The sequence below is a fragment of the Geodermatophilus ruber genome (assembly GCF_900114385.1).
Lineage (GTDB): Bacteria > Actinomycetota > Actinomycetes > Mycobacteriales > Geodermatophilaceae > Geodermatophilus > Geodermatophilus ruber.
The window spans coordinates 240,651-297,639 of record NZ_FOSW01000005.1 but is presented as its reverse complement, the minus strand read 5'-3'; the positions used below and the strand labels follow the sequence as shown (position 1 = coordinate 297,639).

Annotated in this window: 54 protein-coding genes, 2 tRNA genes and 1 pseudogene (2 of these 57 only partly in view); 17 read left to right on the top strand and 40 right to left on the bottom strand. The window is 73.7% G+C overall.

Annotated features, from left to right (window positions below; translation table 11 throughout):
* Positions 1-887, bottom strand: the 5' portion of a protein-coding gene (arcC, locus tag BMZ50_RS10975; protein ID WP_091324145.1) for a carbamate kinase. 82 nt of this gene lie to the left of the window's left edge; the window shows 887 of its 969 coding nt (coding positions 1-887); the start codon lies at positions 885-887; its stop codon lies off the left edge, out of view.
* A 171-nt stretch (positions 888-1,058) separates the two neighbouring features.
* Here arcC and BMZ50_RS10970 point away from each other — a divergent pair, with 171 nt between their 5' ends.
* The 6 genes from BMZ50_RS10970 (at position 1,059) to BMZ50_RS10945 (ending at position 10,275) form a co-directional block, all read left to right on the top strand.
* Positions 1,059-2,279 (top strand): arginine deiminase, encoded by a 1,221-nt coding sequence (locus BMZ50_RS10970; protein WP_091324143.1) that lies wholly within the window; start codon positions 1,059-1,061, stop codon positions 2,277-2,279.
* A gap of 18 nt (positions 2,280-2,297) precedes the next feature.
* The gene (argF, locus tag BMZ50_RS10965; RefSeq protein WP_091324141.1) at positions 2,298-3,299 is read left to right on the top strand and encodes an ornithine carbamoyltransferase; all 1,002 of its coding nucleotides are present in this window, start codon (positions 2,298-2,300) and stop codon (positions 3,297-3,299) included.
* A 62-nt stretch (positions 3,300-3,361) separates the two neighbouring features.
* Positions 3,362-4,780 carry an APC family permease gene (locus BMZ50_RS10960; RefSeq protein WP_091324138.1) on the top strand — a complete coding sequence of 473 codons (1,419 nt, stop codon included), beginning with the start codon at positions 3,362-3,364 and terminating at the stop codon, positions 4,778-4,780.
* Between the two features lie 37 nt (positions 4,781-4,817).
* Positions 4,818-6,119, top strand: a complete 1,302-nt coding sequence (locus BMZ50_RS10955) for an APC family permease (protein ID WP_091324136.1) — start codon at positions 4,818-4,820, stop codon at positions 6,117-6,119.
* Between the two features lie 266 nt (positions 6,120-6,385).
* Entirely contained in the window at positions 6,386-7,450 is a 1,065-nt protein-coding gene (locus BMZ50_RS10950; protein ID WP_218146202.1) for a polyphosphate kinase 2 family protein, read from the top strand.
* Between the two features lie 23 nt (positions 7,451-7,473).
* Positions 7,474-10,275: a cation-translocating P-type ATPase gene (locus tag BMZ50_RS10945; protein WP_091324134.1), complete on the top strand. Its 2,802-nt coding sequence runs from the start codon at positions 7,474-7,476 to the stop codon at positions 10,273-10,275.
* Positions 10,276-10,867: 592 nt separating this feature from the next.
* Here the strand turns inward: BMZ50_RS10945 and BMZ50_RS10935 are convergent.
* Positions 10,868-10,940: transfer RNA gene (locus BMZ50_RS10935), tRNA-Asn, on the bottom strand.
* Between the two features lie 138 nt (positions 10,941-11,078).
* Between BMZ50_RS10935 and BMZ50_RS10930 the strand changes: the two genes are divergently transcribed.
* Positions 11,079-11,288 (top strand): hypothetical protein, encoded by a 210-nt coding sequence (locus tag BMZ50_RS10930; RefSeq protein WP_091324132.1) that lies wholly within the window; start codon positions 11,079-11,081, stop codon positions 11,286-11,288.
* 1 nt (position 11,289) lies between these two features.
* On the opposite strand, the gene BMZ50_RS10925 is transcribed toward BMZ50_RS10930, so the two are convergent.
* From BMZ50_RS10925 to era, 12 genes are all read right to left on the bottom strand, one after another.
* Positions 11,290-11,871 (bottom strand): hypothetical protein, encoded by a 582-nt coding sequence (locus BMZ50_RS10925; RefSeq protein WP_091324129.1) that lies wholly within the window; start codon positions 11,869-11,871, stop codon positions 11,290-11,292.
* Positions 11,868-13,751: a DNA primase gene (gene dnaG, locus BMZ50_RS10920; protein WP_091324127.1), complete on the bottom strand. Its 1,884-nt coding sequence runs from the start codon at positions 13,749-13,751 to the stop codon at positions 11,868-11,870. The genes BMZ50_RS10925 and dnaG overlap by 4 nt, the downstream gene beginning before the upstream one ends.
* Positions 13,751-14,263: a hypothetical protein gene (locus tag BMZ50_RS10915; RefSeq protein ID WP_091324124.1), complete on the bottom strand. Its 513-nt coding sequence runs from the start codon at positions 14,261-14,263 to the stop codon at positions 13,751-13,753. The genes dnaG and BMZ50_RS10915 overlap by 1 nt, the downstream gene beginning before the upstream one ends.
* A gap of 13 nt (positions 14,264-14,276) precedes the next feature.
* On the bottom strand, positions 14,277-14,882 hold the full coding sequence (locus BMZ50_RS10910; protein ID WP_245753554.1) for a YdcF family protein: 606 nt from the start codon (positions 14,880-14,882) through the stop codon (positions 14,277-14,279).
* A 164-nt stretch (positions 14,883-15,046) separates the two neighbouring features.
* Complete coding sequence (gene ppdK / locus BMZ50_RS10905; RefSeq protein ID WP_245753551.1) at positions 15,047-17,758, bottom strand: pyruvate, phosphate dikinase; 2,712 nt, start codon at positions 17,756-17,758, stop codon at positions 15,047-15,049.
* 174 nt (positions 17,759-17,932) lie between these two features.
* On the bottom strand, positions 17,933-18,391 hold the full coding sequence (locus BMZ50_RS10900) for an Rv0361 family membrane protein (protein WP_091324118.1): 459 nt from the start codon (positions 18,389-18,391) through the stop codon (positions 17,933-17,935).
* Positions 18,388-19,548, bottom strand: coding sequence for a tRNA dihydrouridine synthase DusB (dusB, locus tag BMZ50_RS10895; RefSeq protein WP_091324117.1), 1,161 nt, complete (start codon positions 19,546-19,548; stop codon positions 18,388-18,390). The genes BMZ50_RS10900 and dusB overlap by 4 nt, the downstream gene beginning before the upstream one ends.
* Before the next feature lie 86 nt (positions 19,549-19,634).
* Positions 19,635-21,050, bottom strand: coding sequence for a glycine--tRNA ligase (locus BMZ50_RS10890; protein ID WP_091324116.1), 1,416 nt, complete (start codon positions 21,048-21,050; stop codon positions 19,635-19,637).
* Between the two features lie 143 nt (positions 21,051-21,193).
* Positions 21,194-21,454 carry an antibiotic biosynthesis monooxygenase gene (locus tag BMZ50_RS10885; RefSeq protein WP_245753549.1) on the bottom strand — a complete coding sequence of 87 codons (261 nt, stop codon included), beginning with the start codon at positions 21,452-21,454 and terminating at the stop codon, positions 21,194-21,196.
* A gap of 11 nt (positions 21,455-21,465) precedes the next feature.
* A complete protein-coding gene (locus BMZ50_RS10880) occupies positions 21,466-22,230 on the bottom strand; it encodes an isoprenyl transferase (protein WP_091324112.1) in 765 nt (254 codons plus the stop codon).
* Positions 22,220-23,011, bottom strand: a complete 792-nt coding sequence (recO, locus tag BMZ50_RS10875) for a DNA repair protein RecO (protein ID WP_091324106.1) — start codon at positions 23,009-23,011, stop codon at positions 22,220-22,222. The genes BMZ50_RS10880 and recO overlap by 11 nt, the downstream gene beginning before the upstream one ends.
* On the bottom strand, positions 23,008-23,922 hold the full coding sequence (era, locus tag BMZ50_RS10870; RefSeq protein ID WP_091324104.1) for a GTPase Era: 915 nt from the start codon (positions 23,920-23,922) through the stop codon (positions 23,008-23,010). The genes recO and era overlap by 4 nt, the downstream gene beginning before the upstream one ends.
* 90 nt (positions 23,923-24,012) lie before the next feature.
* On the opposite strand from era, the gene BMZ50_RS10865 reads away from it, so the two are divergent.
* Positions 24,013-24,612: a hypothetical protein gene (locus tag BMZ50_RS10865; protein ID WP_091324102.1), complete on the top strand. Its 600-nt coding sequence runs from the start codon at positions 24,013-24,015 to the stop codon at positions 24,610-24,612.
* A 33-nt stretch (positions 24,613-24,645) separates the two neighbouring features.
* On the opposite strand, the gene BMZ50_RS10860 is transcribed toward BMZ50_RS10865, so the two are convergent.
* From BMZ50_RS10860 to hrcA, 9 genes are all read right to left on the bottom strand, one after another.
* A complete protein-coding gene (locus BMZ50_RS10860; protein WP_091324100.1) occupies positions 24,646-24,978 on the bottom strand; it encodes a cytidine deaminase in 333 nt (110 codons plus the stop codon).
* Positions 24,979-25,064: 86 nt separating this feature from the next.
* Positions 25,065-26,408 carry a hemolysin family protein gene (locus BMZ50_RS10855; protein WP_091324098.1) on the bottom strand — a complete coding sequence of 448 codons (1,344 nt, stop codon included), beginning with the start codon at positions 26,406-26,408 and terminating at the stop codon, positions 25,065-25,067.
* Positions 26,408-26,908 (bottom strand): rRNA maturation RNase YbeY, encoded by a 501-nt coding sequence (gene ybeY, locus BMZ50_RS10850; protein ID WP_091324096.1) that lies wholly within the window; start codon positions 26,906-26,908, stop codon positions 26,408-26,410. Before ybeY ends, BMZ50_RS10855 begins: the two co-directional genes overlap by 1 nt.
* A gap of 2 nt (positions 26,909-26,910) precedes the next feature.
* Entirely contained in the window at positions 26,911-27,945 is a 1,035-nt protein-coding gene (locus BMZ50_RS10845) for a PhoH family protein (RefSeq protein WP_245753548.1), read from the bottom strand.
* Positions 27,946-28,155: 210 nt separating this feature from the next.
* Positions 28,156-28,974, bottom strand: coding sequence for an enoyl-CoA hydratase/isomerase family protein (locus tag BMZ50_RS10840; RefSeq protein WP_091324091.1), 819 nt, complete (start codon positions 28,972-28,974; stop codon positions 28,156-28,158).
* 107 nt (positions 28,975-29,081) lie between these two features.
* Positions 29,082-29,438, bottom strand: coding sequence for a histidine triad nucleotide-binding protein (locus BMZ50_RS10835; RefSeq protein ID WP_091324088.1), 357 nt, complete (start codon positions 29,436-29,438; stop codon positions 29,082-29,084).
* Between the two features lie 44 nt (positions 29,439-29,482).
* The gene (locus BMZ50_RS10830) at positions 29,483-30,247 is read right to left on the bottom strand and encodes a 16S rRNA (uracil(1498)-N(3))-methyltransferase (RefSeq protein WP_245753546.1); all 765 of its coding nucleotides are present in this window, start codon (positions 30,245-30,247) and stop codon (positions 29,483-29,485) included.
* Positions 30,244-31,374 (bottom strand): molecular chaperone DnaJ, encoded by a 1,131-nt coding sequence (gene dnaJ, locus BMZ50_RS10825; RefSeq protein ID WP_091324086.1) that lies wholly within the window; start codon positions 31,372-31,374, stop codon positions 30,244-30,246. Before dnaJ ends, BMZ50_RS10830 begins: the two co-directional genes overlap by 4 nt.
* 15 nt (positions 31,375-31,389) lie before the next feature.
* The gene (gene hrcA / locus BMZ50_RS10820; protein ID WP_091324083.1) at positions 31,390-32,412 is read right to left on the bottom strand and encodes a heat-inducible transcriptional repressor HrcA; all 1,023 of its coding nucleotides are present in this window, start codon (positions 32,410-32,412) and stop codon (positions 31,390-31,392) included.
* Between the two features lie 234 nt (positions 32,413-32,646).
* Between hrcA and BMZ50_RS10815 the strand changes: the two genes are divergently transcribed.
* On the top strand, positions 32,647-33,060 hold the full coding sequence (locus tag BMZ50_RS10815) for a type II toxin-antitoxin system VapB family antitoxin (protein ID WP_425432008.1): 414 nt from the start codon (positions 32,647-32,649) through the stop codon (positions 33,058-33,060).
* 28 nt (positions 33,061-33,088) lie between these two features.
* Here the strand turns inward: BMZ50_RS10815 and BMZ50_RS10810 are convergent, their stop codons facing one another.
* The gene (locus tag BMZ50_RS10810) at positions 33,089-33,418 is read right to left on the bottom strand and encodes a TraR/DksA family transcriptional regulator (protein WP_091324081.1); all 330 of its coding nucleotides are present in this window, start codon (positions 33,416-33,418) and stop codon (positions 33,089-33,091) included.
* Between the two features lie 299 nt (positions 33,419-33,717).
* A complete protein-coding gene (gene hemW / locus BMZ50_RS10805; protein ID WP_091324078.1) occupies positions 33,718-34,956 on the bottom strand; it encodes a radical SAM family heme chaperone HemW in 1,239 nt (412 codons plus the stop codon).
* A gap of 49 nt (positions 34,957-35,005) precedes the next feature.
* Between hemW and BMZ50_RS10800 the strand changes: the two genes are divergently transcribed.
* Positions 35,006-35,776, top strand: coding sequence for an enoyl-CoA hydratase-related protein (locus BMZ50_RS10800; RefSeq protein ID WP_091324075.1), 771 nt, complete (start codon positions 35,006-35,008; stop codon positions 35,774-35,776).
* 121 nt (positions 35,777-35,897) lie between these two features.
* Here BMZ50_RS10800 and selB read toward each other — a convergent pair whose 3' ends face one another.
* Positions 35,898-37,640 carry a selenocysteine-specific translation elongation factor gene (selB, locus tag BMZ50_RS10795; protein WP_091324073.1) on the bottom strand — a complete coding sequence of 581 codons (1,743 nt, stop codon included), beginning with the start codon at positions 37,638-37,640 and terminating at the stop codon, positions 35,898-35,900.
* Positions 37,631-38,953, bottom strand: coding sequence for an L-seryl-tRNA(Sec) selenium transferase (gene selA, locus BMZ50_RS10790; RefSeq protein WP_091324071.1), 1,323 nt, complete (start codon positions 38,951-38,953; stop codon positions 37,631-37,633). Before selA ends, selB begins: the two co-directional genes overlap by 10 nt.
* Positions 38,954-39,133: 180 nt before the next feature.
* Between selA and BMZ50_RS10785 the strand changes: the two genes are divergently transcribed.
* Positions 39,134-39,853, top strand: coding sequence for a type 1 glutamine amidotransferase domain-containing protein (locus BMZ50_RS10785; protein ID WP_091324069.1), 720 nt, complete (start codon positions 39,134-39,136; stop codon positions 39,851-39,853).
* A gap of 51 nt (positions 39,854-39,904) precedes the next feature.
* Here the strand turns inward: BMZ50_RS10785 and BMZ50_RS24180 are convergent.
* A tRNA-OTHER gene (locus tag BMZ50_RS24180) sits at positions 39,905-40,000 on the bottom strand.
* A 23-nt stretch (positions 40,001-40,023) separates the two neighbouring features.
* Between BMZ50_RS24180 and selD the strand changes: the two genes are divergently transcribed.
* The 5 genes from selD (at position 40,024) to BMZ50_RS10760 (ending at position 43,345) form a co-directional block, all read left to right on the top strand.
* The gene (selD, locus tag BMZ50_RS10780) at positions 40,024-41,031 is read left to right on the top strand and encodes a selenide, water dikinase SelD (RefSeq protein WP_218146201.1); all 1,008 of its coding nucleotides are present in this window, start codon (positions 40,024-40,026) and stop codon (positions 41,029-41,031) included.
* 84 nt (positions 41,032-41,115) lie between these two features.
* Entirely contained in the window at positions 41,116-42,081 is a 966-nt protein-coding gene (locus tag BMZ50_RS10775; protein ID WP_091324065.1) for a zinc-binding dehydrogenase, read from the top strand.
* 69 nt (positions 42,082-42,150) lie between these two features.
* Positions 42,151-42,462 (top strand): antibiotic biosynthesis monooxygenase family protein, encoded by a 312-nt coding sequence (locus BMZ50_RS10770; RefSeq protein WP_177212748.1) that lies wholly within the window; start codon positions 42,151-42,153, stop codon positions 42,460-42,462.
* Positions 42,463-42,560: 98 nt separating this feature from the next.
* Complete coding sequence (locus BMZ50_RS10765; RefSeq protein WP_091324063.1) at positions 42,561-42,794, top strand: helix-turn-helix domain-containing protein; 234 nt, start codon at positions 42,561-42,563, stop codon at positions 42,792-42,794.
* Positions 42,795-42,796: 2 nt separating this feature from the next.
* Positions 42,797-43,345: a Clp protease N-terminal domain-containing protein gene (locus BMZ50_RS10760; RefSeq protein WP_091324060.1), complete on the top strand. Its 549-nt coding sequence runs from the start codon at positions 42,797-42,799 to the stop codon at positions 43,343-43,345.
* On the opposite strand, the gene BMZ50_RS10755 is transcribed toward BMZ50_RS10760, so the two are convergent.
* From BMZ50_RS10755 to lepA, 4 genes are all read right to left on the bottom strand, one after another.
* Positions 43,323-45,089, bottom strand: a complete 1,767-nt coding sequence (locus BMZ50_RS10755) for an MFS transporter (protein ID WP_091324058.1) — start codon at positions 45,087-45,089, stop codon at positions 43,323-43,325. The two genes, BMZ50_RS10760 and BMZ50_RS10755, sit on opposite strands and share 23 nt — an antisense overlap.
* The gene (locus BMZ50_RS10750) at positions 45,058-45,753 is read right to left on the bottom strand and encodes an LppX_LprAFG lipoprotein (RefSeq protein WP_091324057.1); all 696 of its coding nucleotides are present in this window, start codon (positions 45,751-45,753) and stop codon (positions 45,058-45,060) included. Before BMZ50_RS10750 ends, BMZ50_RS10755 begins: the two co-directional genes overlap by 32 nt.
* A gap of 67 nt (positions 45,754-45,820) precedes the next feature.
* Entirely contained in the window at positions 45,821-46,477 is a 657-nt protein-coding gene (locus BMZ50_RS10745) for an MOSC domain-containing protein (protein ID WP_091324056.1), read from the bottom strand.
* Entirely contained in the window at positions 46,474-48,318 is a 1,845-nt protein-coding gene (lepA, locus tag BMZ50_RS10740; protein WP_091324055.1) for a translation elongation factor 4, read from the bottom strand. The genes BMZ50_RS10745 and lepA overlap by 4 nt, the downstream gene beginning before the upstream one ends.
* 182 nt (positions 48,319-48,500) lie before the next feature.
* On the opposite strand from lepA, the gene rpsT reads away from it, so the two are divergent.
* Entirely contained in the window at positions 48,501-48,767 is a 267-nt protein-coding gene (gene rpsT / locus BMZ50_RS10735; RefSeq protein ID WP_091324054.1) for a 30S ribosomal protein S20, read from the top strand.
* Between the two features lie 127 nt (positions 48,768-48,894).
* Here the strand turns inward: rpsT and holA are convergent, their stop codons facing one another.
* From holA to BMZ50_RS10695, 8 genes and pseudogenes are all read right to left on the bottom strand, one after another.
* A complete protein-coding gene (gene holA, locus BMZ50_RS10730; protein WP_342708031.1) occupies positions 48,895-49,785 on the bottom strand; it encodes a DNA polymerase III subunit delta in 891 nt (296 codons plus the stop codon).
* Positions 49,786-50,200: 415 nt separating this feature from the next.
* Positions 50,201-51,643 (bottom strand): annotated as a pseudogene (locus tag BMZ50_RS25145) (ComEC/Rec2 family competence protein); the annotation flags it as partial.
* 668 nt (positions 51,644-52,311) lie between these two features.
* Positions 52,312-53,151: a ComEA family DNA-binding protein gene (locus BMZ50_RS10720; protein WP_091324047.1), complete on the bottom strand. Its 840-nt coding sequence runs from the start codon at positions 53,149-53,151 to the stop codon at positions 52,312-52,314.
* Between the two features lie 140 nt (positions 53,152-53,291).
* Positions 53,292-54,221, bottom strand: coding sequence for a DegV family protein (locus tag BMZ50_RS10715; RefSeq protein ID WP_091324045.1), 930 nt, complete (start codon positions 54,219-54,221; stop codon positions 53,292-53,294).
* Positions 54,222-54,291: 70 nt separating this feature from the next.
* Positions 54,292-55,032: a histidine phosphatase family protein gene (locus tag BMZ50_RS10710; protein WP_245753545.1), complete on the bottom strand. Its 741-nt coding sequence runs from the start codon at positions 55,030-55,032 to the stop codon at positions 54,292-54,294.
* On the bottom strand, positions 55,029-55,610 hold the full coding sequence (rsfS, locus tag BMZ50_RS10705; protein WP_091324041.1) for a ribosome silencing factor: 582 nt from the start codon (positions 55,608-55,610) through the stop codon (positions 55,029-55,031). Before rsfS ends, BMZ50_RS10710 begins: the two co-directional genes overlap by 4 nt.
* Positions 55,607-56,350: a nicotinate-nucleotide adenylyltransferase gene (gene nadD / locus BMZ50_RS10700; protein WP_245753543.1), complete on the bottom strand. Its 744-nt coding sequence runs from the start codon at positions 56,348-56,350 to the stop codon at positions 55,607-55,609. The genes rsfS and nadD overlap by 4 nt, the downstream gene beginning before the upstream one ends.
* Positions 56,351-56,655: 305 nt before the next feature.
* Positions 56,656-56,989: the final stretch of a vWA domain-containing protein gene (locus tag BMZ50_RS10695; RefSeq protein ID WP_091324039.1), read on the bottom strand. It continues 1,091 nt past the right edge of the window; only the last 334 of its 1,425 coding nucleotides appear in the window; its start codon lies off the right edge, out of view; the stop codon is at positions 56,656-56,658.

Here is a 56,989-nt window from a genome sequence, read left to right as displayed (position 1 = left end):
TCACCCGCGACGATCCGCGTGATGTCGGAGAGTGCACCGATCGCGGCGCGCCGACCGGTCTTCGTCACGAATCGGGTTGCGGCACCGACCTTCGGACCCATGGACCCCGCTGCGAACTCGTAGCGGGACAGCTCCTCAATCGTCACCGTGTCCAGGCGCCGCTGCCCCGGTGTGCCCCAGTCGACGTAAACACCGTCGACGTCGGTCGCCATGACGAACAGGTCGGCACCCACGTCACGGGCCACCAGCTCGCTGGCGAGGTCCTTGTCGATCACCGCCTCCACACCGATCAAATCACCCGGTTCGGACGTGGAGTAGGTCGTGGGGATGCCCCCTCCGCCGGCACAGATGACCACGGTCCCTCGGTCCAGGAGCCAGGTGATCGGCTCGATCTCCAGGACCCGATTGGGTTCCGGCGAGGGCACGACCCGACGCCAGGCCCGGCCGTCCTGCCGGACCGTCCAGCCCTTCTCCGACGCCAGCGCTTCGGCCGCATCCTGGAGATACGTAGGACCGACGAACTTGGTGGGAGCCGCGAATGCGGGGTCGGCCGGATCCACGACGATCATCGTGAGCAGAGTGACCACCTGACGCTCCGGGGGCAGCCGGGTCCTGAGCTCCTGCTGGATCAGATACCCGATCATGCCCTCGGTGCCGGCGTCGAGGACGTCCAGCGGGTAGGGCTCGACGCCCCGGTAGGCCTCGGCCTGTAGTGACAGCAAGCCCACCTGCGGCCCGTTGCCGTGGACGACGACGATGCTGTGCTCGCCGGCGAGCGGGGCGATCGCCTCTGCTGCGATCCGCACGTTGCGGCGCTGCACCTCGGTGGTCATAGGGTCGGAGCGGCGCAGCAGCGCGTTGCCGCCCAGTGCGATGACGATTCGCACAGCTGCCCCCTGCATCGCCGCTTTCAAGGCTCGATTGGCAGACGGTAGGGACATTCGGCAGCAGTGCGGTTCATCCGAAGGAGATGAGCAACCTCCGCGGTGACCCGGCGAAACTCTTCGACGCGACCGGTGTTGTGCCGGGACGAAGGCCGCAGTGCGAGGTGATCGGCAATGGCGTTCGGCGTGCACTCTGAGGTCGGCAGGCTGCGGAAGGTGATGGTCCATCGCCCCGGTCTGGAGCACACCCGGTTGACCCCGTCGAACGCCGAGGAGCTGCTCTTCGACGACGTGCTGTGGGTGGATCGGGCGAAGTCGGAACACGACGCCTTCTGCGCGGTCATGCGGGAGCGCGGGGTCGAGGTGTACGAGGCCGAGCGGCTGCTCGCTGAGGCGCTAGCGGAGCCCGACGCCAAGGACTGGGTCTGCCGCCACATCCTGAACGAGCGCGAGGTCGGTGTCGGCGCCTCGGCCCGGGCTCGTGAGTGGGTCGACGAGGCCGAGCCGGCACTGGTGGCGGACTTCCTCATCGGGGGGATCACCAAGGCCGACGTGGCCCGGGACCTCGGGCTGGTGTGGCAGTCGAGCACGTCCACCACCATGCTCCTACCGCCCTTGCCCAACTTCATCTTCCAGCGCGACCCCTCGTGCTGGATCTACGACGGCGTCACGCTCAACCCGATGACCAAGCCGGCTCGCAAGCCGGAGACGATGATCGTGGAGACGATCTACCGCTTCCACCCCATGTTCAGCAGCGAGAAGTTCCCGATCTGGCTCGGTGGTGCGGACGAGGACTGGGGACGCAGTCACGTCGAGGGCGGCGACGTGCAGCCCATCGGCAACGGCGCGGTCATGATCGGCATGGGGGAGCGGACCACCCCGCAGGCGGTGTTGTGGATCGCCCGCTCGCTGTTCCGGTCGGGGTCGGCCGGCGTGGTGCTGGCGGTGCTCCTGCCGAAGTCCCGCAGCTACATGCACCTCGACACGGTCATCACGATGTGCGACCGGGACCTGGTCACCGCCTACCCACCCGTGGTCTCCGGGGCCCGCATCTGGACGATCCGGCCCGGTGACGCCCCCGACGACCTCGTGGTCGAGGAGGCGCACGGGTCGCTGCCCCAGCTCATGGCGACCGCCCTCGGGATCGGAGAGATGCGGGTCATCGAGACCGGCGGGGACGCGTTCGGGGCCGAGCGCGAGCAGTGGGACGACGGCAACAACGTCGTCGCCCTCGAGCCCGGCGTCGTCGTCGCCTACGAGCGCAACACCAGCACCAATGCCGCCCTGCGCGAGGCCGGCATCGAGGTTCTCACGATCGAGGGCTTCGAGCTGGGGCGTGGTCGCGGTGGCGGCCACTGCATGACCTGTCCCGTGCAGCGCGACCCCGCTGTCTGAGCCGACCGGGAGCTCCGCATGGCGTTCAACCTGAAGAACCGCAGCTTCCTCAAAGAGATCGACTTCGAGCCCGGGGAGCTGCGCTACCTGCTGCGCCTCGCCGAGGCGCTGAAGCTGGCCAAGTACGCCGGCACCGAGGTCAAGCGTCTCGACGGCAAGGAGATCGCGCTGATCTTCGAGAAGACGTCGACCCGGACCCGCTCCGCGTTCGAGGTCGCCGCCTACGACCAAGGCGCGCACGTGACCTACCTCGACCCGTCCGGCTCCCAGCTGGGACACAAGGAGTCGATCGCCGACACCGCCGCCGTCCTCGGCCGCATGTACGACGCGATCGAGTTCCGTGGCAACGAGCAGGACGACGTCGAGGCCCTCGCGGCGCACGCCGGCGTGCCGGTGTACAACGGGCTGACCAACGAGTGGCATCCCACCCAGATGCTGGCCGACTTCCTCACCATGCACGAGGCCAGCAACAAGCCCTACGACCGGCTCGCGTACGCCTACGTCGGGGACTGCCGTTTCAACATGGGCCGGTCGCTGCTGGTGATGGGCGCGCTGATGGGCAGCGACGTCCGGCTCACCGGGCCGACCGCGCTGTACCCGCCCAAGGACGTCGTCCAGCTCGCCGAGGAGATCGCCGGCCGGACCGGTGCCCGCGTCACGCTGACCGACGACCCCGCGGACGCCGTCGCGGGCGTCGACTTCGTGCACACCGACGTCTGGGTCTCCATGGGCGAGGCCAAGGACGTCTGGACCGACCGGGTCGGGCTGCTGGCTCCCTATCAGGTGAACGCCGACCTGCTGGAGAAGACGGGGAACCCGGCGGTCAAGTTCATGCACTGCCTGCCCGCCTTCCACGACTCCAACACGGTCGTCGGCGCCGAGATCATGGGCCACACCGGCATGAGCTCTGGTCTCGAGGTCACGAACGAGGTCTTCGAGTCGGCAGCCAGCATCGTCTTCGACCAGGCAGAGAACCGACTGCACACCATCAAGGCGGTCCTCGTCGCCACCCTCGCCTGACGACCTCGCGGTGCCGGCCAGTCACGGGACTGCCCGGCACCGCTACCACGAAGGGGTCGGCCATGACCGATCGAGTCGACACCCCGCGGGAAGACGCCGGTTCCGCAGCGGAAGCCCCTGCCCGGGAGAGCGTCCAGCAGTTCGGCCTCCCGGCCGCCATGGCGCTCATCGTCGGGAGCATCATCGGGGTCGGGGTCTTCAACCTGCCGACGTCCCTGGCCGCGTACGGGCCCATCACGCTGGTCTCGATGGCGCTGACAACCGTCGGGGCGCTCGCGCTGGCGTTGCTGTTCGCGGCCCTGTCGCGCCGGCTGCCGTCGGACGGCGGTCCCTACGCGTACGCGCGGGTCGCGTTCGGCAACCCGCTCGGGTTCGCGAACGCCTGGTCGTACTGGATCACGGCCTGGGCCGGCAACGCGGCCATCGCGGTCGGCTGGGTGCTCTACGTCGAGCACTTCATCAACAAGGACCACGACCGGCTCATCTCCGTGCTCCTGGTGCTGGTCGGCCTGTGGATACCGGCCGCCGTCAACCTCTCCGGCGTCAAGAACATGGGCTCTGTCCAGGTGATCACCACGATCATCAAGTTCGCGGTGCTCGCCTTCGTCTCGATCGTCGGACTGTTCTTCATCCAGTCCGCCAACTTCACGCCGTGGAACGTCAGCGGCCAGAGCACGATCGCGGCGATCGGCGGGGGCATGGCGATCGCCCTGTTCAGCTATCTCGGGGTCGAGTGCGCCGCCGTGGCCGCGGCGAAGGTGCGCGACCCCGACCGCAACGTCCCGCGGGCGACGATCCTGGGCACGATCGCCACCGCGGTGGTCTACATGCTGTCGCTCACGGTCGTGTTCGGCGTCCTGCCGAGCTCGCAGCTGGCCGAGGCGAGCGCGCCGTTCTCGGACGTCGCCAACGCCATGTTCGGCGGCACCTGGGCCGGCAACGTCCTCGCCATCGCCGTCATCATCTCCGGCCTCGGGGCGCTCAACGGCTGGACCATGATCTGCGCGGAGATGCCGCTGGCCGCGGCGAAGGACGGGCTCTTCCCGCCTGCGTTCAAGCGCCTCTCGAGGAACGGTGTGCCGGCGTTCGGCATCATCGCGTCCACGCTGCTCGCGTCGGTCGCCATGGCCGTCAACTACCTCGGCTCCGGCGGCGCCACGGTATTCACGACGCTCGTCCTGATGACCGGCATCACCGCAGCCATCCCGTACGGGTTCTCGGCGCTGGCGCAGCTGAAGTGGCGCCTGGCCGATCACCGGACGCTGGACACGCCTCGGTTCGTGCGCGACACGGTCGTCGCCGGGCTCTCCTTGGTCTTCTCGATCCTGTTCATCTGGTACTCGCGCAACACCGGCAACGACCCGTTGATCTACTGGGCCCCCTTCCTGCTGGCCGCAGGCGCGCTGCTGCTCGGGGGCCCGGTCTACCTGTCACAGCGCAAGCACCTGACGCCGCCACCACCGGTGCCGGCGTACCGGTGAACGGCGCGGCAGCGCGTCGAGCGGGAGGGCGGAGGTCATGACATCGCCTGAGACGAAGTACCTCACGGTGCGGCAGGCCGCGTTCATCGGCGTGGGGGCGATGGTGGGCGCCGGGATCTTCGCCCTGCTCGGCGCGGCCGGAGAGGTGGCCGGCGCGGCAGTCTGGTTGTCCTTCCTGATCGCGGGCGTGATCGCCGCGTTGCAGGGCTACTCGTTCGCCAAGCTCGGCGCGCGGTTCCCGTCGGCAGGCGGACTCATCGAGTACGTGGCCAAGGGCTTCGGCGACGGACACGTCACCGGCGTCACCGCGTGGCTGACCTACTCGGCCAACGCCATCGTGACCGCCATGGTCGCCGTGTCGTTCGGCAGCTACGCCAGCGCCGTCTTCACCGACGAGAGCGCGGCCTGGGTCAAGTTCTTCGCCGTGCTGGTCATCGTCGCGATGACCGCCGTGAACATCGTCGGATCGAATCTGGTCGCCAGGGCACAGACCGTGGTCGTCTACGTGGTCATCGGGATCCTCGTCGTCTTCGCCGTGGTGACGCTCGTCAACATGGACCCGTCGTTGCTGGCCTTCTCGGGCTACCCACCGCTGCAGGACATCGTCTCCAGCGTCGCGCTGACGTTCTTCGCCTTCCTCGGCTTCGGCATCATCACCTTCACGGCGAAGGACCTGTCGAACCCGTCGCGTCAACTGCCCAGGGCGATGTTCCTGGCGCTCACCATCGCGACCGTCATCTACGTCGCCATCGCGCTGGGTGTCTTCGGCACGCTGACCGTCGAGAAGGTGATCGACTCGGGCGGCACCGCGCTGGCCGTCGCCGCGCAGCCCTCGCTCGGCGACGCCGGCTACACGCTGATGGCGATCACGGCCTTGTTCGCCACCGCCGGGGCCACCAACGCCGGGCTGTACCCGGCGGCGGGGCTGTCCGAGCGGCTGGCGGAGACGGGGCAGTTCCCCGGCCTCATGGCGCGACGGCTCGGCGGCCGGGCGTCCGTGGGCCTGCTGGTCGAAGCGGCGGCGTGCGTGCTGCTGGCCGTCTTCTTCAACCTGGACGCCATCGCCTCGATCGGCAGCGCGGTCGCGTTGCTGATCTTCACCTTCATCACCGCGGCGCACTTCCGCGTCCGCACGGAGACCGGCGCGAATGCCCTCGTCCTGTCCGCCGCCATCGCCTCGTCCGCGGTGGTGCTCGTGACGTTCGTGCTCACCACGCTGATCCACGAGCCGGCGTCGGTCATCACGCTGCTCGGGATCCTCGTGCTCAGCGTCGCGCTGGACGTCGGCTGGAAGCGAACCGGAGCCGGCCGGGCGCGGCCGGTCGCACCAGCGACCTAGTGACGTACGGCCAGAAGGCCACGACCGGGCATGCCTTTCCAGTCCGTGTCTGAGCCACCTATAGGGCCTCGCCCGGCTGATCTCACGTGACCCAGCACGCGCACCGGCTGCGTGAGGGCCGGGCACGAGCCCTCCCGACTCACCCTGAGGGGGGGATGTCGACCCGGCGGGTCAGCGACAACCTGGCCCGGGGCGGCCGCGAGTGCGCAGGTGGCGGCCCTTCGGGAACTGCGCGGATCGCACGGCATCAGTTCGGAGGAATGGCTGTGGTGGAGGTGACCGACGAGCGCAGGCAGCGCATCGCGGACTTCATCGAGCCGCTGCGGGTGCGGCCCGGGAGCGCGGTCGACCTGAGCCGGGACTTCGATCCCGGCTACCGGTCCGACCAGTTGCGCAAGAAGAAGGACGGCGTCGAACTGCTGAACGCGGGCATCGCCCTGCTGGCCGACTACCAGAGACGGCTCGCCGCCGAGAACAGCCACGGGGTGCTCATGTGCCTGCAGTCCCTCGACGCGGGTGGCAAGGACGGGACCATCCGCCACGTCATGAGCGGGGTGAACCCGCAAGGGGTGCGCGTCAGCAGCTTCAAGGTCCCCTCCGCCGCGGAACTCGCCCACGACTACCTGTGGCGCTACGCCGCCCGCCTGCCCGCCCGTGGGGAGATCGGCATCTTCAACCGGTCGCACTACGAGGAGGTCCTCGTGGTCCGGGTGCACCCCGAAGCACTGGCCCGCCAACGACTGGACGCGATCGGCGACGGCATCTGGGACCGCCGCTACCGGGAGATCAACGACTGGGAGCGCTACCTGGTCGACAACGGGATCACGGTGGTGAAGCTCTTCCTCAACCTGTCCAAGGAGGAGCAGCGGGTCCGCTTCCTCAAGCGCATCGACGTGCCCGAGCGCAACTGGAAGTTCTCCGCCGCCGACGCCCGCGAACGGCGGCGGTGGGACGATTACCAGCACGCCTTCTCCCAGATGCTGTCGGCGACCAGCACCGAGAAGGCCCCGTGGTACGTCATCCCCGCCGATCGCAAGTGGTTCGCCCGCATCTGCGCCGGCGCCGTCCTGGCCCAGGCGCTGATCGACATCGACCCGCAGTACCCGACGGTCGACGCGGACGCGCTGCGCGACCTCGCCGACGCGAAGCGGGAGCTCGAGGCCCAGGCCCCCGGCGGTGCCGCGCCGGATCCCTTCGCCCCCTCGCACGACGGGCACGGGCACCACCGGACGAACGGCCACGGCAAGACCAAGGGCAAGGGCAAGGGCAGCAGCAAGGGCAACCGCTCGAGGAGCGACGCGGGAACCGGCACCAGGGCGAAGCCCCGCTGAGGGGTGTGGGATCGGAGGCGACGGTGAGCACCGGGCACTCCCTCGTGGGCTCGACGACGAGCGACGTCGAGTGGTACTCGCGGTCACCTGCCGCGGTCGCGGACGCCCTGGGGGTGACCCCGGCCGCCGGCCTGCCGGCAGCGACAGCGGCGGAACGGCTGCGCGCCGACGGCCCGAACGCGCTCAGCGAGGAGAAGCCGAGGCCGGGCTGGCTCCGCTTCCTCGAGCAGTACCGCAGCTACATGCAGATCATCCTGGTGGCGGCCGCCGTGGTCTCGCTCCTGATCGCCGAATGGGGCACCGCCGTCCTCCTCGTGGTGCTGACCGTGCTCAACGCGGTGATCGGGCTGCGCCAGGAGGGCAAGGCCGAGAGCGCGATGAACGCGCTGAAGTCGATGATGAAGCCGACGGCCCGGGTCCGCCGCGACGGCCAGGACGCCGAGATCCCCGCCGAGCAACTGGTCGTGGGCGACGTCGTCCTGCTCGCCGCCGGCGACCAGGTCCCGGCCGACGGCCGGATCATCGAGGCGAGCTCCCTGCAGATCGACGAGTCGGCGCTGACCGGGGAGAGCGTCCCCGCGCTCAAGGGCGCCCCGAGCCTCGAGGGCCGTGGGCTCGGCCCGGGCGACCAGACCGACATGGCCTTCATGAACACGCCCGTGACGCACGGCAGCGGGACCATGATCGTCACCGGCACCGGCGCGGACACCGAGCTCGGGAAGATCGCGGCGATGCTGACGGCCAAGGGCCGGGAGAAGACGCCGCTCACCGCCGAACTCGACCGGCTGACGCTCTGGATCGGGGCCGCCGCCGGTCTCACGATGATCGTGATGATCGTGCTCGGCCGCTCCCGGGGCGAGGCCTGGGACGTCTTGTTCGTCAGTGCGGTGACCCTGGCGATCGCCGCGGTCCCCGAGGCGCTGCCGACGGTGACCCAGATGATCCTGTCCCTCGGCGGTGTGGACCTGGCCAAGCGCAACGCGATCGTCAAGGAACTGCCGTCCGTCGAGACGCTGGGGTTCACGTCCGCGATCAACTCGGACAAGACCGGCACGCTGACGATGAACCAGATGACGGTCGTCGAGGTCATCGACCCGGGTGACCGGTACACCGTCTCCGGCACCGGCTACTCCCTGGACGGTCGGGTCCACCACGCCGCAGGGACGTCGCCCTCCATCGAGGACGCGATCCTGCCCTACGTCGCCGCCAGTGACGCGCAACTCGTGGACGGACGGGTCGTCGGTGACCCCACCGAGGGTGCCCTGCTCGTGCTGGCGCACAAGGCCGGCCTCGACATCGACGCCACGCGCGACCGGCTCCCCCGGCTGGCCACCCTGCCGTTCGACCCGACGTACAAGCTCATGGCGACGTTCCACGCGGTCACCGGCGCCGACGGTCGGCCGGTCGTCCGGTGTTTCGTGAAGGGCGCCGCGCCGGCCGTGATGTCCCGGGCGGCCACCGCCCTCGCCGGCGGCGGCGGCTCCGTCCCCTGGGACACCGGCCTGCAGGAGCGGGCGCAGGCGCACGTGGAGCGGATGGGACGCGCCGGACGACGTGTCATGGCCTCGGCCGTGCGCGACCTGGACGCGGCCGGGTTCGATCCTCAGGGCGACCTGCTGCAGTACGTCACCGACCTGCAGATGACCAGCCTGGTCGGGATGGTGGACCCGCCGCGGGCGGAGTCCAAGGCCGCCGTCGCCAGCGCCCAGGCCGCCCACATCCGGGTCCGCATGGTGACCGGCGACGACGTCGTCACCGGCGCCGCGATCGCCGACCAGCTCGGCATCCCCGGCGAGTCCATCCTGGGCGAGGAGTTCGCCGCGCTGCCGGAGGACGAGCGACTGGCCCGCATCGACCGCATCGGCGTGGTGGGCCGCGTGGCGCCCGAGCACAAGGTGCTGCTCGTCGACACCCTGAAGAAGAAGGGCGACGTCGTCGCGATGACCGGCGACGGGGTCAACGACGCACCGGCCATCCACGCGGCGGACATCGGGATCGCCATGGGCAGCGGGACCGACGTCGCGAAGAACGCCGGCCGGATGGTCCTCTCGGACGACGACTTCGCGACGATCGTCTTCGCCGTCGAACAGGGCCGGAAGATCTACGACAACCTGACCAAGTACATCCGCTTCGTGCTGATCCTGCTCGTCGCCTTCGTGCTCACGTTCCTCGGCGCCAGTCTGTTCAACATCGCGGCCGGGGAGCCGTTCACACCCGCCCAGGTCCTGTGGATCCACTTCTTCGTCAACGCGGCCTTCGGCCTGGCGCTCGGCTTCGACCAGGAGACCCCCGGGCTCATGCGCACCCGCCCGCGACCCCGCGGGCAGTCCCTGCTGACGCCGCGGCTCATCGTCACCGTCGGCCTCATCGGCCTGCTGATCACCGTCGGCCTGCTCCTGCTGCTCTCGGTCGGCACCGAGAGGTTCGGCAGCCTCGAGGTGGCCCGGTCCGTGGCGTTCACATCCTTCTCGCTGATGCTCATCGTGGCCGCCCTCGAGTGCCGCAGCGAGACCCAGTCCGTGCTGACCACGGCCACGTTCGACAGCAAGCAGATGAACTGGACGCTGCTCGGCGAGTTCGTGCTCGCGGTCCTCGTCACCCAGATGGACGTCTTCAACAGGCTGCTGGACACGACTCCGATCACCCTGGCCCAGTTCGGCTGGGCGCTGGTGCCGGCCGTGGCGCTGCTGCTGCTCTGGGAGGCGGGCAAGGCCGTCATCCGGCAGGCCCATGCCCGTCGGCGGCCACCGGCCGGGACCGAAACGACAGCTCCCCGGCGGGGTGAGTCGCCACCCGCCATCCCACACCCCCGCGGGGCATCGTGAACGCGGTCGGCGGTCGCGCCCGACCGTCGGTTCGTCCCGGCACGCAGCCAGACGGAGAGGGACGTCCGCGAGGTCGTGGCGGCCCTGGTCGTGAAGCCTCCTCGTAGTGCCTTCGACCGCCTGCTGCGGTCGGTCATGGTGAGGACGACCCCGATCGGAGTCGGGAGCGGTTGTGCGTCGTGACGGCCCTGTGGGCCGGGCGCAGCGCTCTCAATGCGCGGCGGTGCAGTTCACCGAGGCAGGGGCGCTGCTGAAGCGGCATGTCCGCCACAGAGCGGTGGTCGCACGGCGATCGAGGTCATCCGGGTCGATCGGTCCAGTGCCGTCTGAACAAGATCTCCGCTGTCCGGGGCGGCAGATCTTCTTCCACCTCGGCGTCGTGGTTGGCCAGGATGCGGGCGACATAGGCGTCGGCCTCTGCCCGCTTGTCCTGGGCGTCGCAGGCCGCGACGAGGTCGAGCAGCGGAACGTCCTCGTAGCTCTCGGCCTTCAGCCCCGGGGATCAAGGGCCGACCAGATAACGAGAAGTGGGGACAAAATGGGGCCAGTTAGCCGCGCTAACGCCAAGGCAGGCCGCCGACCTGCGGTGTTGCTCCCCCGATTGGACTCGAACCAATAACCCTGCGATTAACAGTCGCATGCTCTGCCAATTGAGCTACGGGGGACCGGCGGGGTGACCCGCTCGCCTGGACGAGGGTACCCCACGCCGTCCGCGGCACCGCGGAGGGTGCCTGGCGTCGCGCGTCACACACCGCCACGGTTACCGTGATCGTCCGTTCCCCGGATCGCGCTGGAGGTTCCCCGTGGCGAAGCTGTCCTTCCTCGCCGGCTTCGGTGCCGGATACGTGCTCGGGTCCAAGGCCGGCCGCGAGCGCTACGAGCAGATCCGCCGCGCGTGGGGCCAGGCCAAGGAGAACCCGCAGCTGCAGGGGCTGGCCGGGATGGCCCAGGCCCGCGCCGACGCCGTGGTGCACTCGGTGAAGACCCGCATGGGCAACGAGACGCCCCGCTGACTCAGCTCGGCCGCTCGGCGGCGACGGCGTCGGCCAGCTTCTGCCGGGCGGCCTCCCGGGCGACCGGGTCGCTGCGGTCGGCGTCGTCGTCGAACACGACCGCCCACTCCCGCTCGGCCTGACCGGGCACTCGCCGCGCGACCAGCACCACCCCGCCCCTGCCGGGGAGGGGGGCGCGGTGGCTGGCGACCACCGTCTGGTTCACCCGCCGGCGGACGACGGCCGGCAGGTCCCCCGCCTCGGCGAGCGCGTGGCGCTCCACGGGCAGGCGCGCCTGGACGCCGGGCTCCACCTCGGTCAGCGCCGTCACCTCGAACCGGCCGCCGCCCTCGCCGGTCGCCGTCCAGCGGGCCGAGCCCACCTCGTGCCAGTGGAGCACCTCGACCGTCCCGGCGCGGTCGAGCGGTAGGCCTGTCGGCACCCGCCGGAGCCCGCGGGAGGTGGCGACCAGCCAGCCCTCGTCCCGCACCAGCACGCCCCAGGCGAGCACCCGCTCGTCGGGGTCCGTCGAGGCCGCAACGACCGCGCGCACCGCCTCCGGGGGGCGGGTGAACCGCCGGCGCAGCCGCTCGGCGAGACTCACTCGCCCAGCCCGCCCATCGCCCGCTTGCGCAGCGAGATCGCCTGCTGCTCGAGGGCCATGAGGTCGCTGAACGCCTTCATGTAGGCGTCCCCGGCCTCGACCGGGTTCATCCGCTGCAGCCGGCCCTTGAGCGCGGCCACCTGGCGGACGGTGTGCATCTCCTCCAGCCGGGCCAGCACGGCGTTCACGTACCCGCCGTCGGCCTCCCCCACCGACTGCATGGGCTCCACCGCCAGCGCGGTCAGCAGCGCGCGGGCGCTGTCCCGGGTGCAGCCGGCGGCCACCTCGTCCAGCCAGGCCGGGCCGGTGACCCGGGTGGCGGCCGCTCCCCCGGCGGTGGCGACCGCGGCCGCCACCGCCGCGTAGTCCGGATCGGTGTAGGCCGCCACGGGGATGGCGTCGAACGAGGGCCCGGCCAGCTCGGGCACCTGCAGCGCGGCCTTGATCGCCTCGCGCTCCACGGCGACCGCGATGTCGTCCGGCGACCGCTTCGGCGTCCGGACGCGGCCCCGCTGCGGCGTCGCCCCCTCCCCCGTCATCCGGCGGACCCGCTGGAGCACCTCGGCCTCGTCGGTGTTGCCGATCATCCCGGCCAGCTGGCGGGCGTAGGCCGGGCGCAGCGCGTGGTCCTTGATCTGCGCGACCAGCGGCGCGGTCTTCTCCAGCGCCGCCACCCGGCCCTCGACGGTGTCGAGGTCGTAGCCGGCCAGCGTCGTCTTCAGCACGAAGGCGATCAGCGGGGTCCGCCGGGCGACCAGGTCGCGGACGGCGGCGTCGCCGTGCGCCTGGCGCAGCTCGCACGGGTCCCGGCCGTCGGGCTCGACGGCGACGAACGTCTGGCCGACGAAGCGCTGGTCCTCGGCGAAGGTCTTCATCGCGGCGGCCTGGCCGGCGGCGTCCCCGTCGAAGGTGTAGATCACCTCGCCGCGGAACTCGTCCTGGTCCATGAGCAACCGGCGCAGCACGCTGATGTGCTCGGGGCCGAACGCCGTCCCGCAGGAGGCCACCGCGGTGGTCACCCCGGCCAGGTGGCAGGCCATGACGTCGGTGTAGCCCTCGACCACCACCGCCTGGTGCCGGCGGGCGATGTCCCGCTTGGCCCGCTCGATGCCGTAGAGGACGGTGCTCTTCTTGTAGAGCGGCGTCTCCGGGGTGTTGAGGTACTTGGGCCCCGGGTCGTCGTCCATGAGCTTGCGCGCACCGAAGCCGATGACGTCGCCGGTGATGTCCCGGATCGGCCAGACCAGCCGGCGGTGGAACCGGTCGATCAGCGTCCCGCGGGAGGACTCCTTGGCCAGCCCGGCGGTGACCAGCTCGGCCTGGGTGTAGCCCTTGGCGCGCAGGTGCCGGGTCAGCACGTCCCAGCCGCCGGGGGCGAAACCGCAGCTGAAGTCGAGGGCCACCTGCCGGTCGAACCCGCGGTCGGCGAGGAACTGGCGGGCCGGCGCGGCCTCGGGCGAGCCCAGCTGCTCGGCGTAGAACGCGGCCGCGGCGGTGTTGGCCGCCACCAGGCGGGCCCGCTGCCCGGGCTGCGCGCGGTCGGGGGCACCGGTGGGCCGGCCGCCGTCGTCCTCGTAGTGCAGCTCGACGTTCGCCCGCCCGGCCAGCAGCTCGACCGCCTCGGAGAAGGACAGGTGGTCGATCTGCTGGATGAAGGAGATGACGTCACCGCCCACCCCGCAGCCAAAACAATGAAAGAGATTTCTCGATGGGGTGACGTGGAAAGAAGGTGACTTCTCGTCGTGAAAAGGACACAGCCCCTTGAGGCTGCCGCCACCGGCGCGCTTGAGCTGCAGGTGCTCGCCGACGATCTCGTCGATCTTGCTCCGCTCGCGGACCAGCGCGATGTCGGCGGCCCGGATCCGTCCCCGGCCGGCCATCAGCTGCTCCCACCCACGATGACCGCGGCGCCGGCGCCCGCAGAGATCGTCGCGGCGTTCCGGCGGTTGATGACGACCTCCAGCCAGAGCAGGAAGACCCGGGCCTCCAGCGGCAGCGAGTCCTCGGCGCTCAGGGTCGGCCGCGGCGACCAGCCGCCGGTGGAGCCCACCTCGGCAACGACCCGCCCCTCGGTCGAGTACCGGTGCGTCCCCTTCCAGAAGGAGACGGTCTCGCGCCGCAGGGGCGCCCCCCCGAGGTCGACCTCCCAGGTGCCCTTCCAGAAGGAGGTCTGCCGCGCCCGCAGGCGGACCGACTCCTCCGGGTCGACCGCCCAGCGGGCGGTCAGCTCCCGCTTCCGGTTGGCGAAGAGCCACTCGCGGTCCCCGACGACGGCCGTGGCCGCCTCCTTCCAGTTCGACGCGCGGACGGTCGCGACCACCGCGCCGCCGCGCAGCACGGGCAGCACGCCCTTCTCGACGCCGGCCGAGCCGGCCTTGCCCACCTCGAGCACGGCTCCTCCTCGCTCAGCCGATCCCCGGTGCGCCGGCGACGCTCTCGCCGGTCACGCGGTACACCAGGTAGGCAGCAGTCTCGCGGAGGATGTAGCGGAACTGCGTGGTGCGGGTCTGCACCGCCGGGCCCTGCCGGGTCGGTGAGCTCTCCGCCTCGATCCCGGCGTCCTCGGCCATCCGCTCCGCGCGCATGGCGTGCCACGGGTCGGTCACCAGCACGGCGCGGGACCAGCCCTGCTCGGCGAAGGCCGCCGCGACGGCCCGCATGCTCTCCAGCGTGTCGACGCCCTCCTGCACCGCCAGCAGCGCCTCGGCGGGCATCCCCGCGCCCGCGAGGTAGTCCCGGCCGGCCTCGGCCTCGGTGAACTGGTCACCGGCCGCCTTGCCGCCCACGGTCACCACCACCGGCGCGACGCCGTCCTCGTAGAGCGACAGGGCGTGCTCGAGCCGCGCCTCGAAGACCGACGACGGCACGCCGTTGTACTGCGCCGACCCCAGCACGACGATCGCATCGGACGACGGGCGGGAGTCCTGCCGCGCCGTCCACCAGATCGCCGCGGCGGTGGAGCTGACCATCAGCACGAACGCGAGCACCAGGGCGCCGACGGCCCTGCCCACCAGGCTCCCGACACGTGACCCCACGCGTCATGGGTACCACGCGGTGCTGTCGGTTCGAGGCGCGCGGGGACGGTGCGTCCCGCCACCCCACCGTGACCTCCGGCAACCGGCTCCGCGACACGCGACCGACGGCCACCGCTGATCCCGGCGGGAGGGCAGCCCGATCAGGAGCCGGCGCGCTCGGCCCCCAGCGCCGCCCGGCCGGCCTCCAGCCGGGCCACCGGCACCCGGAACGGCGAACAGGACACGTAGTCCAGGCCCACCTCGTGGAAGAAGTGCACCGAGTCGGGGTCGCCGCCGTGCTCGCCGCAGATCCCGAGCTTGAGGTCGGGCCGGGCCCGACGGCCGCCCTCGACGCCGATCTGCACCAGCCGACCGACGCCGTCGAGGTCCAGCGACTCGAACGGGGAGATCCCGAAGATGCCCTTGTCCAGGTAGGCGTGGAAGAACGCCGCCTCGACGTCGTCCCGGGAGAAGCCCCAGGTCATCTGGGTGAGGTCGTTGGTGCCGAAGGAGAAGAACTCCGCCGACTGCGCGATCTCCTCCGCGGTCAGCGCGGCCCGGGGCACCTCGATCATCGTCCCGATCAGCGCCGGGACGTCGACCCCGCGGGCCTCCGCCACCTCGGCGAGCACCCGCTCGGACTCCTCCCGGATCGCCTCGAGCTCCTGCACCGCGCCGACCAGCGGGATCATGATCTCCGGCCGCGGGTCGCCGCCGGCCTTCCTCCGCTCCGCCGCGGCCTCGGCGATGGCCCGCACCTGCATCGCGAACAACCCGGGCACGACCAGGCCGAGCCGCACCCCGCGCAGCCCGAGCATCGGGTTCTGCTCGTGCAGCCGGCGGACGGCGGCCAGCAGCCGCAGGTTGGCCTCGTCGGGGTGGCCCTGCGCCTCGGCCACCGCCACCCGGACCGAGAGGTCGGTGAGGTCGGGCAGGAACTCGTGCAGCGGCGGGTCCAGCAGCCGCACCGTCACCGGCAGCCCGTCCATCTCCTCGAAGATCTCCAGGAAGTCCTGCCGCTGCAGCGGCTCCAGGGCGTCGAGGGCGGCCTGCCGCTCGTCGTCCCCCTCGGCGAGGATCAGCTTCTCCACCAGCTGCCGGCGCTCGCCGAGGAACATGTGCTCGGTCCGGCACAGCCCGATGCCCTGGGCGCCGAAGCGCCGGGCTCGGGCGGAGTCCTCCGGGGTGTCGGCGTTGGTGCGCACGCCCAGCCGCCGGCGGGAGTCGGCGTGGGTGAGGATCCGGTGCACGCTGCGCACCAGGTCGTCGGCCTCGTCGGACTCGGGGTCGATCTCGCCCTCGAAGTAGCGGACGACCGACGACGGCTCGACCGGCACCTCGCCGAGCCACACCTTGCCGGTCGACCCGTCGATGGAGATCACGTCGCCCTCGGTGACCTCCGTGCCGCCGGGCGCGGTGAACTTCTTCCCCGCCGTGTCGACGGTCAGCTCCTCGGCGCCGCAGACGCAGGTCTTGCCCATCCCGCGCGCGACGACGGCCGCGTGCGAGGTCTTGCCACCGCGGCTGGTCAGCACGCCCTCGGCGGCGATCATCCCGGCGAGGTCGTCGGGGTTGGTCTCCCGCCGGACGAGGACCACCTTCTCCCCGCGGCCGGCCCACTCCACCGCGGTCTCCGAGGAGAACACCGCCTTGCCGACGGCGGCGCCGGGCGAGGCGTTCATCCCCTGGGTGAGCTCCTGGGCGTCACCGCCGGAGACGAACCGCGGGAACATCAGCTGCCCCAGCTGGTCGCCGGTCACCCGGCGGACGGCCTCGTCCATGTCGATGAGGCCCTCGTCGACCAGCTGGGTGGCGATGACGAACGCAGCGGCCGCGGTGCGCTTGCCCACCCGCGTCTGCAGCATCCACAGTTTGTTGCGCTCGACGGTGAACTCGATGTCGCACAGGTCGCGGTAGTGCGACTCCAGCCGCTCCATGGTCCGCAGCAGCTCGTCGTAGGCGCCCTTGTCGATCCGCTCGAGCTCGGGCAGCGGCACGGTGTTGCGGATGCCGGCGACGACGTCCTCCCCCTGCGCGTTCTGCAGGTAGTCGCCGTACACCCCCTGCGCGCCGCTGCCGGGATCGCGGGTGAAGGCCACGCCGGTACCCGAGTCGGGCCCGAGATTGCCGAAGACCATGGCGACGACGTTGACCGCGGTGCCCGCGTCGCCGGGGATGCGCTCGCGGCGGCGGTAGAGGATCGCCCGCTCGGAGTTCCACGAGTCGAAGACGGCGTTGATGGCGAGATCCAGCTGCTCGCGGGGGTCCTGCGGGAAGTCCCGGCCGCACTGCTCGGCCACGATCGCCTTGAACCGGCCGACGACGTCCTCGAGGTGCGCGGCGTCCAGGTCGAGGTCTGAGTCGGTGCCCTGCTCCCGCTTCACCTCGTCGAGGGCGTGCGCGAACAGCTCCCCGTCGATGTCCAGCACGGTCTTGCCGAACATCTGGATCAGCCGGCGGTAGGAGTCCCAGGCGAAGCGTTCGCTGCCCGACTGCGCGGCCAGGCCGCGCACCGACTCGTCGTTGAGCCCGACGTTGAGGACGGTCTCCATCATCCCGGGCATGGAGGCCGCCGCGCCCGAGCGCACCGAGACCAGCAGCGGGTCGGCGGGGTCCCCGAGGGTCTTGCCCATCGCCTTCTCCAGCGCGCTCAGGTGCTCGGTGACCTGGTCGGCGAGGTCCGGCGGGGTGCTGCCCTGCTCGAGGTAGTAGCGGCAGGCGTCGGTGGTGATGGTGAACCCGGGCGGCACGGGCAGCCCGAGGTTGGTCATCTCGGCCAGGTTCGCGCCCTTGCCGCCCAGCAGGTCCTTCTGGTCCTTGCTGCCCTGGCTGAACTCGTAGACCCAGGTCGTCCGCCCGGTACCGCTGGTCACGTGTGCACCTCCGCGTCCTCGCCGGTGCCCTTCGCGTGCAGGCATGGTGCCGCACCGGGCACCGCCGGTTGGTACCCCGCGGCACGCCTCCTGGATCGGGAAGGACGACGACGCGGGGCTGCGAGTCGATCTTGACGCAGGAGGCGCGGGGCCGCGAGCCGGAGGCGCCCCGGTTCAGCCGGCCGGGGAGACGCCGCAGACGCGCGGCCCGTCCTGGTTGACCACCGTGAACGTCGCGGTCGCCGTCGTGCCGCCGTCGGTCCAGCGCACCTCGACCAGCCGGGCGGGTGAGTCACCGCGCTCACCGGCCTCGATCCCGGCGATCTCGGCGGTGCCCGGCCGGGTGTACTCCGCGGCGATGGCGTCGGCGGCCAGCCGGGCACGCTCCTCCTGGCAGAGGAGCTGGTGCGCGGTCTCCCGGTCCCCCTGCGCCATCGCCTCGAGGAAGACGCCGGTGACCTCCCGCGCCTGCTCGTCGGGGCTGCCCTTGACCAGCGGCAGGGTCACCACCATGCCGACCCCGACGGCCACGGTGCCGCCGAGGAGCGCCAGCAGCAGCCCGTTCCGGCGGCGGGGGGTGCCGGTGTGCAGCGACGTGGGGCCCTCGTCGTAGAGGTAGGGACCGGTACTCATCCGCCGCTCACCATCAGCTCTGCCCCGGCCGGCGGCCGGGGGTCGTCGCGGTCGGCCAGCCAGCCCTCGGGCAGCGCCACCGGGCGCGGGGGGCTGGTGCGCCCGCGCGGCCCGCCCAGCACCGCGGTCGGGTACGGCTGGTCGGGGATGCCGGCCAGCAACCCGGCCAGCTCGTCGAGACCGCTCACCATCGCCAGTGCCCGCCGGACGTCGGAACCGACCGAGAAGCCCTTGAGGTACCAGGCGACGTGCTTTCGGAAGTCGGTGCACCCGTGCAGCTCGCCGTGCTCCTCGCTCAGCAGCTGCGCGTGCCGGTACATCACCGCGGCCACCTCGCGCAGGGTCGGCAGCGCGCGGCGCGACTCCCCCGCGAAGGCCGCGGCCAGGTCGCCGAACAGCCACGGCCGGCCCAGGCAGCCGCGCCCGATGACGACGCCCGCGCAGCCGGTCTCGGCGACCATGCGCAGCGCGTCGTCGGCCTCCCAGATGTCGCCGTTGCCGAGCACCGGGATGTCGACGGCCTCGACGAGCCGGGCGATGTGCGACCAGTCGGCGGTGCCGCTGTAGAGCTGGTCGGCGGTGCGCCCGTGCAGGGTGATCGCGGCGGCGCCCTCGTCCTGGGCGATCCGGCCGGCGTCGAGGTAGGTGACGTGCTCGGCGTCGATCCCCACCCGGGTCTTGACGGTGACCGGCACGTCCCCCGCCGCGCGGACGGCGGCCCGCACGATGTCGCGGAACAGCACCCGCCGCCAGGGCAGCGCCGAGCCCCCGCCCTTGCGGGTCACCTTGGGCACCGGGCAGCCGAAGTTCAGGTCGATGTGCGCCGGGCGGGTGCCGGCGACGCCCTCGTCGACCAGCATCTCCACGGCCCGGCCGACCGTGGCCGGGTCGACGCCGTAGAGCTGGACGGAGAACGCGTCCTTCTCGTCGGTCGTTGCCCGCACCATCTGCAGCGTCTTCTGGTTGCGCTCCACCAGCGCCCGCGTGGTGATCATCTCGCAGACGTAGAGGCCGGCGCCGAACTCCCGGCACAGCGTGCGGAACGCCGGGTTGGTGATGCCGGCCATCGGCGCGAGGACCACCGCGGGGTCGACGGCGAGCGCGCCGAGCTTCAACGGCGGCAGCGCCGTCGTCGTCGGCTCGGGCGTGCGGGTCACGGGATCCAGGGTAGGCGCTCGCCCACGACGGACTCTCCGCGCGGAAGGGCGGGAGGACCCCGGGACCTTCCGCGCGGAGAGTGCGGTCAGCAGACGGGGAGGCGGGCCTTCAGGTAGCCCTCGACCTGGTCGAGCCCGATCCGCTCCTGGCTCATCGAGTCGCGCTCGCGCACGGTCACCGCGTCGTCCTCGAGGGTGTCGAAGTCGACGGTCAGGCAGAACGGCGTCCCGATCTCGTCCTGGCGCCGGTACCGGCGGCCGATCGCGCCGGCGTCGTCGAAGTCGACGTTCCAGTTCTTCCGGAGATCGGCGGCCAGCTTGCGGGCCTTCGGCGAGAGGTCGGCGTTGCGCGACAGCGGCAGGACGGCGGCCTTGACCGGCGCCAGCCGCGGGTCCAGCCGCAGCACGGTGCGGGTGTCGACGCCGCCCTTCGCGTTGGGCGCCTGGTCCTCGGTGTAGGCCTCGACGAGGAAGGCCATCAGCGAGCGGGTGAGGCCGGCCGCGGGCTCGATGACGTACGGCGTCCACCGGGTGTTGGTGGCCTGGTCGAAGTAGGTGAGGTCCGCGCCGGAGTGCTCGGAGTGGGTCTTGAGGTCGAAGTCGGTGCGGTTGGCGATGCCCTCCAGCTCACCCCACTCCGAGCCCTGGAAGCCGAAGCGGTACTCGATGTCGACGGTGCGCGTCGAGTAGTGCGACAGCTTCTCCTTCGGGTGCTCGTAGTGCCGCAGGTTGTCCCGGGAGATACCCAGGTCGGTGTACCAGGCGGTGCGCTGGTCGATCCAGTACTGGTGCCACTCCTCGTCGGTGCCCGGCTCGACGAAGTACTCCATCTCCATCTGCTCGAACTCGCGGGTCCGGAAGATGAAGTTGCCCGGGGTGATCTCGTTGCGGAAGGACTTGCCGATCTGGCCGATGCCGAACGGCGGCTTCTTGCGCGCCGCGCCCATGACGTTGGCGAAGTTCACGAAGATGCCCTGCGCGGTCTCCGGGCGCAGGTAGTGCAGGCCGGACTCGTCCTCGACCGGGCCCAGGTAGGTCTTGAGCATCATGTTGAAGTCGCGCGGCTCGGTCCACGCGCCCTTGGTGCCGCAGTGCGGGCAGGAGATGTCGGCCAGGCCGTGCTCGGGTGCGTGGCCCTTCCTGGCCTCGTACTCCTCCTCCAGGTGGTCGGCCCGGAAGCGCTTGTGGCAGTTCTGGCACTCGGTGAGCGGGTCGGTGAAGACGCCGACGTGGCCGGAGGCCACCCAGGTCTGGCGGGGCAGGATCACCGAGGAGTCCAGGCCGACGACGTCGTCCCGGCTCTGGACGACGGTGCGCCACCACTGCCGCTTGATGTTCTCCTTGAGCTCGACGCCCAGGGGCCCGTAGTCCCAGGCGGAGCGGGTGCCGCCGTAGATCTCCCCGGACGGGAACACGAAGCCCCGTCGCTTGCAGAGGTTCACCACCTTCTCGAGGCGGGCGGGGTCGTGCGTGGTGGTGCTGGTGTTCTCGGGCGCTGCCACGGAGGCTCCATCCGGCTGGCGGTCGGCGGTTGACCTGTCCACGGTAGTTGGCCGTGTGCGACGACCGACGGGAGCCGGTCGGTCGAGGCGGCGGCCTGGTCCTGCCGGTGCTCACCAGGTGGGAGTTTCCGGCCGCGGGACCGCTACCCCGGCAGGTAGACGCCGGGCTCGTCGAGGGCGTGCACCCACACCGGCGCGCCGGCGATCTTCACCTCGGCGGCCGACAGCGCCCGGCGGTAGGCGCCGACGCCCTCCCAGCGGGTGACCAGCGCCCAGAGCGTCGGGTCGTCGGCCGACCGGCCGAACTCGCCGTCCCGGAACCCGGGCCGCACGGCGAGGGCGGCCAGCAGCGCCTCCACGCCGGCGGCCAGCGCGGCCGCGTCGTCGGCCCGCAGGCGGGTCACCGCGAACACGATCAGGCGCTGCCGAAGCGGCGCTGCCGCGAGGCGTACTCCTCGCAGGCCGCCCACAGGTGCCGGCGGTCGAAGTCCGGCCAGAGGGTGTCGAGGAAGACGAACTCGGCGTAGGCCGACTGCCACAGCAGGAAGTTGCTGGTCCGGTTCTCCCCCGAGCTGCGCACGAACAGGTCGACGTCGGGCATGTCCGGCTCGTCCAGGAAGCGGGCGACGGTCGCTTCGTCGATCTTGTCCGGGTTCAGCCGGCCGGCGGCGGCCTCGCGGGCGATCGCGGCGGCGGCGTCGGCGATCTCGGCGCGCCCGCCGTAGTTGACGCACATGGTCAGCGTGAGGACGTCGTTGTCCTTGGTGAGCTCCTCGGCGATCTCGAGCTCCTTGATCACGCTGCGCCACAGCCGCGGCCGGCGGCCCGCCCAGCGCACCCGCACCCCGAGCTGGTGCATCTCGTCGCGCCGGCGGCGGATCACGTCGCGGTTGAAGCCCATGAGGAAGCGGACCTCCTCGGGGCTGCGCCGCCAGTTCTCGGTCGAGAACGCGTACGCGCTGATGCCCGTGATGCCGAGCTCGATGGCGCCCTCGACGCAGTCGAACAGCGATGCCTCCCCCGCCTCGTGCCCGGCCGTGCGGGGTAGCCCCCGCTGCTTCGCCCAGCGGCCGTTGCCGTCCATCACGATCGCCACGTGGCCGGGGATCTTGTCGGCCGGGAGCTCCGGCGGCCGGGCGCCCGAGGGGTGCGGGTTCGGGGCCTTGACCTCACGCCTCACGCAGCAGGCTCACTTCCGGTCGGGGTGTCGCAGGATCGGAGCGGTCCACCAGCGGCAGCGAACGCAGCCCGCGCTCGAGGTGCCACTGCAGCAGCGCGGCCACCAGCCCGCTGCCCTCCCGCCGGTTGCTGCCCTGGCTGACCTCGGCCCGGTCCCAGTCGCCGGTGAGCAGGGCGTCGAGCAGCTCGATGGTGGCCGGGTTCGGCATGGCCGAACCGGTGGGCCGGCAGGGCGGGCAGACCATCCCGCCGGCCGGCACCGAGAAGTGCCGGTGCGGGCCCTGCTCGCCGCAGCGTGCGCAGCCGGACAGCGCCGGCTCCCACCCGGCCACCGACATGGCCCGCAGCAGGAAGGCGTCCAGCACCAGCCCCGCCGGGTGGGTCCGCTCCGCGAGGGCGCGCAGCGCCCCGATGACGAGCAGGAACAGCCGCAGCGAGGGTTCCTTGTCCTCGGCGGTGAGCCGGTCGGCGGTCTCCAGCACCGCGGTGCCGGCGGTGTAGGCCGGGTAGTCGCCGGCGATCGGCTGACCGTAGGAGCGGATGGACTCCGCCTGGTTGACGATGTCGAGGTTGCGGCCTGTGTAGAACTGCAGGTCGACGTGGCTGAACGGCTCCAGCCGGGCGCCGAACTTGCTCTTGGTGCGGCGCACGCCCTTGGCGACCGCGCGCACCTTGCCGTGCCGGCGGGTGAGGACGCTGACGATCCGGTCGGCCTCGCCGAGCTTCTGGGTCCGCAGGACGACCCCCTCGTCGCGGTAGAGGGACTTGGGGGTGGTACTCAATAGCCCAGCCTGTTCAGCTTCTTCGGGTCGTCCTGCCACTCCCCGAGCACGGTCACGTGCAGGTCCAGGTGCACCCGGGCGCCGAGCAGCTCCTCCATGCCGACCCGCGCCTCGGAGCCGATCTGCTTGATGATCGAGCCGCCCTTCCCCAGCAGCATCGGCTTCTGGCTGGGCCGCTCGACGTGCAGGCTGGCGTGCACCGTGACGAGCTCGCCGTCCGAGTTCTTCGGATCGGGCCGGCGGATCATCTCCTCCACCGTGACGGCGAGGGAGTGCGGCACCTCCTGGCGGACCTTCTCCAGCGCCGCCTCGCGGATCAGCTCGGCGATCTGCCTCTCGGTGTCCTCGTCGGTGGTCTGCTCCTCCGGGTACATCCGCGGCCCCTCGGGGAGCAGTCCGATGAGCAGGTCCTCGAGCAGCTCCACCTGGTCGCCGGCGACCGCGCTCACCGGCACCACCTCGGCGGCCTCGACCAGCTGGCTGGCGGCCACGAGCTGCTCGGCGATCTGCTTCTTGCTCGCCGCGTCGGTCTTGGTGACGACGACGACCACCGGCGCCTTCACCTCGCGCAGCTGGCGGGCGATGAACTTGTCGCCGGTGCCGACCGGCTGGTCGGCCGGCACGCAGAAGACGATCACGTCGACGTCGGCGAGGGTGTCGCGGACGACGTCGTTGAGCCGCTGCCCCAGCAGGCTCTTGGGCTTGTGCAGGCCCGGGGTGTCGACGAGCACCAGCTGCCCGCCGGGCCGCGAGACGACGCCGCGGATGGCGTGCCGGGTCGTCTGCGGGCGGTTGCTGACGATGCCGACCTTCTCGCCGACCAACGCGTTGGTGAGCGTGGTCTTGCCGGCGTTGGGGCGGCCCACCAGGCAGGCGAAGCCGCTGCGGTAGGGCTGGTCCGGCGAGGTCACGCCTCCAGTCTCCCACCGCGCTCCGACACCTCCGTCACGTACGGACGGTCATCGCGAAAACCGTCCGCCGGGGGTTGAGAGGATGCCGGTGTGGCTGGGCGGAAGCGGCGGGAGCAGAGCGAGTCCCTGGCGGTGCGGGCGGCCAGGGAGCGGGAACGGCACGTGGCCCAGGTGACCGCGTACGGGTTCTTCCCCGCCCGGGGCCCGCGCCGGTCGGCCACCGTCACGCCGGCGCCGCTGCACTACTGGCAGTACAACCCGGCGCGGACGTGGCTGGTCGTCGCCGCGGTGCTCTTCGTCGCCGGCTGGCTGGCCCTGTTCGCCTGGGCCGGCGGGTCCACCGCGGTCGTCGACGAGGTGCCGCTCGCGGTCACGCTCGGCGTCGCCGTGCTGGTCCTGTCGACCGGCCGGCTCACCGTGTCCGACTCGGGGCTGTCCTTCGACATCGCCGGCCTGCGGCGCACCTCGTCCCTGCACGTCGTCGCCGGGAGCCTGGTGCGCGAGGTGCGCCGCGGCGCCCCGCCTGCCGGCTGGCCGAAGACCCGGCGCCGCGGCGGCTGGTGGCCGGGGCGGACGAAGGTCGCCGTCCGGCACCTGGCCGCCGACGGCGGCGAGGAGCGCGCGTTCACCGTCTGGGTGCGCGAGCCGGCGGCCTTCGCCGGGGCCCTGGGCCACGACCTGGCGCGGTGATCCTCGCCGGAACCTCCCGGCACCCGGTCGCGCTCAGGCGGTGACGTGCACCGTCCCGTCGGGACCGGCGAGGAACACCGGCGCGGACGGCGTGAGGTCGTGCACCGCGGCCAGCCCGGCCGCCTCGACGGTGTCGGCGGCCGAGACGATCGCGGCGGCCTCCAGGCCCACCACGCCGCTGGAGGCGGCGGCCGCCACGGCCGCCTGCAGCGCGGACAGCTGCAACGAGGGCAGGTCGACCGACGCGGCCAGGTAGGTGCGGCCGTCGGTGTCGCGCACGGCGGCTCCCTCGGGCGCACCGGTGCGGCCGCGGGCGGAACGGGCGAGGGTCACGAGCTTGGCGTCCTCGGCGGCGAGATCAGGCACAGAGTCATCTTTGCCGATCAAAGGGCGGCCCTCCTGCAGGGGCCCGCCGCGAGCGTGCGAGCGGTGGGGGGCAGGAGGGTCCTTCTTCAGCCCTCGACGGTGGCGTGCTCGTCCGACCGGGTGGCCCCGGACTCGGCAGGCTCGTCCACGGGCTCCGGCGCGGCCACCCGGCAGACCAGGATGGTGTCGATCCGGTTGCGCCGGCCCCCGGTGCTCTCGGCGACGAGCTTCAGCCCGGCCACCTCCGCCGCGGACCCCTCGATCGGTACCCGCCCCAGCTCGCGGGCGAGGAGGCCGCCGACGGTCTCGACGTCGTCGTCGAGGGGCAGCTCGACGTCGAACAGCGAGGCCAGGTCCTCCACCGGCAGCCGGGCGGTGATCCGCACCGCCCCGTCCGGCAGCTGCTCGACCGGCGGCCGCTGGAAGCCGTCGTGCTCGTCGGCGATCTCCCCGACGATCTCCTCGAGGATGTCCTCGATCGTCACCAGCCCGGCGAAACCGCCGTACTCGTCGACCACGATCGCGATGTGGATCCGCTGGGCCTGCATGTCGCGCAGCAGCTCGTCGACCGGCTTGGACTCCGGCACGAACGTCGGCGGCCGCATGACCTCCTCGACCCGCGGCCCGTTCTTGGGGTCGTGGACACCCTGCGCCCGGCGGATGAGGTCCTTGAGGTAGACCACCCCGACGACGTCGTCGACGTTCTCCCCGATGACCGGGACGCGGCTGAAGCCGCTGCGCATGGCCAGGGCGAGGGCCTGCGGGACGGTCTTGCTGCGCTCGATCCAGACGACGTCGGTGCGCGGCACCATGACCTCGCGGGCGATCGTGTCGCCGAGCTCGAACACCGAGTGGATCATGTTCCGCTCGCCGGACTCGACGACGCCGCGCTCCTCGGCCATGTCGACCAGCTCGCGCAGCTCCACCTCCGAGGAGAAGGGGCCGTCGCGGAAGCCCCGGCCGGGGGTGAGCGCGTTGCCGACGAGGATCAGCAGCGTGGCCACCGGCCCGAGCACCCTGCCCAGCAGCCGCATCAGCCCGGCGGTCGCCAGCGCCACCCCGTAGGCGTGCTGGCGGCCGAGGGTGCGCGGCCCGACGCCGATGATCACGTAGCTGACCACGGTCATCACGCCGGCCGAGGCCAGCACGGCCTGCACGGTGCTGTCCCACAGGTCGAAGAAGAAGAGGGTGACCAGCACCGCGGCCAGCATCTCGAGCAGGATCCGCAGCAGGAGCAGGAGGGCCACGTGCCGGGCCCGGTCGGCGATGACGTCGGCCAGCACGCCGGCCCGCTTGACCCCGTCGCGGCGCAGCTCGTCGACCCGCGCCTTGGACACCCGCTGCAGCGCGGCGTCCATGGCGGCGAAGAGCCCGGCCAGCGGGATCAGGCAGACGGCGATCACCAGCAGCGTGATCGCACCGGAGGTCATCAGGCTTCAGGCCCCCGGTCGACGGCCGCGCCGGTCATCGGGGCGCGCGGCGCCGAGCGCCAGCCCTCGAGCAGCGAGGACTGCAGGCCGAACATCTCCTTCTCCTCCTCGGGCTCCATGTGGTCGTAGCCCAGCAGGTGGAGCACGCCGTGCGTGGCGAGCAGGAGCAGCTCGTCGTCCATCGAGTGACCCGCCGCGCGGGCCTGCTTGACGGCGACCGAGGGGCACAGCACGACGTCCCCGAGCAGCGCCGGCCCGGGGTCGGGCTCGTCGGGGCGGCCGGTGTCCAGCTCGTCCATGGGGAAGGCCAGGACGTCGGTCGGCCCCTTCTCCCCCATCCAGCGTTCGTGCAGCGTGCTCATGTAGTCCGGGTCGACGCACAGCACCGACAGCTCGGCCATCGGGTTCACGCCCATCTCGGCCAGCACGTAGGTGCAGATCGCGGCGAGCGAGGACTCGTCCACGGCGATCTCGGACTCGTTGGCGACATCGACGGGCATGCTCAGCTCCCCTGCCGGCGCGGCCGCGACCCGCGCACCGGGGCCTGCGCCGCGGAGGCCGGCCCGGCCTTCGCCCGGGAGGCGTCCCAACGCTCGTAGGCGTCGACGATGTCGCCGACGAGGCGGTGACGGACGACGTCAGCGCTGGTCAGGTTCGAGAAGTGGACGTCGTCGATGCCGTCGAGGATGTCGCGGACGATCCGCAACCCGCTCTGCGCGCCGCCGGGCAGGTCGACCTGGGTGACGTCGCCGGTGACCACGATCTTGGAGCCGAAGCCGAGCCGGGTGAGGAACATCTTCATCTGCTCGGCGGTGGTGTTCTGCGCCTCATCGAGGATGACGAACGCGTCGTTGAGCGTGCGGCCGCGCATGTAGGCCAGCGGGGCCACCTCGATCGTGCCGGCGGCCATCAGCCGCGGGATCGACTCCGGGTCGACCATGTCGTGCAGCGCGTCGTACAGCGGCCGCAGGTACGGGTCGATCTTCTCCGACAGCGTGCCGGGCAGGAAACCGAGACGCTCGCCGGCCTCGACCGCCGGGCGGGTGAGGATGATCCGGTTGACCTGCTTGGTCTGCAGCGCCTGCACGGCCTTGGCCATGGCCAGGTAGGTCTTCCCGGTCCCGGCCGGCCCGATGCCGAAGACGATCGTGTGCGCGTCGATGGCGTCGACGTAGCGCTTCTGGTTCAGCGTCTTGGGCCGGATGGTGCGCCCGCGGCGGCTGAGGATGTCCAGGCTGAGGACGTCGGCCGGCCGCTCGGCACCGCCGGCGCGCAGCATGCCGATGACCCGGCGGACCGAGTCCGGCCGCAGCGCCTGGCCGGTGCCCAGCAGCGCGATGAGCTCGTCGAAGACCGCGACGGCGAAGGCGTTGTCGGCGGGCTGGCCGGTGACGGCGATCTCGTTGCCCCGGACGTGGACGTCGGTGTCGACCTCGTTCTCGACCAGCCGGAGCAGCTCGTCGCCGGAGCCGAGCAGGGCGACCATCGAGACGGAGTCGGGGACGGTGATGGTGGTCCGGACCGGTGCGGGGGCCACGTCCCGCAGGTCGGCGGACGATGCGGAGGTGGCGGCCGCCTGGGCAGACGCCTCACGGGCCGTAGGGGTGGCCACCATGGGGACGTTCGGGGAGGTGTCGGGCAAGAACCCTCGACCCTGCCTTCCTGCTGTGGCTGTGCTCCGGATGCACAGCGGACGGGTCGAGGATACCCGCGTCGGCCACGGGGAACCCCGGTTCGAGCGGGCAGCTCACCGTCCCGAGTAGGTGGCCTTCCCCGGCCCGTCGGCGAGGAAGGACCGCACCGCCCCCCGCAGGTCGTCGGTGCCGAACAGCGCGCCGGACACCTCGGGCACCAGGTCGTCGGCGGCCCGCGCCCCCTGCCGGACGGCGACGTCGACCAGCCGCTTGGTGGCGGCGTGGGCCACCGTCGGCCCGGCGGCGACCCGGTGGGCGTAGGCACGGGCGGCCCCGGCGAAGCCGTCGTCGGGGAGCACCCGGTTGACCACGTCCCACCGCTCCAGCACCGCGGCGGGGTAGCGCTCGCCGGTGAAGATCAGCTCCTTGGCCCGCGCCGGGCCGGCCCGTTCGGCCAGCCGCTGCGGCCCGCCCATCGAGGGGGTGAGCCCCACGACGATCTCGACCAGCCCGAACGACGCGCGCTCGGCGGCCAGCAGGACGTCGCAGGCCAGCGCCAGCTCGAAGGCGGCGGTGAGGGTGAGCCCGTGCGCGGCGAAGACGGTCGGCACCGGCAGGTCCTCGACCATCCGCGTCACCCGCAGCAGGCGCCGCCACAGCGCGGCGCCGCGCTCGACCGGCTCCGGGCCCTCGGCGATGTCGCGGAAGACGGTCACGTCGACCCCGCCGGAGACGACCCTGCCGCGCGCCTCCACCAGGACCGCCCGGGCGCGGCCGGGATCGGCCGGGTCGGTGAGCCCGACCAGCTCGACGACCGCCGCCTCGAGCGCGTCGAACATCGGCGCGTCGAAGAGGTTCAGCGGCGGGTTGTCGAGGACGACGACGGCGACGTCGCCGTCCCGCTCGACGCGGACGGGCGCGGTGTCGGTCATGCCTCACCCTCTCCGAGCGGGGCGGAAATGGCCATCACCGTCCCCTCGAGCGGCCTTCGTGGCCACGAAGGCCGCTCGCGGCGGTCGAGTTCCCCCCGGGGGGTGGCTCAGCCCGGCGGCCAGGTCATCCGCCGGCCGCCGAGGACGTGCAGGTGCACGTGGTCGACCGACTGCCCCGCCTGCGGGCCGGTGTTGGTGACCAGCCGGTACCCGGGGTCGGAGCCGTCGGTGACCAGGCCCTCCTGCTGCGCGACCGCGTGCGCGGCGTCCACGAGCTCCGCGAGCAGGCCGGGGTCCGCCGCGGCCAGTGCGGCGACGTTGCGGTGGTGCTCCCTGGGGATCACCAGGACGTGCGTCGGGGCCTGCGGGTCGATGTCCCGGAAGGCCAGCGTCCGGTCGGTCTCGCGCACGGCGTCGGCGGGGATCTCACCGGCGACGATGCGGCAGAACAGGCAGTCGTCCACGCCGCGACCCTAGGGGGCGGCGCGCCGGGGCGCGGACCGGCCCGCTACGCCCAGCGGGTGCGGACCGACAGGGCGGCCAGGGCGGCCGCCCCGGCGGTGGAGGTGCGCAGCACCTCCGGTCCCAGCCGCACCGCCCGGGCGCCGGCGGCGCTGAGGGCGACGACCTCGCCGTCACTCAGCCCGCCCTCGGGGCCCACGATGACCGCGACGGCGCCCTCCGCCGGCAGGTCGACGCGCGCCAGCGGGTGGCGCGCCTGCTCGTGCAGGACCAGGGCCAGGTCGACCTCGGCCAGCGCTCCGCACACCTGGCGGGTGGTCATCGGCTCGGTGACCTCGGGAACGCGCGGACGGCGGGACTGCTTGCTGGCCGTCCGGGCCGCGGCCCGCCACTTGGCGACGCCCTTGGCCGCGCGGTCCTCGCGCCAGCGGGTGACGCAGCGCGACGCCGCCCACGGCACGATCCGATCGACGCCGAGCTCGGTGGCCAGCTCGACCGCCAGCGGGCCGCGCTCGCCCTTCGGCAGCGCCTGCACGAGGACCAGCTCGAGCGCCGGCGGCGGCACCTCGTGCCGGGCCCGGGCCCGCACGCGCAGTCCCTCGGGACCGGCGGCGAGCACCTCCCCCTCGACGACGACGCCGCGCCCGTCGCCCACGCGCACCCGCTCGCCCTGCGTCAGCCGCAGGACGTCGACCGCGTGCCGCCCCTCGGCGCCGTCGACGAGCAGCTCGCCGGCCTCGGGCAGCTCGTCGAGCAGGAACAGCGGCGCGCCGTCGAGCTCGGGCATCCGGTCGTCGGACGCCACGCTCACTTGAACACGTCCCGGACCCGGGAGAACAGCCCGCCCTGCCCGTCGGAGGAGGCGGCCGGGCGGTCCTCGCCGCGCAGCACCGCCAGCTCGCGCAGCAGCTTCTCCTGCTCGGCGTCCAGCCGGGTCGGCGTCTCCACCTCGACGTGCACCACCAGGTTGCCCCGGCCGGTGGCCCGCAGCCGCGGCGCCCCCTTGGCGCGGAGGGTGAGCACGCTGCCGGACTGGGTGCCCGGCCGGACGTCGAGCTCCTCCTGGCCGTCCAGCGTCTCCAGGGTGAGGCTGGTGCCCAGGGCCGCGGCGGTCATCGGCAGGGTGACCCGGCAGTGCAGGTCCTCGCCGTCCCGGGTGAACACCGGGTGCGGGTGCTCGACGATCTCCACGTACAGATCGCCGGCCGGACCGCCGCCGGGGCCCACCTCGCCGTGGCCGGTCAGCCGGATCCGCATGCCGTCCTCGACACCGGCCGGCACCTTGACCTGGATGGTGCGCCGGGCGCGCACCCGCCCGTCGCCCCCGCACTTCGGGCACGGCTGAGGGATGACCTGGCCGACGCCGGCGCAGGTCGGGCAGGTGCGGCTGGAGACGACCTGGCCGAGGAAGGAGCGCTGCACGCTCTGCACCTCGCCGCGGCCGGCGCAGGTGGTGCAGGTGGTCGGGTGGGTGCCCGGCGCGGTCCCGGCCCCGGTGCAGGCGTCACAGAGCACCGCGGTGTCGACGGTGATGTCCTTGGTGGTGCCGAACACCGTCTCGTCGAGGCCGAGCTCGATGCGGATCAGCGCATCCCCGCCGGCGCGGACGCGGCTGCGCGGGCCGCGCGAGGTGCCCCCGCCGCCGAAGAAGGCGTCCATGATGTCGCCGAGACCGCCGAAGCCGGCGCCGGAGAACGGGCCCGGGCCGGCGCCGGCGCCGTTGTCGAACGGGTCACCGCCGAGATCGACGATCCGCCGCTTCTCCGGGTCGGTCAGCGCCTGGTAGGCGCGGTTGACCTCCTGGAAGCGCTCCTTGGCCCCCGGGTCGGGGTTGACGTCGGGATGCAGGTCCCGGGCCAACCGCCGGTAGGCCTTCTTGATCTCGGCGTCGGTGGCCCCGCGGGAGAGCCCCAGCACGCCGTAGTAGTCGGTTGCCATCGAGAATTCTCAGCCTCAGCTCTCGGCCAGGATCTGGCCGACGTAGCGGGCCACGGCGCGGACCGCGGCCATGTTCGTTGGGTAGTCCATGCGAGTCGGTCCTACGATGCCCAGCCCCCCGAGGGCACGGTCGGCCGAGCCGTAGCCGACGGAGACCACGGACGCCCCGGTGAGCGCCTCGTGCGCGTTCTCCTCGCCGATGCGGACCAGCACCGCACCGCCGGCGTCGACCTCTCCGATCAACCGCAGCACCACGACCTGTTCTTCCAAGGCCTCCAGCAGCGCGCGCAGGCCGCCGGGCGAGCCCATCGCCTCGCGGGCCAGATTGGCGGTGCCGCCGACGACCAGCCGGTCCTCGCCCGGCTCCACCAGGGTCTCGACGAGGGCGGCGCTCATCGCCGCGACCAGCGGCCGCAGGGACGGCGCGGCGGTCTCCAGCAGCTCGGGCACCTTGCCGCCGGCGTCGGCGAGCTTGGCCCCGGCGAACGCGGAGTTCAGCAGCGCTCGCAGGTCGGCCACGTCGTCGAGGTCGATGTCGAGCGGGCAGTCGACCAGCCGTTGCTCGACCCGCCCGGTGTCGGTGATCAGGATCAGCAGCAGCCGGGAGCTGGACACCTGCACCACCTCGAGGTGGCGGACCGCGCTGCGCGACAGCGTCGGGTACTGCACGACGGCGACCTGGTGGGTCAGCTGGGCCAGCAGCCGCACCGTCCGGTTGAGGACGTCGTGCAGGTCCAGGGCGCCGTCGAGGAACCGCTCGATGGCCCGCCGCTCGGCGGCCGAGAGCGGCTTGACCGCCGACAGCCGGTCGACGAAGAGCCGGTACCCCTTGTCGGTGGGCACCCGGCCGGCACTGGTGTGCGGCTGGGTGATGTACCCCTGCTCCTCGAGCACCGCCATGTCATTGCGGATGGTCGCCGGTGAGACACCGAGGTCGTGGCGCTCGGCCAGGGCCTTGCTGCCCACCGGATCGTTGGTCGAGACGAAGTCCTGGACGATCGCGCGCAGGACCTGCAGGCGGCGTTCGTCGTGCGCCACGGTGACACCTCCCCGTACCGGTCGACACGTCGTGCGGCACCCCCGCGGGTGCGCGGCCGCGGCCGGCGCTCCCCCCGGCACCGCGCACGACGCCTGGCACTCGCACGGACAGAGTGCCAATTGAGAAGCATACGTCCGAGTGCCGCGACCGTGGCGCGGCTCGCGGCCGTGGAACCACCCACATCGACCGCGGGCGGCGACGCCGGCAGGACACGGCCGATAGGGTGGGCGACGGTGGGTGCCCCGTGGGGCAGGAGAGCGGAGGTCGATCCCCTGATCTTCAAAGCGGTACGCGACGGGCGCCCCTACCCCGACCACGGTCTGTCCACGCGGGACTGGGCGATGATCCCGCCCCGGCAGATCCGGCTCGACACGCTGACCACCACCAAGCGCGAGCTGGCGCTGGACGCGCTGCTCGCCGACGACTCCACCTTCTACGGGGACCTGTTCCCGCATGCGGTGCAGTGGCACGGCGAGCTCTACCTGGAGGACGGCCTGCACCGGGCCCTGCGCGCGGCGCTGCAGCAGCGCAACGTCATCCACGTGCGGGTGCTCGATCTCGACGCGCTCATGCCGGTGGAGACACCCAGCCCCTCCACCGCGGCGATCCCGGCCCAGCCGCCGGTGCCCCACCCGCGGCGGGACTGACCTCGGGGGGCGGCTCGGCGCGGCGAGGTCAGTGCCGGGGTTGGCAGCGCACGCAACAGGTGACGAAAGGCCGCAGCTCCAGCCGCTCCTCGGGGATCTCGGTGCCGCAGTCCATGCAGTACCCGTAGGTACCCGCGGTGATCCGGGCCAGCGCGGCGTCGATGTCCTGGATGGTCCGCTGCAGGCTGGCGGCGCGGCTGACCGCGACGTCGTCGGGCAGCGACTGCACCGTGTCGGCCAGCGCGAGCTCGCGGTCCCGGACGCACTCGGCGCGCTGGCTCTCCAGCCGCGCTCGGAAGTGCTCCCACCGGCCCCCGCCGGACAGCGGGGCATGGGCGTCGATGCTGCTGGTGGTCATTTGTTCTCCTCGTGCGTGCAACGCAGGGAACGCGGTCACGAGAGCGGTGGCGCGTCGGCGTGGGAAGGTGCGCAACTCCGGGGAACGGAGTCAGGAGAACTGCCGGCCGCGGGCCCGCCGGTTCATGGCGAGGGCGCAGCAGGCGGCCGGATCGCGGCGCCGGCCCGGCGGCGGGTGTGGACCGGGCAGGCGCCCAACAGCCTGGCGGGGCACGGGCATGTCCATCGCTGACCACCCCCTGGACCGGTCCGGCGCCGTTGCCGGAACGGGCACCATAACCTGCTGCGGGCGGCTGCGGACTAGTCCGTGAGGTCGCGGACCACGGCATCGGCGAGCAGCCGTCCGCCGTCGGTGAGGACGGCCCGGCCGGCCGCGTGGGCGGCCGGGTCCAGCAGGCCGCGGGCAGCGGCGTCGGCGGCGCGGGCGCGGCCGGTCGGCGAGAGCGCGGTGAGCGGCAGCCCCTCCCGCAGCCGGATGCCGAGCATGATCGTCTCCAGCGCGCGGTCGGCGGCGCCCAGCAGCTCGGAGTCCTGCGCCGGGCTCTCCCCGCGCAGCAGCCGGTCGGCGTAGGCCGCCGGGTGCTTGACGTTCCACCAGCGCAGCCCGCCGACGTGGCTGTGCGCGCCCGGGCCGACGCCCCACCAGTTGGCGTTGGCCCAGTACAGCTCGTTGTGCCGGCAGCGGGCCGCGTCGCCGGTGGCCCAGTTGGAGACCTCGTACCAGTCGAAGCCGGCACCGCGGAGGGTCGCGTCGGCCTGCTCGTAGCGGTCGGCCAGGACGTCGTCGTCGGGCATCGGGAGCTCGCCCCGGGCGATCCGGCGGGCCAGCCGGGTGCCCTCCTCGACGATGAGCGCGTAGGCGCTGACGTGGTCGACCGGCGCGGCGAGGACGGCATCCAGCGATGCGGCCCAGTCGGCCTGCGTCTCCCCCGGCGTCCCGTAGATGAGGTCGAGGTTGACGTGCGCGAAGCCGGCGGCCCGCGCCTCGCGCGCCGCCTCGACGGCCCGACCGGGGGTGTGCCGGCGGTCCAGGACGGCGAGCACGTGCTCGGCGGCGGACTGCATGCCCAGGCTCACCCGGGTGAACCCGGCCGCCCGCAGCCGTTCGAGCGACGCCGGGGTCACCGTCTCCGGGTTGGCCTCGGTGGTGACCTCCACGTCGTCGGCCACCGGGAACAGCTCGCGGACCGCGGCGAGGACGGCGGCGAGGTCCTCGGCGGGCAGCAGCGTGGGCGTGCCGCCGCCGACGAACACCGTGGAGACGGTCGGGAGGTCGGGGCCGAGGGTCCGCGCGGCGCGGTGCAGCTCGGCGATCGCGGTGCCGGCGTACTGGGCCCGGCTGGCCCCCGGCCCGAGCTCGTCGGAGGTGTAGGTGTTGAAGTCGCAGTAGCCGCAGCGGGTCGCGCAGAAGGGCACGTGCACGTAGAGCCCGAACGGGGTGGCGCGCAGGCCCTCGCGGGCGCTGCCGGGGAGCTCGAAGGGCGCCGGGGCCGGATCCCGGGCCGGGCCGGCCGGCAGCAGGGGCAGGACGGTGTTCATCTGCTCCCAGTGTGCCGCGCGCCCGCCACCGCCCGGCAGGATGCCCGGCGTGACTTCTGACCGGGTACTGCAGGTCTCGGTGTCGCGCGGGGTCGCGACGCTGACGCTGGACTCCCCCTCGAACCGCAACGCCCTCTCCCGTGCCATGCGGGCGCAGCTGCGCTCCGCGCTGGCCGACGCGCTGGACGACGAGGACGTGCGGGTGATCGTGCTGGACCACACCGGGCGGGTCTTCTGCTCGGGGATGGACCTCTCCGAGGCCACCGGCGGGGCGGCGGAGGACCAGGGGGTGCACGAGTTCCCGGAGATCCTGGAGACCGTCTGGCGCTCGCCCAAGCCGGTGCTCGGGGTCGTGCGGGGCCCGGCACGGGCCGGCGGGGTCGGCCTGCTGGCCGCCTGTGACGTGGTCGTCGCCGGCGGCTCGGCCACCTTCGCCTTCTCCGAGGTGCGCCTGGGCATCGTGCCCGCGGTGATCTCCGCCGTCGTCCTGCCGCGGATGCTGCCGCACGTCGCGCACCGGCTGCTGCTGACCGGCGAGGTGTTCGACGCGGCCGCCGCGGCGGCCGGCGGGCTCGTCGACGTCTGCGTGCCCGACGACGCGGTCGACGCCGCCGTCGCGGCGCAGGTCACCGCGCTGGCCGCGGGGGCGCCCGCCGCGCTGGCCGAGACCAAGCGGCTGCTGCGTGCCGGCGGGCTGCGCGGGTCCTTCGACGAGCTGCTGGAGCTCTCCGCCCGCTTCTTCGCCAGCGAGGAGGGGCAGGAGGGGATCGCCGCCTTCCGGGAGAAGCGCCCCGCCCGCTGGGTGCCGGCCGCTGACTGACCCGGAGGAGTTGCCGGCATGACAGGCCCGATGAGGGCGAGCGCTCCCGGCGGCTGACCGGATTTCCGCGGATGCTCGTGCTCTGCCCACCACCGTGGGCAGAGCACGAGGATGCGCAGGACTACCGCAGCCGGCGGGTGTTGTCGGGCAGCCGCTCGGTGACACCGCGGGCGTCGAGCCACTCCATCAGCGGGACGGCGACCCGCCGGGTGGTCCCCCAGGCCGACCGCGCCTGGCTGAGCGAGAACGGTGCCGCCACGCCGGCCAGGCGGACAGCGGCCTCCCCCTCCACGCCCGGCGCCAGGTAGACCCCCTCGGCGATCTTCACCAGCTGCCCGTCGCGGACCGCGGCGGCCAGCTCCCGCGGGCCCAGCCCGGCCCCGGTCAGCTCCCCGGCCTCGGGGGCGGCGAACGGCTCGGTGGCCAGTCGCGCACGGATGCCGTCGACGGCCTGCTGCACCCGGGGCGGCAGGCCGGCGGTGGCAACCGCCACCCGGCCCTCCCGCAGCGCGAGCGGCGGCCGCACCACGGCCCGCAGCAGCTCGTCGTCGGGCAGGCCCAGCTCCCGGCGGACGACGGCCACCGGCGGCCCGGCCTCCAGCGGGTGCTGCTGCCGGTACCGCCCGACCAGCGCGGGAAGCCCCGCGGCGAGCTCGTCGGCCAGCCCGGGGGCGAGCAGCCACGGCCCCGCCTGCGTCGCCCCCTCGGGCACCGGCCAGCCCATCGCGGCGAAGTCCGCGGCCCGGACGACGCGGCGGCGGGCCAGGTCGGCGGCGGCGCCGGCGGCCCCGGGTGCCTGCGCCGCGAGCTCGGCCGCCCGCGCCCGGGCGGCACCCCGGCGGCGCAGCTCGGGCGGGTCGACGTCCCGGACGTCGGCGCCCAGCACCCGCCGCGCACCGGGGTCCCGCAGCAGCAGCCGGTCGCCGACCCGCAGCGGCAGCGGGGTGGCCAGCCGCAGCCGCACCGCCGCCCCCTCCAGGGGGCGGAGCCGCGCCGCCACGGCCGCCGAACCGACGTGCACGATCGCCTCGGCCGGCAGCCGCTCGGGCTCGGCCCCGAGGGTGACGTCGACCTCGCCGGTGAACCGGAACGCGCCCGGCGTCAGCAGCGCGTCGCCGCGGGCCAGCTCCTCCACGCCGATGCCGCGCAGGTTGAGCGCCACGCGGGCAGTGGCCCCGGCCCGCTCGACCGGCTCGCCGAGCGACTGCACCGCGCGGACACCGACCTCCCGGTCACCCAGCTGCAACCGGTCGCCGGGCGCCACGCTGCCCGCGGCCAGGGTGCCGGTGACCACCGTGCCCGCGCCCCGGATCGGAAAAGCGCGGTCGATCCACAGCCGCACCGGCGCGGCCCGGTCCGGCGCGGGCAGGCCGGCGAGCAGGACCTCCAGGCCCGCCACGACCTCCGGGACGCCGGCACCGGTCACCGCGCTGACCGCGATGCCGGGCACCTCCCCCATCGACGTCCGGGCCAGCCGCTCCCGCACGTCGGCGAGCACGGGCCCGGGGTCGGCGAGGTCGGCCTTGGTGACGGCGAGCAGCGCGTGCCGCACCCCCAGGGCGTCGAGGACGGCCACGTGCTCGGCGGTCTGCGCCGACCAGCCGTCGTCGGCCGCGACCACGACGAGGGCCGCGGGCGCCGAGCCGACGCCGGCGAGCATGTTGCCGATGAACCGCTCGTGCCCGGGGACGTCGACGACCGCGAGCCGGCGGCCCGAGGGCAGCGTGGTCCAGGCGAAGCCGAGGTCGATGGTCAGGCCGCGGCGGCGCTCCTCCTCCCACCGGTCGGGCTCCATGCCGGTGAGGGCGCGGACGAGGCGGGACTTGCCGTGGTCGACGTGGCCCGCTGTCGCGATCACGTCCATCGCGCCGCCACCTCCAGGACCGCGGCGGCCAGCTCCCCGTCGGCCGCGGGCGGCACGCTGCGCAGGTCCAGCAGCGTCCGGTCGCCGGCCCGGTAGCCGACCACCGGGCGGGTGCCGGCGCGCAGGGGGTCGGCGAACGCCTCGGGCAGCGACACCGCCGCGCTGGGCAGCGGGTGCTCCGGCGCCCCTCCCCCGCCGACCCGCGCCTCCGAGTCGACGGCGACCGCGTCGAGCCCCGCCGCGGCCAGCCGGGCCGCCAGCGCCTCGGCCCGGCGGCGCAGCCCGGCGACGTCCGCGGCGAGCATCTGCGGCACCGGCGGCACCGGCCCGCGCAGCGTCGCCTCCAGGGCGGCCAGTGTCGTCTTGTCGACCCGCAGCGCCCGGTACAGCGGATGCCGGCGCAGCCGCTGCACCAGGTCGGCGCGGCCCAGCACGATCCCGGCCTGCGGGCCGCCGAGCAGCTTGTCACCGCTGGCGAGGACCAGGTCGGCGCCGTCGGCGAGGGTGGTCTGCAGGTCCGGCTCGTCGGGCAGCGCGGGATGCGGGCGGAGCAGACCCGAGCCCACGTCGGCCACCAGCGGCACCCCGCGGCCGGCCAGCCCGGCGGCGAGCTCGGCGATCGGCACGGCCCGGGTGAAGCCGCGGACGACGAAGTTCGACGGGTGCACCTTGAGCACCGCGCCGGTCTCCGCGTGCAGGGCGTCGCGGTAGTCGCCGAGGGTCACCCGGTTCGTCGTCCCGACCTCGCGCAGCCGGGCGCCGGTGGCGCCGAGCAGCTCGGGGATGCGGAATCCGTCGCCGATCTCGACCAGCTCTCCGCGGGCGATGACCAGCTCCCCGCCGAGGGTGGTGGCCACCAGGGCGAGGGCGGCCGCGCAGTTGTTCACCACGAGCGCGGCCTCGGCGGCCGGGACCGCGGCCAGCAGCGCCGCGAGCGCCGCCTCCCCCCGGGGCCCGCGGCGCCCGGTGGCCAGGTCGAGCTCCACGTCGGTGGTGCCGCTCGCGGCGGCGACCGCCGCGACCGCGGCCGCCGACAGCGGCGCCCGGCCGAGGTTGGTGTGCACCAGCACCCCGGTGGCGTTGAGGACCGGGCGCAGGCTGCTCGCCGTCGCCGGCAGCACCGCCAGGACGGCGTCCACCGCGGCGGCGGGCAGGACGGCGCCCTCCCGGATCCGCTGCTGCACCCGCTGCACGGTGGCCTTGACCAGCTCCCGCCCCAGCCGCTCGGCGGCCTCGGCGAGCTGCGGGTCGGCGAGCAGCGTGTCGGTGCGGGGCACCTGTCGCCGCCGGTCGGCCCGCACGTTCTCCACCATGGGCACGACGCTAGGTCCTGCGCGCTCCGGTTCCCGCACCGGCGTCCCCGACCGTGTGAGCTCCGGCCGGCGCGGGGTACGCCGAGGGACACCGGAACCCACCCGGTTGCCCGGCGGCTCCATCGGGGCTGCCCCACCATCCCCCGCGCCCGGCGCGCCGCACCCACCGAGGAGAGCACCATGCCCGCAGTCCTGATCGTCCTGAGCGCAGCCGACCACTGGACTCTCAAGGACGGCACCCGCCATCCCACCGGCTTCTGGGCCGAGGAGTTCCTCGTACCGCACGGGATCTTCCGCGAGGCCGGCATCGACGTCGTCATCGCGACCCCGGGTGGGACCCCGCCGACCGTGGACCAGCGCAGCCTCGACCCGGAGATGGCCGGTGGTGAGGAGCGCGCCGCCCAGTTGCGCGCGGAGCTCGACGCGCTGTCCGGGGCTCTGGCCGCCCCGGCGCGGCTCGAGGACCAGTCCCCGGGCGAGTACGACGCGATCTTCATCCCCGGCGGCCACGGTCCGATGGAGGATCTCGCCGTCTCCACCGACCTCGGCCGGCTGCTCCTCGGCTTCCTCGACGCCGCCAGGATCGTCTCGTCGGTCTGCCACGGCCCCGCCGGGCTGCTGCCGGCGGTCCGGCCCGACGGCACGTGGGCCTTCGTAGGCCGCGAGCTGACGGCCTTCACCAACGAGGAGGAGGCTCAGGCCGGCCTCGCCGACAAGGCACCGTGGCTGCTCGAGGACCGGCTGCGCGCGGCCGGCGCCCGGTTCCGCAGCGGGCCCGCCTGGGCGCCGTTCGTGGTGGTCGACGGTGACCTCGTCACCGGGCAGAACCCGGCCTCCAGCCGGGAGGCGGCAGAGCGGGTGGTCGGCCTGCTCCAGGCGCGGGCGGCCCAGCCGGCCTGAGCGAGGGCGCCCTCCGCGGGGCCGGCCCGGGGGCCGGCCCCGCGCGAGGCATGGCGGAGGCGGACGGGAATCGAACCCGCCTGACCGAGCTGCTCGGCCACGTCGGCTTTAGAGGCCGCGGGGGCCACCAGGCACCCTGACGCCTCCACCGGGCAGCTTACGGTGAGGCCGTGACCACCGCGCCTCCCCGGATCCGGCTGACCCAGTACGCGCACGGCGGCGGCTGCGCCTGCAAGATCCCTCCCGGCGAGCTGGAGGCGGTCGTCGCCGGGCTGACCGCGACCGGGCCGGCCGATCCGGCCGCCGAACTGATCGTCGGGCTCGACGACGGCGACGACGCGGCCGTGGTCCGCATCGCCGGGGGGCAGGGGCTGGTGCTGACCACCGACTTCTTCACCCCGGTCGTCGACGACGCCTACACCTTCGGCCGGATCGCCGCGGCCAACGCGCTGTCCGACGTCTACGCGATGGGCGGCACCCCGGTCGTCGCCGTCAACCTGCTCGGCTGGCCGCGGGACGTGCTGCCGGCCGAGCTCGCCGCCGAGGTCCTGCGCGGCGGGCTGGAGACCGCGCAGCAGGCCGGCTGTCACGTCGGCGGCGGGCACTCCATCGACGACCCCGAGCCGAAGTACGGCATGGCGGTCACCGGCGTGGTCGACGTCGACCGGGTGATCACCAACTCCGCCGCCGTCGCCGGCACCCCGCTGTCGCTGACCAAGCCGCTGGGTGTCGGGGTGCTCAACAGCCGGATGAAGGCGACCGGCGAGGTGTCGGAGGAGGCGGTCGCCTCGATGACCGCGCTGAACCGGGACGCCGGCCGGGCCGCGGTCTCCGCGGGCATCCGCGCGGGCACCGACGTGACCGGCTTCGGGCTGCTCGGCCACCTCTACAAGATGGCCCGGGCCAGCGGGGTGACCGCGGTGGTCGACGCGGCCGCCGTCCCCTACCTCGCCGGCGCCCGGGAGGCGCTGGCCGGCGGGTTCGTCTCCGGTGGCACCCGGCGCAACCTGGACTGGGTGCGCCCGCACACCGACCTGTCCGCGGTGCCGGAGGACGAGGCGCTGCTGCTGGCCGACGCGCAGACCTCCGGCGGGCTGCTGCTCGGCGGGGAGGTCCCCGGTGCCCCGGTGATCGGCGAGTTCGTGCCCCGCGGCGAGCACGTCGTCGTCATCCGCTGACCGCCCCCGGGACGGTTGTCGCGATCACCGTCCCGGGCGGTGACCGGCGTCGCAGGGCGGCCTCGGCTCCGTTACCTTCCCGTCATGCTCGCTGCCTTCGTCTCCACGCCCGCCCCGAAGGACCCGCTCTCCGTGCTGGAGGTCGCCGAGCGTCCCGAGCCCGAGGTGCCCGACGGCTGGACGACGGTGCAGGTCAAGGCCGTCTCCCTCAACCACCACGACCTGTTCAGCCTGCGCGGGGTCGGGCTGCCGCAGGAGCGGATGCCGATGATCCTGGGCACCGACGCGGCCGGCCTGGACGAGGACGGCAACGAGGTCGTCGTCCACGGGGTGGTCGCGAGCCCGGGCTGGACCGGCGACGAGACGCTGGACCCGAAGCGGACCCTGTTCTCCGAGCTCCACCAGGGCACGATGGCCGAGCGGGTCGCCGTCCCGCGGCGCAACGTGCTGCCCAAGCCGGCCGGGCTGTCCTTCGCCGAGGCGGCCTGCCTGCCCACGGCCTGGCTCACCGCCTACCGGATGCTGTTCGTGAAGTCCGGGCTGCGGCCGGGGCAGACGGTGCTCGTGCAGGGCGCCAGCGGCGGGGTCGCCACCGCGCTGATCGTGCTGGGCCGGGCGGCGGGCCTGCGGGTGTGGGTGACCGGGCGCAGCGAGGAGAAGCGGGCCGCGGCCCTGGCGCTCGGTGCCGAGCAGGCCTTCGAGACCGGCGCCCGGCTCCCCGAGCGGGTCGACGGCGTCATGGAGACCGTGGGCGAGGCGACCTGGAGCCACAGCGTCAAGTCGCTCAAGCCCGGCGGCGTGCTGGTCACCTCCGGCGCGACCACCGGCTTCAACCCGGGCGCGGAGCTCAACCGGGTGTTCTTCACCCAGCTGTCGGTGATCGGCTCGACGATGGGCACCCGCGAGGAGCTGGAGTCGCTGCTGCAGATGTGCTCCACCACCGGCGTCCGGCCGGTGATCGACGTGGAGCTGCCGCTGAAGCAGGCCCGGGAGGGCTTCGAGCGGATGCTGGAGGGCCGCACCGCGGGGAAGATCGTCTTCACGCCGTGACCGGCTTCGACGCCGGGCCGCCCCCGAGCGGTGAGGTCGCCGCCGTCGCCTGAACCGAAGGGGGCCGCCGTGATCGCCCGGCTCTGGCGCGGGTGGGTACGCACCACCGACCGGGCCGCCTACGTCGACTACATCGAACGAACCGGGATGGCCGAGTACCGCCGCACCCCGGGCAACCACGGGGCGTGGATGCTCGCCCGCGACCTCGAGGACGGACGGACCGAGATCGTCACGCTGAGCTTCTGGGCGTCGCGGGACGCGATCCGCGGGTTCGCCGGCGACGACATCGAGCGGGCGGTGTTCTACCCCGACGACGACCGGTACCTCGTCGACCGGGAGACGACGGTGACCCACTACGAGGTCGTCGCCGACGCGGGGTGACCTCTCGGACCACGACCTGCGCGGAGGGAACGAAACCTCACGCCCAGCATGTCAATCAGTGTTGACAGCGCCGAGCTATGCAACCTAGGTTGACAACCATGGCGGACACGGCACAGGTGGCCTCCGCGGCCAGCAGTCAGGACCCCGCGGTCGGGCTGCGCGCCGTCCGGTCCCTGCGGACGCTCGTCGAGCGACTGGAGGCCCTCCAGGTCCGTAGCGCCCGCGACCAGGGCTGGACGTGGGAGCAGATCGCCCAGCTCCTCGGCGTCACGCGGCAGGCGGTCCACAAGAAGTACGCGGGCGGCCGCGGGCCGCTCCGGCGGAAGGACTGAGCATGTTCGAACGGTTCACCCAGGACGCGCGTCAGGTCGTCGTCGGTGCCCAGGAAGAGGCGGCCCGGCTGCACCACGGGCACATCGGCACCGAGCACCTGCTCCTCGGACTGCTCGAGCGGCTGGGCACGCCGACAGCCGCCGTCCTCGCCCGGCACGGGCTGACCCACGACGCGGTCGCGGAGGCCGTCGTGGGCTACCTCGGCAGCGGCGACCTCGACGGCGACGCGCTCACGTCGCTGGGCATCGATCTCGACGCCGTCCGCTCCTCGGTCGAGGCGAGCTTCGGTCCGGGCGCGCTCGACGTCGACGGTCCTCGACGCCGTGGATCCGGTCCCGGTGGCCACATCCCGTTCAGCCCCCGGGCGAAGAAGGTCCTCGAGCTCTCCTTGCGCGAAGCCATCGCGCTCAAGCAGAAGACGATCAGCGACGGGCACATCGCCCTCGGGCTGATCCGCGAGGGTGAGGGCCTGGCCATGAAGGTGCTGCACGACCGCGGCATCGACATCGACGGGCTGCGTCAGGAGATCAGGCTCGCCCTGAACCCCTGACCGTGGCCGGACGGTCGACGCGGAGCAGGACCACGGCGGCGATCGCGGCCAGGCCGGCGGCGATCGCCGCCCCGGCGAACACGGTGTGCAGCTGGGTCAGGACCGCCGCCCCGGTCGCGGTGTCGTAGGCCGGGCAGTCGGCCGGTGTCTGCGGGCACAGCTCGAACGGTGTGCCGATGGCGTCGACCTCGGCGGTGAACCGGCGCAGCGCGACGGCGGTGAGCAGCGAGAGGCCCGCGAGCATCCCGACGCTCCGGGCGACGACGGCCAGCGCACCGGCGCTGCCGTGCACGTCGGCACCGGTCACCCCGAGCAGCACGGTGTTCACCGGGGCGATCGCCAGCCCGAAGCCGAGGCCCGCGGCGAGCAGCACCACCGTCGACCACGCGCCGTCCAGGGACCGCTCGTCCCAGCCGGTCATGAACACGAACGCTCCCGCGGTGAGCGCCATCCCGGCGGCCGCGACCAACCGCGGGGCGACCACGCGGCAGAGCCAGCCGCCGGCCACCGCGCCCACCGGCACCGCGATCAGCAGCCGCAGCAGCACGAGCGCGGCGCCGAGCTGGTCGCCCGGCGTCGTGGTGCTGCGCGCGAACAACGGGACGTCGACGAGCGCCGCGACCAGGGCGACGCCGACCAGCAGGTTCACCAGCAGGGCGCCCCACGCGCCCACCGGGCGCAGTGCCCGCACCGGCAGGACCGGATCCGCCGCCCGCCGCTCGTGGAGCACGAACGCGATCCCGGCCGCGGCGGCGAGCGGCAGCAGCACCGGTCCGTACGCCACGATCTGGGTGGCCGGGTCGGCGGCCGCGAAGGCCCACACCAGGCTGCCCAGCGCGACGACGGCCAGCGCCGAACCGAGCCCGTCGACCTCCCCGGCCAGCCGGCGCGCCCCGCGCAGCGGCAGCACCGCGCCGTCCGGCGCCGCCAGGCTGCGCAGGACGAGGCCGACGCCGGCCAGCGCGGCGGCGAGGACCAGCGGGGTGGACCAGGCGAGCGACTCGACCACCGGCACGTAGAGCAGCCCGATCGTCACGTCCTCGGCCAGCGCCGCCGGGGCCGCGAGCTGCAGGCCCAGCGCCAGCGCCGCCAGGACCGCCAGCGCCAGCCCCAGCGGGTCCGGCCGCCGTCCCCGTGCCGGGATCAGGACCCCGGCGCCGAGCCCCAGCCCGAGCAGCAGGTTCAACCAGAAGATCGCCCGCCAGTCGGCCACCGCGAGCACCGCGGCGCCGGCGAGCGGGCCCAGCACCGCGCCGGCCTCCTGGACCGCGCCCACGACCCCCAGCGGGAGCGCGCGGCGCTCGGGCGGCCAGCGGTCGGCCACGAGGGCGAGCGTGGCGGGGACCAGCCCGCCGGCACCGATGCCCTGCAGCCCGCGGCCGGCCACCGCGGGGCCGAGCGCCTCGGCGGTGGCGGTCAGCAGGGAGCCGAACGCGAAGAGGAGCAGGCAGCCGACGAGCACGGGGACCCGCCCCCGCAGGTCGGCCAGCCGGCCGAGCAGGGGCAGCGTGGCCGTGTAGCCGAGGAGGAAGCCGCCGACGATCGGCGTCGCCCGCTGCAGCTCGCCGAGCCCGACCCCGACGCCGGTGAGGATGTCGGGCAGCGCCAGGACGACGACGTAGGTGTCGGCCGCGGTGACCAGGACGGCCAGCGCCGCGAGGACGACGACGGCCAGGCCCGGGACCGGCCGCGGGGCGGCGCCGGCGGGCGCGTCAACCGACGGCAGGCGCGGTGATCTCGACATCGGCCCCGAAGTCGCTCAGCTCGAGGATGAACGTCGCGTCGCTCTCCGCGCTGAAGAACGGTCCGGTCAGCTCCGCCCGGCGCAGGTGACCGCTGCTCGCCGCGATCGAGAAGAGCGCCTGCACCGGCCGGCTCGGGTCGGCGCTGGTGAGCACCCGCCCCACCAGGTCGCCGGGCAGCTCGGTGGTGACCTCACGGACCACCTCGCCGTCGACCCGGCGCTCCTCCCCCAGTTCGGCGGACTCCGCCTCGGCGAGCAGCTGCGAGATGCCCGTCCCCGGGGTGAGCAGCGCGCCGGGGTCCCCGAAGCCGAACTGGGCCGGGTCGACGACGCTGAACCCGGAGGTGAACGGCAGCTGGGCGTAGACGGTGCCGTCGACCGAGATGACCTCGAGGTCCAGCGTGGACCCCAGCGCGACCACCTTCAGCGTGCCCTCGAAGGAGGACGGCCGGGCGATGTCCCCCTCGCCACCGACCAGGGCGGTGCCGCTGCCGGGCGCGTTGTGGCTGTCGAGCACGAAGTGCGCGCTCTGCGCCTCGTCGAGGGTGGTCCTGGCGCGCTCGAGCAGCCCGGACGCCGACTCCTCGGGCTCGCTCTCGCCGCCGCAACCGGTCAGGAGGAGTCCGGCGAGCGCGAGTGCGACGCCGGTACGGCGCAGGAGCATGGCGGACCTCCCCGTCGGCCGGGGCTGCTCCCGGCGTACCGCGGCGGACAGTAGCGCGCCGCCGCGATCAGACCGAGGCGCCGGTCCGCGTGGCGATCTTCGCGGCGATCTTGGGCTGGTCCCTGACCGGCAGGTGCTGCAGGGCGGGAGCCAGTTGCGGGAGGCGGTGCTTCTGAGTGGTGAAGGCCCGGAAGGCCAGGCCGACGGTGACCTCGTGGTCCGGGCGGACGACGACCTCGATGGCGTCGCCGGCCCCGACGTCGCCGGGCTCGAGCACGCGCAGGTAGGCACCGCAGGCGCCGTACGCGGTGAACCGCTTGACCAGCTGCGGCACGCCCCAGAACCGCTCGAAGTTCGCGCACGGGATCCGCGGCGCGGTGACCTCCAGCAGCGCCGTCCCCACCTGCCACCGCTCGCCGAGCAGCGCGCCGGTCAGGTCCAGGCCGGTCGTCCGGAGGTTCTCGCCGAACCGGCCGGGCGGGAGGTCGCGGCCCAGCTCCGCCGACCACCGGTCGGCGTCCTCCCGGGCGTAGGCGTAGAGCGCCTGGCCCTCGCCGCCGTGGTACTTGCGGTTGACCTGGACGTCACCGTCGAGGCCGAGCTCGCCGACGGCGACCCGGCCGGCGACCGGCTTCTTGTCGATCCCGCTGCGGTTCGGCTTCCGGCCCGGAAGCGGCAGCAGATCCGCGCCCGCGACGCAGACGGCCTCGAGCCGGCCGCTCACTTCTTGGAGGCGGTCGACTCGTTCGTGGAGAGCGCGGCGACGAACGCCTCTTGAGGAACCTCGACGCGGCCGACCATCTTCATCCGCTTCTTGCCCTCCTTCTGCTTCTCCAGCAGCTTCCGCTTGCGGGTGATGTCACCGCCGTAGCACTTGGCCAGGACGTCCTTGCGGATGGCGCGGACCGTCTCGCGGGCGATGACCCGCGAGCCGACGGCGGCCTGGATCGGCACCTCGAACTGCTGGCGCGGGATGAGCTCGCGCAGCTTGCCGGCCATCATCACGCCGTAGCTGTAGGCCTTGTCCTTGTGCACGATCGCGCTGAAGGCGTCGACGGCCTCACCCTGCAGCAGGATGTCGACCTTGACCAGCGAGGACTCCTGCTCCCCGGCCTCGGAGTAGTCGAGGGAGGCGTAGCCGCGGGTGCGTGACTTCAGGGCGTCGAAGAAGTCGAAGATGATCTCACCGAGCGGGAGCACGTAGCGCAGCTCCACGCGGGATTCCGAGAGGTAGTCCATGCCGCCCAGCTGGCCACGGCGGCCCTGGCACAGCTCCATGATGGCGCCGGTGTAGTCGCTGGGCGCGATGATCGTCGCGTTCACGACCGGCTCGTAGACCGTGTCGATCTTCCCCATCGGCCAGTCGCTGGGGTTCGTCACCGTGATCTCGGAGCCGTCCTCCATCACCACCCGGTAGACGACGTTCGGCGCCGTGGAGATGAGGCTGATGCCGGCCTCGCGCTCCAGCCGCTCGCGGACGATCTCCAGGTGCAGCAGGCCGAGGAAGCCGACGCGGAAGCCGAAGCCGAGCGCCGCGGAGGTCTCCGGCTCGTACGTCAGCGCGGCGTCGTTGAGCAGTAGTTTGTCCAGCGCCTCACGCAGCAGCGGGTACTCGCTGCCGTCGATCGGGTAGAGGCCGGAGTAGACCATCGGCTTCGGGTCGCGGTAGCCGCCGATCGACTCGCTGGCCGGCTTGTGCTGGAGGGTCACGGTGTCGCCGACGCGGGACTGGCGGACGTCCTTCACCCCGGTGATGAAGTAGCCGACCTCGCCGACGCCCAGGCTCTCGACCGGCTTGGGCTCGGGCGAGATGACGCCGATCTCGAGGAGCTCGTGGGTGGCGCCGGTCGACATCATCTTGATCCGGTCGCGGGCGGCGATCCGCCCGTCGACGACGCGGACATAGGTGATGACGCCGCGGTAGATGTCGTAGACCGAGTCGAAGATCATCGCCCGGGCGGGGCCGTCGGCCTCGCCGGTCGGGGCCGGGATCTGCTCGACGATGGCGTCGAGCAGCTCGGGCACCCCCTCGCCGGTCTTGCCGCTGACCCGCAGCACGTCGTCAGGGTCGCAGCCGATGATGTGCGCGATCTCCGCGGCGTACTTGTCCGGCTGGGCGGCCGGCAGGTCGATCTTGTTGAGCACCGGGATGATCGTGAGGTCGTTCTCCATGGCCAGGTACAGGTTGGCCAGGGTCTGGGCCTCGATGCCCTGGGCGGCATCGACGAGGAGGACGGCGCCCTCGCACGCGGCCAGGGACCTCGACACCTCGTAGGTGAAGTCGACGTGCCCCGGGGTGTCGATCATGTGCAGGACGTGATCGGTGCCGGCGTGCTCTCCGGTCGTCGGCGTCCACGGCAGGCGGACGTTCTGCGCCTTGATGGTGATGCCGCGCTCGCGCTCGATGTCCATGCGATCGAGGTACTGCGCACGCATCTGCCGCGCCTCGATGATCCCGGTGACCTCGAGCATCCGGTCGGCCAGCGTCGACTTGCCATGGTCGATGTGGGCGATGATGCAGAAGTTCCGGATGCGGGCCGGGTCGGTGTAGGCGGGAGTCGTCACAGTGCTTCCATCGTCCCACGGCTGCGCGCGGCGTCCAGCGATTGGCTGGACCGGCGGCGTCCGAACCGCGGGTTGGGGCGGCGCGACAGTCGCTGGTACCCTGGCAGACCGGTCCGCTGACGCTTGCCGTCCGGACGCACTGTCAGAAGTACTCCCTCCCGAGAGACACCCGAGGCTCACGCGTGGCGAACATCAAGTCCCAGATCAAGCGGATCAAGACGAACGAGAAGGCGCGTCAGCGCAACGTTGCCGTCAAGTCCGCCCTGAAGACGGCTGTCCGGCGCTTCCGCACCGCCGCCGACGCCGGGGACGCCGCGGCCGCTCAGACTGCCCTGCAGATCGCCAGCAAGGCGCTCGACAAGGCCGCCAGCAAGGGCGTCATCCACAAGAACCAGGCCGCCAACCGCAAGTCGGGCATGGCCAAGCGGGTCGCCAGCCTCTCCAGCTGACGTCAACCGCGATATCCGCGGTCCGCACAGAGCCCCCTCCCTGACAGGGAGGGGGCTCTGTGCGTTTCCAGGGCCCCCACGTCGCCCGGGGCTCCTCGGCCGCCGTGCGGTGACCGCGGCGAGGGTGTCAGCCGCGGCCCCTGCCGGTGGAGGCCCGGATCGCCACGATCCGGCGCACCGCGCGCTCCAGCGCGTACTCCGCGCTGGCCGCGGCGCCCTTGACGTCGGCGTTGAGGTCCGCGGCCACCCCGATCGCCAGCTGCAGCCCCTCGATGCTCCACCCGCGCGCCTGGGACTGGGCCTTCTTGACCTTCCACGGCGGCATCTTCAGCGTGCGGGCCAGCTCGCCGGGGTTGCTGCTGCGCACCGAGGTCACCCGGGCCGCGGTGCGGACCCCGTCGGCGATGGCGTCGGCGATCAGCACGTGGGCCACCCCGCGCTGCGACGCCCAGCGCAGCATCTCGAGCGCTCCCCGGCGGTCACCGACCAGGACCCGCTCGGCCACGGTGAAACCGGTGACCTCGGCCTGCCCGCGGTGGAACCGGGCGACCGCGTCGGCGTCGATCGTGCCGCCGAAGTCCGAGGTCAGCTGGCTGGCCGCCGACGACAGCTGCCGCAGGTCCGCCCCGATCGCCTCCACCAGCGCGGCGGCCGCGTCGGGGGTGATGCGTCCCCCGGCCGCGCGCACCTCGCTGCGCACGAAGGCGATCCGGTCACCCGTCGAGCTGATCTTCGGGCACTCGTCGACGGCGGCTCCGGCGGCCGTGAAGGCCTTGAGGAGTGCCTCGTTCCGCTTGCCGCCGTTGTGCACCACCACGAGCGTGAGGTCCGGGTCGGGTTCCTTCGCGTAGCCGGTGAGCGCGTCGGCGAGCGCTCCGGCCGCCTCATGCACGCCGGTGACGACCACCAGGCGGTGCTCGCCGAACAGCGACGGCGCCAGGACGTCGGCCAGCTGCCCCACCGGGAGCCCCAGCGCGGGGAGCTCGTGCAGCTCCGCCCCGGGGTGGCGCTCGCGCACCGCGGCGCGCACCGCGGCCACCGCGCGGGAGCGCAGGAGCTCCTCCTCGCCGACCACGGCGCGCAGGCGTGACGTCGGTGCGGGGGGTGCTGCGGCCACACCGGCATGGTGTCACGCGGGGGTGACGCCGCCGCTGCACGCGCGGCCCCCCGACCGGTGCCGGCGGTGGTGTCCCGTCGGGTGCGGACGTCGCCGCCTGCGCACCCGCGTCGCGGCCGCGGGTGGCGACGCCCCAGTTCCCGGCGGAGCCGGCCACCGCGAGGTCCCCCTCCGCGTCCGTGCGGTGCACCCGCATGCCCTCCCGGGCCAGCCAGGACAGCACGCGGGCGGTGGGGTGGCCGTAGGGGTTGTCCGCACCGACCGAGAGCAGCGCGACCCGTGCCCCGGTGGCCGCGAGGAACCCGCGGTCGGCGTCCGCGCTGCCGTGGTGCGGAACCTTGAGGACGTCGGCCCGCAGGTCCGCGCCCCGCGTCACGAGGCGCGCCTGCGCCTGACCGCCGAGGTCGCCGGGGAGCAGCACCCGCACACCCTGCGCGGTCATCCGCACCACCAGGGAGAGGTCGTTGGGCTCCACCGCGGCGGTGGCGATCTCGGCCGGCGGCGCCAGCACCTCGACCCGGGCGCCGCCGACCGTGCGGTCGTCCCCCGGGACGAGGACGGCCCGGGTTCCGCCGGCCCGGCGAGTGGCCTCGGCCAGCCGCTCGGCCCGGTCATCGTCCGGCGCCAACGTGCCCGTGGCGACCACGCCCACCGTCCGTCCGGAGAACGCCCCCGCCAGTCCGCCGGCGTGGTCGGCGTCCAGATGGCTGAGCAGCACCAGGGGCAGGGTGTCGATGCCCAGCCGGTCCAGGCACCGGTCGACCGGTCCGACCTCCGGGCCGGCGTCGACGAGCACGCCCTGCCCCGGCCCGGTCGGCACCACGAGGGCGTCCCCCTGCCCGACGTCGCAGGCCACGACGACCGTGCGGTCGGGCGGCCAGCCGCGGGTGAGCTGCCGGACCGGCCAGCCCACGACGACCAGGCCGACGAGAGCGGCGAGAGCCAGCGGTCGCAGACGCGCGAACCGCCAGAGCAGCCACGCCAGGACGAGCACGAGCACGGTGAGCAGCAGCGCGCCGCGCGTACCGGCCGGCCAGCCCGTCGCGCCGTCCGGCAGTGCCGCGGCGCGCTCGGCCACGAGGACCAGCCAGCGCACCGGCCAGCCGGCCAGCCACACCAGCGCGTCGGCCAGCGGCGGCACGGCCACCGCCACCAGGGCGGCCAGCAGCCCGAGGATCGTCGCCGGTGGCACGGCCGGCGCGGCCAGCAGGTTGGCCGGCAGCGAGGCGAGGCTGACCAGCCCGGACAGCCCCGCGATCAGCGGGGCGGTGGCGACGCCGGCCGCCGCGGCGACCGCGACGGCGTCGGCCAGGGCGGGAGCCCAGCCGCGGCCGCGCAGCCGCCGCGACCAGCCGGGTGCGAGCAGGACGATGGCGGCCGTCGCCGCGACGGAGAGGGCGAAGCCGGCGTCCCGGGCGAGGCCGGGGTCGATCAGCACGAGCACCACGACGGACGCGGCCAGGGCCGGCAGCGCCGCGCGCGAGCGGCCGGTGGCCAGCGCCAGCAGGGTCACCGCGCCCATCGCGGCGGCCCGCACGACGCTCGCGGTGGGGCGGGCCAGCAGCACGAACCCGACGAGGGCGGCCGCCGCAACCAGGGCCTGCACACGCCGGTCGGTGGCCCGCCGGCGCAGCGGCGCGAGCACCCCGGTCAGGACGATCGCGACGTTGGCGCCCGAGACGGCGGTGAGGTGCGCCAGCCCGGCGCGCCGGAAGTCCTCGACCAGCACGGGGTCCATGGCGCGGGTGTCCCCGACCACCAGCCCCGGCAGCAGGCCGCCGGCCCGTGCATCCAGCACGCGGGCGGCCGCCGCGGAGAGCCCGTCACGCAGGTCGCCCGCGACCCGCTGCACCCAGGGCGGGCTGCCGAGCGGCGTCGGCGGCGCGCGGGCCGACAACCGCGCCACCAGCCCGTCCGCGGCCGGGGCCGGCGCCGCGGCCACCCGCACCCGGACGGGCTGCCCCGGGAGCAGCCCGAGCCACTCCTCGGCCGGGGCGAAGAGGATCACCGCGTCGTCCAGGCGGGTGCGCGTGCCGCCGTCCTCGACGGCCGTGGCGGTCGCGTCGACGACCACCCGGGGCGGGCCGGCGCCACCGATCCGCTGTGGGTCACCGTCCAGCTCGAGCTCGACGAGGACGGTGCGCCGGTCCTCCGCCAGCGCGTGCAGCGGGGAGGCCTCCCGGGCGCCGGCGCGGACGGCGGCGGTGGCGGCGGTGACCGCGAGCGCAGCGAGGACGCCGAGGCAGACGACGGCCGCGGTCGAGCGGCGCCACCGGACGAGGGCAGCGGCGGCACCGGCGGCGGCCAGGGCGATCCCGCCGAGCAGCGCCGGGCGCAGCGCCGGCGCGGCGAGGGTGCCGGCCCACACGGTGGCCGCGGCCGGGACCAGCCGCAGGTCCACCCACGACCATCGCTCGGGCGCGGCGCTCACACGGTCACCAGGTCGACGAGCTCGGCGAAGGTGGCCGGGCCGATGCCGGGGACGTCGTCGAGCTGTTCGACCGAGCCGAAGCGGCCGTGCTGCTCGCGGTGGTCGACGATCCGCTGGGCCAGCACGGGGCCGATCCCGGGCAGTGCGTCGAGGTCGCCGACGGTGGCCGCGTTGAGGTCGACCGGCGCCGCACCGGCCGCAACCGCGCCCGGGGTGGAGGCACCCGCTGTGGCGGCCCCGGGCACGCCCACCGCGACCTGCTGACCGTCGGCCAGGACCGCGGCGAGGTTCACCGCGGCCGGATCGGCGTCGGGAAGCAGCCCACCGACGGCGGTGATCGCGTCGGCGACCCGGGACCCCTGGGGCAGGGTCACCAGGCCGGGCCGGGTCACCAGGCCCACCACCGAGACCACGACGGTCGGCGAGGTCTCCGCGGCCACCCCCACGGGGGGCGTGGCCGGTGCGGGCTCGGGCGCCTCGGACGGCGACGTGCCGACCGGTTCCGCGGGGGCCGGCTCCACCCGGGGGCGGTCCCACCAGGTCCACGCGGCGAGCAGCAGTGCGGCGAGCAACCCGGCCGCCCAGAGCGACCAGGCCCCGCGCCGTCCGGGATCCAGGCGGACGGCGGCGCCCGGGGCTCGGTGCCGGCCGATGCCGCGGGGTAGGGCGTCCGCGGGGTCTGCGCCGTCGCGCCCCTCCAGCCCGGGGGTGTCCAGGTCGCCCGGCGTCTCGTCCTCGGGTACCCACCCGGGCGCGTGGCCGTTCTCGTCGAGCAGGGCGCGCAGGCGGGCCCGGATCAGGTCCGCGTCGTCACCGCGGCGGGAGGAGAGGCGCACCGACCGGACGCTAGGCAGCCATCCAGCGGCCGGCCGCTGGTCGAGGAGGGTTGTGGACAGGCGGCCGGCCTGTGGATGCGGCCGAACGCATCGTCACGGTTCCGGGGCAGTGTGCTCCCGTGCCCGTCGCCCCGGTTCCGTCACCCCGCCGATGGCTGCTGCGTGCCCTCGCTGCCGGACCGCGCGTCGGTGCCGGGCTCCGGTTCGCCGGCCGGCTTCCCTCCCGGGGTCGGGGCCACGACGACGCCCACCGCCCCCGGTCCCACGTGGGCGCCGATGGCCGCGCCGAGCTCGCTGACGTACAGCTCGCACAGGCCGGGCAACCGCTCGCGCAGCTCGGTGGCCAGCCGCTCGGCCCGCTCGGGGGCGGCCAGGTGGTGGACGGCCACCGACACCGGCCCTCCGTCGGCGGCCTCGATCCCTCGCTGCACCAGCCTGGTCAGCGCACGGGCCGAGGTCCGCACCTTCTCCAGCGGGACCACCCGGCCCTCGGCCATGTGCAGCACCGGCTTGACCGCGAGGGCGGTGCCGAGCACCGAGGCGGCCGAGCCGATCCGGCCTCCCCGCCGGAGGTGCTCGAGGGTGTCCACGACGAACAGCGTGCGGGTGGCGGCGGCGGTCTTCCTCGCCGCGGCCGCCACGGTCGCGGCATCGGCACCGGCCGCAGCCGCGCGGGCGGCGGCGAGGACGGCGAAGCCGTTGCCCATGGCAGCCGACCGGGAGTCGATGACGGTCACGACGTGCTCGCCCACCTGCGCGGCGGCCAGCCGGGCGGCGTCCACCGTGCCGGAGAGCTCGGCGGACAGGTGCACCGACACGATGCGGTCGGCGCCGTCGGCGAGCCGCCGCCGGAAGGCGCTGACGAAGTCCCCGGGTGTCGGCCGCGAGGTGGAGACGCGCTGACCACGGACGCCGAGCGCGCGGGCCACGTCGACCGGCCCGATCTCCTGCCCCTCGCGCCCCGAGTGGCCGGCCAGGACGACGTACAGGGGGACCACCTCGACCGCGTACCGCTCCACGAGCTGAGGAGGCAGGTAGGCCGTGGAGTCGGTGACCACGGCGACGGACACCCGGCGAGGCTAGCCGGAGTCCGATCGCTTCCGGACGCGGTGCGGTGCCGCGGGCCCCGGAGGGGTGAGTTCAGAGAACGGCGTCGGCGTCCTCGCTGCCGGGCGGGACGCCTTCCTCCGGGCTCCCGCCCGCTTCCAGCGGCCGTACCGCCGCGGGGCCCTCGGCCCCCGGGCAGACCGGCTGGTGCGGGGCCACGTTGTGCCGGAGCAGGCGCCAGCGGCCGCTCTGCAGGGCCAGCTCGCTCCAGGCGGAGTTGGCCAGCGGCCCGAACACCCGGCGGTGCTCGGGCCCCAGCCCGAGGAGCCGCTCCATCAGCCGGGCGGCCGTGCCGCCGTGGGTCACCACGACGGCCACCGGGGTGTCGGGCAGGTCGCCGAGGGCCGCCAGCGCCCGTGCCGGCACGGTGGCGGGGTCCTCCCCGCCCCGGCCCCGGATCGGTCGGCCGGCGATCCAGTCGGTGTACTGCTCCGGGTAGCGCTCGGCCACCTCCGCACGGGTCAGCCCCTCCCAGGAGCCCATCCCGACCTCGCGCAGCCGGGGATCCTCCCGCAGCGGCACGCCCAGCAGGTCGGTCAGCTCCGTGGCGGTCTGCACCGCACGGCACAGGTCGCTGGAGACCACGACCGGGTCCTCGGCCGGCCCTACCGCGGCCGCCAGATGCCGGGCGCTGCGCGCCGCCTGACGGCGGCCCTCCTCGTCCAGCGGGGGGTCCAGCTGCCCCTGGAAGCGGCCGGTGGCGTTCCACTCGGTCCGCCCGTGCCGCCAGATCAGCAGGCGGGACATGGGCAGCGGCGGAACTGCCCCGGTCACCGGCCGGTCGTTCCCGGAGCGGATCCGTCGTCCTGGGCGTCGGCCGGGGGCACCGCGTCGCCGCGGGCCCCGTTCCCGACCCCGTCGTCCTCGACCGGTTCGGGAGGCAGCGGGGTCGGATCGGCGCTCGACGGGTCGACGTCGTCGGCCGACAGGGTCGTCCGGCTCCCGGGGGGCGCGCCCTCCGCGGCCTCCCCGCCGGTCCCCGCCCCGGGCCCGCTCCGGTCCACGAACGGGATCGTCGGGCAGTCCTTCCACAGCCGCTCGAGGGCGTAGTAGGCGCGCTCCTCGGCGTGCTGGACGTGGACGACGACGTCGATGAAGTCGAGCAGCACCCACCGCGCCTCGGCGACCCCCTCGCGGCGCACCGGCTTCACCCCGTGCCGCCGCAGCCGCTCCTCGACCTCGTCGACGATCGCCTGCACCTGACGCTCGTTGGGTGCCGCGGCGAGCACGAAGGCATCAGTGATCGCGAGCCGGTCGCTGACGTCGACGATCGAGACATTCGTCGCCAGCTTGTCCGCGGCGGCCTGGGCCGCCAGCAGTGCGGTCTCCCGCGCCTCGGGCGAGGCGGTCATCGGGGTACCTCCTGGAGATGATCGGGTGGTGGGTCGGTGGGAGCGGGGCCGCCGGGCGCGCCGGGGGGCAGCCGGTCATGGGTGGCCCCGTCCGCCGCGGGCGGGTGAGCGCCGTCGCCGGCACCCTCCCGCACCGTCGGTCGGGTGCCGCCGCGGGAGCGGTAGAGGCCCCGCTTCTCGATGTACTGCACGACGCCGTCGGGCACGAGGTACCAGACGGGCATGCCCCGGCTGACCCGCTCCCGGCAGTCGCTGGAGCTGATCGCCAGCGCCGGCACCTCGACCAGGCTGACCGCCCCCTCCGGGAGGTGGGCGGCCCCGAGGTCGAAGCCGGGCCGGGTCACGCCGATGAAGTGGGCCAGCTCGAGGAAGCGCTCGCTGTCCCGCCAGCTGAGGATCTGGGACAGCGCGTCGGCGCCGGTGATGAAGAACAGCTCGTCGTCCGGACGCTGCCGCCGCAGATCGGTGAGCGTGTCGATGGTGTACGTGGGGCCACCCCGGGCGATGTCGACCCGGCTCACCGTGAACCGGGGGTTGGAGGCCGTGGCGATGACGGTCATGAGGTAGCGGTCCTCCGCCGGGCTGACCTCGCGGTGGCCCTTCTGCCACGGCTGACCCGTGGGCACGAAGACGACCTCGTCCAGCCCGAACAGCACGGCGACCTCGCTCGCCGCCACGAGGTGACCGTGGTGGATGGGATCGAACGTCCCACCCATGATCCCGACCCGCCGACCCGCCACCGATCGAGCCTATCCGGGCCGTCCGGGGCCGGCCCGCGAGGACCGGCCCCGGACGAGGGCACGGGGTGCTCCCGGTCCGCCGGACCACCGGACCCGATGGGTCGAGGCGACCGGCTCCCCCGTGCTGCCGGTCACGGCCGGCCCGGCGCACCCGGCACCGCAGCGCCGGAACGAGCCCCGGCACCCGCACGGATCAACGGGCGCGCCGGCGCCCGGTTACGGCGACATGTCGACCTGTCGCCACGACAGCGGTGCACCGCAGCCGCCCGGCCGGCGGACCCGCCGCCCGCGGCGGGCGAACGGGCTCACAGGGTCGTGACGAAGTCCCCCAGCTGAGCGGCGGTGCGGCACTCGACCATGTCGATGACCTCGCCGTACCGGTCGGCCGCCGAGTCGCCACTCCCCCACAACCGGCGCGGCTCCGGGTTCAGCCAGTGCGCCGACCGCGCCCGGCGCACGAGATCGGCCAGCACGGGCAGCCCCGGCTGGCGGTAGTTGGTGCGCCCGTCACCCAGGACGAGCAGCGACGTCTTCGGCCCGACCACGGCCGGCCAGCGGTCGGCGAACACCTCGAGAGCGTTGCCGTAGTCGCTGTGCCCGTCGAACCCGACGACGTCGGCCTCCCGGCCGATCCGGGCC

What these genes read in the sequence shown, in the direction of transcription:
- ybeY (WP_091324096.1), bottom strand. Translation starts at nt 26,908, where the DNA reads ATGCCCGTCGATGTCGCCAACGAGTCCGAGATCGCCGTGGACGAGTCC.
- dnaJ (WP_091324086.1), bottom strand. Translation starts at nt 31,374, where the DNA reads ATGGCAACCGACTACTACGGCGTGCTGGGGCTCTCCCGCGGGGCCACC.
- BMZ50_RS10765 (WP_091324063.1), top strand. Translation starts at nt 42,561, where the DNA reads ATGGCGGACACGGCACAGGTGGCCTCCGCGGCCAGCAGTCAGGACCCC.
- BMZ50_RS10760 (WP_091324060.1), top strand. Translation starts at nt 42,797, where the DNA reads ATGTTCGAACGGTTCACCCAGGACGCGCGTCAGGTCGTCGTCGGTGCC.
- argF (WP_091324141.1), top strand. Translation starts at nt 2,298, where the DNA reads ATGGCGTTCAACCTGAAGAACCGCAGCTTCCTCAAAGAGATCGACTTC.
- BMZ50_RS10970 (WP_091324143.1), top strand. Translation starts at nt 1,059, where the DNA reads ATGGCGTTCGGCGTGCACTCTGAGGTCGGCAGGCTGCGGAAGGTGATG.
- BMZ50_RS10785 (WP_091324069.1), top strand. Translation starts at nt 39,134, where the DNA reads ATGCCCGCAGTCCTGATCGTCCTGAGCGCAGCCGACCACTGGACTCTC.
- dnaG (WP_091324127.1), bottom strand. Translation starts at nt 13,751, where the DNA reads ATGGCCGGCCGGGGACGGATCCGGGCCGCCGACATCGCGCTGGTCCGC.
- BMZ50_RS10960 (WP_091324138.1), top strand. Translation starts at nt 3,362, where the DNA reads ATGACCGATCGAGTCGACACCCCGCGGGAAGACGCCGGTTCCGCAGCG.
- BMZ50_RS10775 (WP_091324065.1), top strand. Translation starts at nt 41,116, where the DNA reads ATGCTCGCTGCCTTCGTCTCCACGCCCGCCCCGAAGGACCCGCTCTCC.
- BMZ50_RS10900 (WP_091324118.1), bottom strand. Translation starts at nt 18,391, where the DNA reads ATGAGTACCGGTCCCTACCTCTACGACGAGGGCCCCACGTCGCTGCAC.
- hemW (WP_091324078.1), bottom strand. Translation starts at nt 34,956, where the DNA reads ATGAACACCGTCCTGCCCCTGCTGCCGGCCGGCCCGGCCCGGGATCCG.
- BMZ50_RS10810 (WP_091324081.1), bottom strand. Translation starts at nt 33,418, where the DNA reads ATGACCACCAGCAGCATCGACGCCCATGCCCCGCTGTCCGGCGGGGGC.
- rsfS (WP_091324041.1), bottom strand. Translation starts at nt 55,610, where the DNA reads ATGACCGCCTCGCCCGAGGCGCGGGAGACCGCACTGCTGGCGGCCCAG.
- BMZ50_RS10840 (WP_091324091.1), bottom strand. Translation starts at nt 28,974, where the DNA reads ATGACCGACACCGCGCCCGTCCGCGTCGAGCGGGACGGCGACGTCGCC.
- BMZ50_RS10750 (WP_091324057.1), bottom strand. Translation starts at nt 45,753, where the DNA reads ATGCTCCTGCGCCGTACCGGCGTCGCACTCGCGCTCGCCGGACTCCTC.
- BMZ50_RS10955 (WP_091324136.1), top strand. Translation starts at nt 4,818, where the DNA reads ATGACATCGCCTGAGACGAAGTACCTCACGGTGCGGCAGGCCGCGTTC.
- selA (WP_091324071.1), bottom strand. Translation starts at nt 38,953, where the DNA reads ATGGTGGAGAACGTGCGGGCCGACCGGCGGCGACAGGTGCCCCGCACC.
- BMZ50_RS10855 (WP_091324098.1), bottom strand. Translation starts at nt 26,408, where the DNA reads ATGACCTCCGGTGCGATCACGCTGCTGGTGATCGCCGTCTGCCTGATC.
- BMZ50_RS10755 (WP_091324058.1), bottom strand. Translation starts at nt 45,089, where the DNA reads ATGTCGAGATCACCGCGCCTGCCGTCGGTTGACGCGCCCGCCGGCGCC.
- selB (WP_091324073.1), bottom strand. Translation starts at nt 37,640, where the DNA reads ATGGACGTGATCGCGACAGCGGGCCACGTCGACCACGGCAAGTCCCGC.